Source organism: Achromobacter denitrificans NBRC 15125 (genome assembly GCF_001571365.1).
GTDB classification, from domain to species: Bacteria; Pseudomonadota; Gammaproteobacteria; order Burkholderiales; family Burkholderiaceae_B; genus Achromobacter; species Achromobacter denitrificans.
In genome coordinates, this window is the sequence record NZ_BCTQ01000037.1 from 1 (window position 1) to 57147 (window position 57147).

General features: G+C 67.9%; 46 protein-coding genes (1 of these 46 only partly in view). 15 read left to right on the forward strand and 31 right to left on the reverse strand.

Annotation, left to right across the window (positions count from 1 at the left end; translation table 11 throughout):
* From ADE01S_RS31970 to ADE01S_RS24560, 3 genes are all read left to right on the forward strand, one after another.
* Positions 1–282: hypothetical protein (locus tag ADE01S_RS31970; protein ID WP_218010726.1), on the forward strand; the 282-nt coding region annotated here is incomplete at its 5' end.
* Between the two features lie 611 nt (positions 283–893).
* The gene (rng, locus tag ADE01S_RS24555; RefSeq protein WP_062684405.1) at positions 894–2357 is read left to right on the forward strand and encodes a ribonuclease G; all 1464 of its coding nucleotides are present in this window, start codon (positions 894–896) and stop codon (positions 2355–2357) included.
* Positions 2358–2563: 206 nt separating this feature from the next.
* Positions 2564–3265: a DUF3053 domain-containing protein gene (locus tag ADE01S_RS24560; protein WP_062684406.1), complete on the forward strand. Its 702-nt coding sequence runs from the start codon at positions 2564–2566 to the stop codon at positions 3263–3265.
* 126 nt (positions 3266–3391) lie between these two features.
* On the opposite strand, the gene ADE01S_RS24565 is transcribed toward ADE01S_RS24560, so the two are convergent.
* The 3 genes from ADE01S_RS24565 to msbA form a co-directional block, all read right to left on the reverse strand.
* The gene (locus ADE01S_RS24565; protein ID WP_062684359.1) at positions 3392–3622 is read right to left on the reverse strand and encodes a hypothetical protein; all 231 of its coding nucleotides are present in this window, start codon (positions 3620–3622) and stop codon (positions 3392–3394) included.
* Positions 3623–3744: 122 nt separating this feature from the next.
* Positions 3745–5550, reverse strand: coding sequence for a monovalent cation:proton antiporter-2 (CPA2) family protein (locus ADE01S_RS24570; protein WP_062684360.1), 1806 nt, complete (start codon positions 5548–5550; stop codon positions 3745–3747).
* A 160-nt stretch (positions 5551–5710) separates the two neighbouring features.
* Entirely contained in the window at positions 5711–7486 is a 1776-nt protein-coding gene (gene msbA / locus ADE01S_RS24575; RefSeq protein WP_062684361.1) for a lipid A export permease/ATP-binding protein MsbA, read from the reverse strand.
* A gap of 103 nt (positions 7487–7589) precedes the next feature.
* On the opposite strand from msbA, the gene ADE01S_RS24580 reads away from it, so the two are divergent.
* The 4 genes from ADE01S_RS24580 (at position 7590) to ADE01S_RS24590 (ending at position 10669) form a co-directional block, all read left to right on the forward strand.
* Entirely contained in the window at positions 7590–8561 is a 972-nt protein-coding gene (locus ADE01S_RS24580; RefSeq protein WP_062684362.1) for a glycosyltransferase family 9 protein, read from the forward strand.
* Positions 8562–8573: 12 nt separating this feature from the next.
* Positions 8574–9338, forward strand: a complete 765-nt coding sequence (locus tag ADE01S_RS24585) for a YdcF family protein (protein WP_062684363.1) — start codon at positions 8574–8576, stop codon at positions 9336–9338.
* A gap of 45 nt (positions 9339–9383) precedes the next feature.
* Positions 9384–9653: a YkgJ family cysteine cluster protein gene (locus ADE01S_RS31375; RefSeq protein ID WP_075873312.1), complete on the forward strand. Its 270-nt coding sequence runs from the start codon at positions 9384–9386 to the stop codon at positions 9651–9653.
* A 425-nt stretch (positions 9654–10078) separates the two neighbouring features.
* A complete protein-coding gene (locus ADE01S_RS24590; RefSeq protein ID WP_062684364.1) occupies positions 10079–10669 on the forward strand; it encodes an ATP phosphoribosyltransferase regulatory subunit in 591 nt (196 codons plus the stop codon).
* On the opposite strand, the gene ADE01S_RS24595 is transcribed toward ADE01S_RS24590, so the two are convergent.
* From ADE01S_RS24595 to dnaE, 7 genes are all read right to left on the reverse strand, one after another.
* The gene (locus ADE01S_RS24595) at positions 10666–11826 is read right to left on the reverse strand and encodes a glycosyltransferase family 4 protein (RefSeq protein ID WP_062684365.1); all 1161 of its coding nucleotides are present in this window, start codon (positions 11824–11826) and stop codon (positions 10666–10668) included. The two genes, ADE01S_RS24590 and ADE01S_RS24595, sit on opposite strands and share 4 nt — an antisense overlap.
* Positions 11801–12526 carry a polysaccharide deacetylase family protein gene (locus tag ADE01S_RS24600; RefSeq protein WP_087881394.1) on the reverse strand — a complete coding sequence of 242 codons (726 nt, stop codon included), beginning with the start codon at positions 12524–12526 and terminating at the stop codon, positions 11801–11803. The genes ADE01S_RS24595 and ADE01S_RS24600 overlap by 26 nt, the downstream gene beginning before the upstream one ends.
* A gap of 230 nt (positions 12527–12756) precedes the next feature.
* Positions 12757–13866 carry a glycosyltransferase gene (locus ADE01S_RS24605; protein WP_062684367.1) on the reverse strand — a complete coding sequence of 370 codons (1110 nt, stop codon included), beginning with the start codon at positions 13864–13866 and terminating at the stop codon, positions 12757–12759.
* Complete coding sequence (locus ADE01S_RS24610) at positions 13863–14615, reverse strand: glycosyltransferase family 2 protein (protein WP_062684368.1); 753 nt, start codon at positions 14613–14615, stop codon at positions 13863–13865. The genes ADE01S_RS24605 and ADE01S_RS24610 overlap by 4 nt, the downstream gene beginning before the upstream one ends.
* Positions 14612–15460 (reverse strand): polysaccharide deacetylase family protein, encoded by an 849-nt coding sequence (locus ADE01S_RS24615; RefSeq protein WP_062684369.1) that lies wholly within the window; start codon positions 15458–15460, stop codon positions 14612–14614. The genes ADE01S_RS24610 and ADE01S_RS24615 overlap by 4 nt, the downstream gene beginning before the upstream one ends.
* A complete protein-coding gene (locus tag ADE01S_RS24620; RefSeq protein ID WP_062684370.1) occupies positions 15457–16557 on the reverse strand; it encodes a glycosyltransferase family 4 protein in 1101 nt (366 codons plus the stop codon). Before ADE01S_RS24620 ends, ADE01S_RS24615 begins: the two co-directional genes overlap by 4 nt.
* Entirely contained in the window at positions 16557–20048 is a 3492-nt protein-coding gene (gene dnaE / locus ADE01S_RS24625; RefSeq protein WP_062684371.1) for a DNA polymerase III subunit alpha, read from the reverse strand. The genes ADE01S_RS24620 and dnaE overlap by 1 nt, the downstream gene beginning before the upstream one ends.
* A gap of 115 nt (positions 20049–20163) precedes the next feature.
* Between dnaE and lpxO the strand changes: the two genes are divergently transcribed.
* The gene (gene lpxO / locus ADE01S_RS24630; RefSeq protein ID WP_062684372.1) at positions 20164–21063 is read left to right on the forward strand and encodes a lipid A hydroxylase LpxO; all 900 of its coding nucleotides are present in this window, start codon (positions 20164–20166) and stop codon (positions 21061–21063) included.
* Positions 21064–21109: 46 nt separating this feature from the next.
* Here lpxO and ADE01S_RS24635 read toward each other — a convergent pair whose 3' ends face one another.
* From ADE01S_RS24635 to hrpA, 3 genes are all read right to left on the reverse strand, one after another.
* Complete coding sequence (locus ADE01S_RS24635; RefSeq protein ID WP_062684373.1) at positions 21110–22405, reverse strand: ABC transporter ATP-binding protein; 1296 nt, start codon at positions 22403–22405, stop codon at positions 21110–21112.
* A 13-nt stretch (positions 22406–22418) separates the two neighbouring features.
* Positions 22419–24146: an ABC transporter permease gene (locus tag ADE01S_RS24640; RefSeq protein WP_062684374.1), complete on the reverse strand. Its 1728-nt coding sequence runs from the start codon at positions 24144–24146 to the stop codon at positions 22419–22421.
* Between the two features lie 130 nt (positions 24147–24276).
* Positions 24277–28200 carry an ATP-dependent RNA helicase HrpA gene (hrpA, locus tag ADE01S_RS24645; RefSeq protein WP_062684375.1) on the reverse strand — a complete coding sequence of 1308 codons (3924 nt, stop codon included), beginning with the start codon at positions 28198–28200 and terminating at the stop codon, positions 24277–24279.
* A gap of 216 nt (positions 28201–28416) precedes the next feature.
* Between hrpA and argA the strand changes: the two genes are divergently transcribed.
* From argA to ADE01S_RS24660, 3 genes are all read left to right on the forward strand, one after another.
* Positions 28417–29775, forward strand: a complete 1359-nt coding sequence (argA, locus tag ADE01S_RS24650; RefSeq protein WP_062684376.1) for an amino-acid N-acetyltransferase — start codon at positions 28417–28419, stop codon at positions 29773–29775.
* A 107-nt stretch (positions 29776–29882) separates the two neighbouring features.
* Positions 29883–30155 carry an oxidative damage protection protein gene (locus ADE01S_RS24655; RefSeq protein ID WP_062684377.1) on the forward strand — a complete coding sequence of 91 codons (273 nt, stop codon included), beginning with the start codon at positions 29883–29885 and terminating at the stop codon, positions 30153–30155.
* 117 nt (positions 30156–30272) lie between these two features.
* A complete protein-coding gene (locus tag ADE01S_RS24660; RefSeq protein ID WP_062684378.1) occupies positions 30273–32222 on the forward strand; it encodes a phosphocholine-specific phospholipase C in 1950 nt (649 codons plus the stop codon).
* 11 nt (positions 32223–32233) lie between these two features.
* Here ADE01S_RS24660 and phoU read toward each other — a convergent pair whose 3' ends face one another.
* The 5 genes from phoU to ADE01S_RS24685 form a co-directional block, all read right to left on the reverse strand.
* The gene (gene phoU / locus ADE01S_RS24665; protein ID WP_062684379.1) at positions 32234–32962 is read right to left on the reverse strand and encodes a phosphate signaling complex protein PhoU; all 729 of its coding nucleotides are present in this window, start codon (positions 32960–32962) and stop codon (positions 32234–32236) included.
* 167 nt (positions 32963–33129) lie between these two features.
* Positions 33130–33810 carry a ribose-5-phosphate isomerase RpiA gene (gene rpiA / locus ADE01S_RS24670; protein ID WP_062684407.1) on the reverse strand — a complete coding sequence of 227 codons (681 nt, stop codon included), beginning with the start codon at positions 33808–33810 and terminating at the stop codon, positions 33130–33132.
* 39 nt (positions 33811–33849) lie between these two features.
* A complete protein-coding gene (locus ADE01S_RS24675; RefSeq protein ID WP_062684380.1) occupies positions 33850–35511 on the reverse strand; it encodes an isovaleryl-CoA dehydrogenase in 1662 nt (553 codons plus the stop codon).
* 57 nt (positions 35512–35568) lie between these two features.
* Complete coding sequence (locus tag ADE01S_RS24680) at positions 35569–37098, reverse strand: amidase (RefSeq protein WP_062684381.1); 1530 nt, start codon at positions 37096–37098, stop codon at positions 35569–35571.
* Positions 37099–37202: 104 nt separating this feature from the next.
* A complete protein-coding gene (locus tag ADE01S_RS24685; RefSeq protein WP_062684382.1) occupies positions 37203–38573 on the reverse strand; it encodes a DNA recombination protein RmuC in 1371 nt (456 codons plus the stop codon).
* Positions 38574–38706: 133 nt separating this feature from the next.
* Here ADE01S_RS24685 and ADE01S_RS24690 point away from each other — a divergent pair, with 133 nt between their 5' ends.
* Positions 38707–39405, forward strand: coding sequence for a PhoP regulatory network YrbL family protein (locus ADE01S_RS24690; RefSeq protein ID WP_062684383.1), 699 nt, complete (start codon positions 38707–38709; stop codon positions 39403–39405).
* Here ADE01S_RS24690 and ADE01S_RS24695 read toward each other — a convergent pair.
* The 9 genes from ADE01S_RS24695 to ADE01S_RS24735 form a co-directional block, all read right to left on the reverse strand.
* A complete protein-coding gene (locus tag ADE01S_RS24695; protein ID WP_062684408.1) occupies positions 39402–40091 on the reverse strand; it encodes a DNA-3-methyladenine glycosylase in 690 nt (229 codons plus the stop codon). The two genes, ADE01S_RS24690 and ADE01S_RS24695, sit on opposite strands and share 4 nt — an antisense overlap.
* A 25-nt stretch (positions 40092–40116) precedes the next feature.
* Positions 40117–40473: a Spx/MgsR family RNA polymerase-binding regulatory protein gene (locus ADE01S_RS24700; RefSeq protein WP_062684384.1), complete on the reverse strand. Its 357-nt coding sequence runs from the start codon at positions 40471–40473 to the stop codon at positions 40117–40119.
* Positions 40470–41279, reverse strand: coding sequence for an ABC transporter permease subunit (locus ADE01S_RS24705; RefSeq protein ID WP_062684385.1), 810 nt, complete (start codon positions 41277–41279; stop codon positions 40470–40472). Before ADE01S_RS24705 ends, ADE01S_RS24700 begins: the two co-directional genes overlap by 4 nt.
* Positions 41276–42196 (reverse strand): ABC transporter permease subunit, encoded by a 921-nt coding sequence (locus ADE01S_RS24710; RefSeq protein ID WP_062684386.1) that lies wholly within the window; start codon positions 42194–42196, stop codon positions 41276–41278. The genes ADE01S_RS24705 and ADE01S_RS24710 overlap by 4 nt, the downstream gene beginning before the upstream one ends.
* Positions 42193–43320, reverse strand: coding sequence for an ABC transporter ATP-binding protein (locus ADE01S_RS24715; protein ID WP_062684387.1), 1128 nt, complete (start codon positions 43318–43320; stop codon positions 42193–42195). Before ADE01S_RS24715 ends, ADE01S_RS24710 begins: the two co-directional genes overlap by 4 nt.
* Before the next feature lie 5 nt (positions 43321–43325).
* Entirely contained in the window at positions 43326–44429 is a 1104-nt protein-coding gene (locus ADE01S_RS24720; RefSeq protein WP_062684388.1) for a polyamine ABC transporter substrate-binding protein, read from the reverse strand.
* A 145-nt stretch (positions 44430–44574) separates the two neighbouring features.
* Positions 44575–45243: a 3-deoxy-D-manno-octulosonic acid kinase gene (locus tag ADE01S_RS24725; protein WP_172600312.1), complete on the reverse strand. Its 669-nt coding sequence runs from the start codon at positions 45241–45243 to the stop codon at positions 44575–44577.
* Between the two features lie 58 nt (positions 45244–45301).
* Entirely contained in the window at positions 45302–45724 is a 423-nt protein-coding gene (locus tag ADE01S_RS24730) for a group II truncated hemoglobin (protein ID WP_082775891.1), read from the reverse strand.
* Positions 45724–48255 carry an ABC transporter permease gene (locus ADE01S_RS24735; protein ID WP_082775892.1) on the reverse strand — a complete coding sequence of 844 codons (2532 nt, stop codon included), beginning with the start codon at positions 48253–48255 and terminating at the stop codon, positions 45724–45726. Before ADE01S_RS24735 ends, ADE01S_RS24730 begins: the two co-directional genes overlap by 1 nt.
* 178 nt (positions 48256–48433) lie before the next feature.
* Here ADE01S_RS24735 and ADE01S_RS24740 point away from each other — a divergent pair, with 178 nt between their 5' ends.
* From ADE01S_RS24740 to ADE01S_RS24750, 3 genes are all read left to right on the forward strand, one after another.
* Positions 48434–49408, forward strand: a complete 975-nt coding sequence (locus tag ADE01S_RS24740) for a TRAP transporter substrate-binding protein (RefSeq protein ID WP_062684391.1) — start codon at positions 48434–48436, stop codon at positions 49406–49408.
* Between the two features lie 104 nt (positions 49409–49512).
* A complete protein-coding gene (locus ADE01S_RS24745; RefSeq protein ID WP_062684392.1) occupies positions 49513–50013 on the forward strand; it encodes a TRAP transporter small permease in 501 nt (166 codons plus the stop codon).
* Between the two features lie 32 nt (positions 50014–50045).
* Positions 50046–51323 (forward strand): TRAP transporter large permease, encoded by a 1278-nt coding sequence (locus tag ADE01S_RS24750; RefSeq protein WP_062684393.1) that lies wholly within the window; start codon positions 50046–50048, stop codon positions 51321–51323.
* Between the two features lie 1154 nt (positions 51324–52477).
* Here the strand turns inward: ADE01S_RS24750 and ADE01S_RS24755 are convergent.
* The 4 genes in view from ADE01S_RS24755 to ADE01S_RS24770 are tightly spaced (each overlapping or abutting the next) and all read right to left on the reverse strand, a layout consistent with a single transcriptional unit that may run on beyond the window.
* Positions 52478–53467: an ABC transporter ATP-binding protein gene (locus ADE01S_RS24755; protein WP_062684394.1), complete on the reverse strand. Its 990-nt coding sequence runs from the start codon at positions 53465–53467 to the stop codon at positions 52478–52480.
* Positions 53457–54485 (reverse strand): ABC transporter ATP-binding protein, encoded by a 1029-nt coding sequence (locus ADE01S_RS24760; protein ID WP_062684395.1) that lies wholly within the window; start codon positions 54483–54485, stop codon positions 53457–53459. The genes ADE01S_RS24755 and ADE01S_RS24760 overlap by 11 nt, the downstream gene beginning before the upstream one ends.
* Entirely contained in the window at positions 54482–55969 is a 1488-nt protein-coding gene (locus ADE01S_RS24765) for an amidohydrolase family protein (RefSeq protein ID WP_062684396.1), read from the reverse strand. Before ADE01S_RS24765 ends, ADE01S_RS24760 begins: the two co-directional genes overlap by 4 nt.
* Positions 55969–57147: the 3' portion of an amidohydrolase family protein gene (locus ADE01S_RS24770; protein WP_062684397.1), read on the reverse strand. The gene runs 15 nt beyond the window's last position; 1179 of the gene's 1194 nt are visible here — the last part of the coding sequence; its start codon lies beyond the right edge, outside the window — the gene reads right to left on this strand; its stop codon occupies positions 55969–55971. Before ADE01S_RS24770 ends, ADE01S_RS24765 begins: the two co-directional genes overlap by 1 nt.

Here is a 57147-nt window from a genome sequence, read left to right on the forward strand (position 1 = left end):
GGGTTTAACCCCCGGCCCAATCACTGTGCATCGCATCAAGCGCCCACACTTATCGGTTGTTTAATTGTTAAAGAGCGGTACTGCCAAATTCTTTACTGCTTAATCTTGCCTGCTGCCACTTGCTTCGCTTTCGCGTCGCCTGCCGTGTCAGCAGCAGAGAAACGAGATTATGAAGAAGTTTTTATCGTTTGTCAAGTCAGCATCGCTAGTTTCGCTCCGCCTTCTTGCCAGACCTTCTTCAAGATCCTGCTCTCTCTAGCAGCTATCGAAACATCAGGGTAAACCCTAAGTTTTCGGCAACTGCCAAGCCCGAAACTATAACACAACTTTTGCAGATTATGCAACCGGCTTCTGCCTGACTTGCACCCCATTCTGCAACCTGCGGCGCCGCGGATTCCGCTTTGCCCGCACCCTGAACAACAGGGGTTGGTTACCACTTCAGGTGGCTGAATTAACAGTCAGGGTAAACCCTGAATTCGTTTCACCAGCCAAGCCCAAGACTATAGCATATTGTTTCGGATGGCGCAACTGACTCCTGCCTAATTCGCGCTATCCATGCAATGAACGCTTGCCTGGCCCCGCGCTTCGAAAACTGCCCGAACCGCGAAGGAGCGAGACTATAGCACAACTTTTCGCGCCGTGTGCCCGGCGCGGAACGCCCCCCGCGCCGCCTGGCTGGCTCCTCTGGATAACCTCCTTTAGATAGCCTGCGGGATCGCTCCTCCGGATACCCTACTTACGCTCCCCCTCTGATAGCTTCTTATAGATAGCTCTCTATATATAGAACAGAATGACAGCGATCCCGGCTTGCCTACGGAATGGGTACGTTTACTATTCGCCTGGTACGCCGCACCTAAATTGGAGACGAGCACCCTATGCCCCCCGCCATCGCCATGAGCGAAGATATCCTGATCAATGTCACGCCCTTCGAGACCCGCGTTGCGCTGGTAGAACAAGGGTCGGTACAGGAACTGCACGTGGAGCGCAGTATCCAGCGTGGCCATGTGGGCAACATCTACCTGGGGCGGGTGGTCCGCGTGCTGCCCGGCATGCAGAGCGCCTTCATCGATATCGGGCTGGAGCGCGCCGCCTTCATCCACATCGCTGACCTGCGGGAGAACCGAGGCGAAAGAAGCCAGGGACTCACGCCCACGCCGATCGAGAAGCTACTTTTCGAGGGACAGACCATCATGGTCCAGGTGGTCAAGGATCCCCTGGGCACCAAGGGCGCCCGGCTGTCGACGCAGATCAGCATGGCCGGGCGGATGCTGGTCTATCTGCCCCATGACCCGCACATCGGCATTTCGCAGAAGATCGACACCGAATCCGAACGCATCCAGCTGCGCGAGCGGCTGCAGGCCCTGATGCCCGCCGAGGAAAAAGGCGGCTTCATCGTCCGCACCCAGGCCGAAGGCGCGAACGACGAGGAACTGACGGCGGACCTGGAGTATCTGCGCAAGCTCTGGACCAGCGTGCAGGCGGCCGCGCGCACCCAGCCCGCCCCCGCCCTCCTCCATCAGGACCTGACCCTGGCGCAGCGCGTGCTGCGCGACATGGTGGGCCCGGGCACCGGCGCCATCCTGGTGGACTCCCGCACCACCAGCGCCGCCATGCTCGAATGGGCGCGCATCTATACGCCTTCGGTCGTGGACCGGATCCAGCACTACAGCGGCGAACGGCCGCTCTTCGACACGGCGAACGTGGACGAGGAGATCTCGCGCGCCCTGTCGCGCCGGGTGGACCTGAAGTCGGGCGGCTATCTCATCATCGACCAGACCGAGGCGCTGACCACGGTCGACGTGAATACCGGCGGCTTCGTGGGCGGGCGCAACTTCGACGACACCATCTTCAAGACCAACCTGGAGGCGGCGCAGGCGATCGCCCGCCAGCTGCGCCTGCGCAACCTCGGCGGCATCGTCATCCTGGACTTCATCGACATGGAAGACCAGGAACACCGCGAGACCGTGCTGGCCGAGCTGAAGAAGGCGCTCTCGCGCGACCGCACCCGCATGACGGTCAATGGTTTCACGCAACTGGGGTTGGTGGAAATGACGCGCAAGCGCACCCGCGATTCGCTGGCGCACCAGCTGTGCGAGCCCTGCCCCATGTGCGAGGCGCGCGGCAACGTGCGCACGCCGCGCACCGTGTGCTACGAGATCCTGCGCGAGATCCTGCGCGAGGCGCGGCAGTTCAATCCCAAGGAGTTCCGCATCCTGGCATCGCAGGAGGTGGTGGACCTGTTCCTGGAAGAAGAGAGCCAGCACCTGGCCATGCTGGGCGACTTCGTCGGCAAGCGGGTGTCGCTGGAGGTGGAAGGCCGCTATTCGCAGGAGCAGTACGACATCATTCTCGTCTAGGGCCTGTTAACGCTGAAAGGCCTAGGCCCTTAACAGGTTAGCCATGGAAATTCACGTCATTGTGTATGAATTGTGTGTCTTAACGATTCGTTTGCAATGAAGTTTGAAACCAATGGCGACAATCAGGACGAGCCGATAAGCTGCGGGCGCTTTTGCGGGGCCATCCCTGCAAGGCGCCCATTCTTTTGCTTTCGGAGGTCCAATCGATGAAGTCCCTATTCCGTCCGTTCCTGGTGCTGGCCGCAGCGCTGCCGCTTTTGTTGGCCGCCTGCGGCGACAAGGAGCCTGAACAGCGTGCCGCGTTCACGCAGTTCCTGCAGACCCGCATCGTGGACAAGCCCGGCGTGCGCGTGCCGAAATTGACGGACGAGGAAAAGAAGTCCTTCGGCGACTACGCCGCCCACTACGCCGTCATCACCGATTTCAACGCCGGCATGGATGCCTCGGTGAAGCCGCTGTCCGGCATCATGCAGAAGGGCGCGGTGCGCTCGCTGAACGACATCGTGACGCGTCGCGACGACTTCAAGGCGGTGCAGGCCTCGCTCAACGAGATGGGCACGGCGCTGCAGGCGCAGCAGGCCAAGGCCGATGCCGCGCATGCGCAGCTCAAGCAGCCCGAAGACCTGAAGGCCGTGTACGACAAGGCCTACGAGAAAACGGTCAGCCTCCCGGCCGACACTTTCCGCGACACGCTGCCGCAGCTGAACGCGACGTTCGACGCCAGCCTGAAGATCGCCGACTACGTGGCCGCGCACGCCTCGCAGATCGAAATGTCCGGCGCCATCGTCAAGGTGAAGGATCCGGCGGTGCAGGCTGAACTGAACCAGCTGCTGCAGGACCTGAACACGCAGGCGAAGAACGTGCAGCAGGCGCACACGCGCATGCAAGCGGTGATGATGGGCCGCTGAACGGCCCCAGCCTCGTTGCCGTCATGCGGGACGCGCAAGCCGGCGATCGCTCGGCGATCGCCAGCGCCCGCTGGCGGCTGGCGTCGGCCATCAGCACCCGAACGCTTCGCCCCCGTAACGCGCCGCTCAGGATGCCGCGACCGCGGCGATGCGGAACGGAAACGCCCTGGCGCCGCGCGCCCGGTCGGCCTCGCGGTGCGCGCCGATCGACCATGCCGGCCCCGCCCCGCCGGTCTGCGAGAGCAGACGACGCATGGAACCCGCGGAGAAACCGCAGCGCAAGGCCAAGGCCTGCCGCCGGGCCAGTTCTACTCCAACAGCTTGCGGCGTCGTGGAAATCCGATCCGATTGCAGCATGGCAGCCCCCTGGCAAATAGCTCTTCATGGGCGAAGAGTCTGTGCGGATTAATCTACCTCAGTCACCAGCGCTTGCGCGTGAAATGATGCGTAACGTATCGCGAACAAAAGGAAATAGTGGCTCAGGCCGACGGACTGGCCGCCGGTTCGCCCGCCTCGCGGTCGGGTTTGTCGTTCCTGCCGTCGGCCGGACTGCTCATGTTGCCGTACAGCAGCGACCGGCCGGCGAACAGCCCGCCCGCCACTTCCAGCTCGAAACGGTCGGTGTCGCGCTTGCGCACGTCCTGCACCACTTCGGCGGCTTCGTCCGCCGGCACCCCGATCACGCGTAGGGCGCCCTCGCCGAAGGCCAAGGCCGATTCCAGGGTTTCGCGGACCTGGTAGTCCACGCCCTCCTTGGCCAGCGCCAGAGAGTGGATGCGGTCATAGGCGCGCACCGCCACGCGGACCAGGGGGAATTCCGCCTTGACCAGCTTGACCATATGGTTGACCGAGACCGGATTGTCGATGCAGATCAGGATGATGCAGGCATGCTCCGCCCCGGCGGTGCGCAGCATATCCACCCGGGTGCCGTCGCCGTAATAGACCTTGACGCCCCATTTGGCGGCGGCCCGGATGGCATCGGTATCCGTATCCAGGATGGAGACTTTCAGGTCGCGCGCCAGCATCGCCTGGGTCACGATCTGGCCGAAGCGGCCGAAACCCACGATCAGCACGCAGCCGTCCAGGTCCTTGGCCACGTCCACGCCCTCCATGGACGGCGCGGGCTTGGGCAGCAGCCAGCGCAGCGCCAGCACGCACAACGGGGTGAACGCCATCGAAATGATCACGACGGCGGTCAGCACCGCGGCGGTGTGCGCATCGAAAATGCCGGCGGCGGCGGCCGCCCCGTAGAGCACGAAGGCGAATTCGCCGCCCTGCGCCAGCAGCGCAGCGCGCGTGGTGGCCTCGGCGTGCGTGGCGCGCAATATCCGCGCCACCGCGTACACGCCGGCCGATTTCACCAGCATGAAGACGACGACCGCCGCCAGGATGAGCGGCCATTCGCGGACCACGGCCGACAGATCCAGCGACATGCCCACGCCCAGGAAGAACAGGCCCAGCAGGATGCCGCGAAACGGCTCGACCTCGGCTTCGAGCTGGTGGCGGAAGGTGGATTCGGACAGCAGCACGCCGGCCAGGAACGCCCCCATGGCCATGGACAGGCCGCCCAGCTCCATCAACAGCGCGGCCCCCAGCACCACCAGCAGCGCCGCCGCGGTCATGACTTCGCGCGCGTGCGCGGCCGCGAGCAGGCGGAACAACGGATTGAGCAGCCAGCGGCCCGCCGCCAGCAGCGCCAGGATGCATCCGATCGCGATGGCCGCCTGCAGCCACGGATCGCCGTGCTCGGCGCCGCCCGCCGGCGCCAGCAGGCTGGCCAGGGCCAGCAGCGGCACGATGGCCAGGTCTTCGAGCAGGAGGATGGAAACGATGCGCTGGCCCTGCGCGCTGGCGGTCTCGCCCCGTTCGGCCAGTATCTGCATGACGATGGCGGTGGAGGACAGCACGAACCCCATCGCCGCCATGAAGGCCGCCGGGCCGGACAGGCCCGCCAGCAGGCCCACGCCCGTGAGCAGCGCGCCGCAGGCGAGCACCTGGGCCACGCCCAGGCCGAAGATCTCGCCCCGCAGCTTCCACAGCCGGGAGGGCTGCATTTCCAGGCCGATGATGAACAGGAACATCACGACGCCGAGTTCGGCGACGTGCAGGATCGATCTGGGATCGGAGAACAGCCCCATGCCGAACGGGCCGATGGCCAGGCCGGCCGCCAGGTAGCCCAGGACGGATCCCAGCCCCAGGCGCTTGAACAGGGGAACCGCGACGACGGCGGCTCCCAGCAGGACGACGACGTTGACGAGCTGGTTGCCATCGGAAGGCAGGGACATGGGGCGCTCCTGGATGCACGGCGGCCCGCGGCGCCCCGGAGCGGACGGGACGGCGCCCGCGGGCCGGCCTTCGTGCATTTTCCGTCAATCCGGCGGATTGGCAATCCGGAAATGCGACAGGAGGAAAACGCGCCCGGCGGCGGCCGGGCGCGAGGCGGGATCAGTCCTCGCGGAACTGCATCTTGTAGAGCGAGGCGTACAGGCCGCCGGCGGCCAGCAGCTCGGCGTGGCCTCCGTGCTCGACGATCTTGCCGGCATCCAGCACGATGATGCGGTCGGCATTCTGCACCGTCGAGAGGCGGTGGGCGATGACCAGCGTGGTGCGGCCCTTCATCAGGCGTTCCAGCGAGGCCTGGACCTGGCGCTCGGACTCGTTGTCCAGCGCCGAGGTGGCTTCGTCCAGGATCAGGATGGGCGCGTTCTTGATCAGGGCGCGCGCGATCGCCAGGCGCTGGCGCTGGCCGCCCGAGAGGCGCGCGGCGTTCTCGCCCACGGGCGTGTTCATGCCCTGCGGCAGCCCGTCGACGAATTCCAGCAGGTTGGCGGCGGCCAGGGCGTCGCGCACCTTCTGTTCGCTGGACTTGCCCAGCGCGCCGTAGCCGACGTTGGCGGCGATGGTGTCGTCGAACAGCACCACGTCCTGGCTGACCAGCGACAGGTGCGAACGCAGGCTGCGCAGCGTCAGGTCGCCGATGGGCACGTCGTCCACCAGGATCTGCCCGCTATCGGCCAGCACGAAGCGCGGCAGCATATTGACCAGCGTGGTCTTGCCGCTGCCGGACCGCCCCACCAGGGCCACGGTCTGGCCGGGCTCGACGACGAACGACACGTCGTTGACGGTGTCGCGGTCCGCGTCCGGGAAGCGGTGCGACACATTGCGGAACTCGACCTTGCCGCGCACGGGTTCGGGCAGTTCCCTGGTGCCGGTATCGCACTCGGGAACCTGGTCGATCAGGGTGAACACGCTTTCCGCCGACACCAGCATCTTCTGCATGCGCGCGGCCACGTTGGTCAGGCGCTTGATCGGGTCGAAAATCTGGGCCAGGGCGGCCATGAACGAGGCGAAGCTGCCCACGGTGAGCGCGCCGCTGTTGGCCTGGCTCAGGGCCACGGCGATGACCGCGCCGACCGAGATCGAAATGCACACCTGAGTCAGCGGCGTGAGCGCGGCATCCGCCGTGGCGGTGCGCATGGCGAAGCGGCGCAGGCGCCGGCTGACGAAATCGAAGCGGCCGCGCTCGACCTCGTAGCCGTCGAACAGCTTGATGACGCGCTGGCCGTCGATGCCCTCGCCGACCACGCGGGTCAGTTCGGCGTTCATGTTGACGGTTTCGCGGTTGATGCGGCGCAGGCGCTGGATGAAGAAGCGGGAGATCAGCACCGAGACCGGCAGCATGATCAGGATGATCAGCGTCAGCACCCACGACATGTAGAGCAGCACGCAGATCAGGGCGATGACGACCAGGGTTTCGCGCACCAGCACCGTGATGACGTCGGTGGCATAGCCGGTGACGTTGCCCGCGTCGATGGTGAAGCGGTTGAGCAGGCGGCCGGTGTCGCCCTGCTTGAAGTCGGCGTCCGGCAGGCCCAGCAGGCGCTCGAACATGTCCCGGCGCATGCCCAGCAGCACGTTGTTGGCCACCCAGGCCAGCAGGTAATCGCTGAAGAAGTTGCAGATGCCGCGCAGCAGGATCAGCCCCACGACCGCCAGCGGCAGGGCCCAGACATAATAGGGTTTGGCCCCCGAAAAGCCGCCGTCCAGCAAAGGCTTCATAATGACGGCCAGGACGGGTTGGGTGGCGGCCGCCCCTGCCATCAGCAGAATGGCCAGCAACAAACCCTTCCAGTAGGAGCCCACGCGGCTGTAGATCCGCTTCCAGAGTTCAGCTTTGACGGGATGGGAACCCGCGGGCGCATGGCGTGCGGCAGAATTCAAAGGGATCACTCGCTTTTATACAATTGTGCCGAGAATTGTACCGGCTGCGCGCCACGCGCCGCCCGGACCGCCCTCTTAGCCCTAACGCGCCCCGCGCCCATCCATGTCCGATATCAGTTGTTTGTACGTCCGGTTACCCAATTGGGTGGGCGATGTCTGCATGAGCCTGCCCAGCCTGCGCGCCCTGCAGGCCAGCGGCCTGCCCCTGGTGATCTGCGCCCGCCCCTGGGCCCGCGACCTGCTGGACGGCGTGGCCAAGCAGGATTTCATCCCGATGCGGGGCAAGGTCGGCCCGGACCGGGCCGCCGTCAGCGCCCACCGGCGCAGCCTGGGCGCCCTGGGGCGGCGGGCCCGCGGCCTGCTGCTGCCGGACTCCCTGTCCAGCGCGCTGGTGTTCCGGCTGGCCGGCCTGCCCTCGGCGGGCTACCGCGACGACGGCCGCAGCTTCCTCCTGCGCTGGCCGGTCTCCAAGCCCGACGACTCCCTGCACGCGGTGCAGTCCTGGCATTACCTCACCCGCCAGGCCCTGACGCGCTGGGGCCTGCCCAGCGGCCCCGCCGAACCCGGGCCGACCCTGGACCTGCCCCTGACCGCCGCCCACCAGGGCGCGGCCGAGCAGGCCCTGGAGGCCGCCGGGCTGGCCAGCGGGCGCTTCGTCCTGATCGCGCCGACGGCCACCGGCCTGCACAAGGGCAAGATCAAGGTCTGGCCAGGATTCGATACACTTACCCGCGCCCTCCAGGCCCAGGGCCATACCGTGGTAATGTGCCCCCCTCCGGCCGAAACCGAGGAGGCCCGGCGCAATGCGCCGACGGCGCTGCTGCTGCCTCCTCTGTCGCTGGGCGCCTTCGCGGCGCTGACGGCCAGAGCGGCGTTGGTTATTTGCAACGATTCCGGCGTGTCTCACGTCGCCGCGGCGGCAGCCGCCAGGGAACTCACCCTGTTTGGCGTCACCCGTCCCGGACGGACCGGCCCCTGGTCGCCCCGGGCGGTGTGCGTCGGCTCGGAGAACGCCTGGCCATCGGTCGAGGAAGTCGTCCAGCAGGCCATGATCCTGCTGGACGAGACGCAGTAATCAGGACTTGAAATGCCTTTTTCCAGTTATCTCGCGAATCTGATCATCCCTTACAACCTGTGCATGACCCTGGTCGTGATCGGACTGGCGCTGGGCTGGTTCCGGCTCCGCAAGACCGGCGGCGTCCTCATCGGGACCGGCCTGCTGTGGGCGCTGTTCTGGTCGCTGCCGGCCACCTCGCTGTGGCTGGGCGGAGCGTTGGAATCCCGCTACCCCCACCTGCCGCCCGCCGACTCCCCGACGGCCGACGCCATCGTGGTGCTGGGCGGCAACACCGCCAACGGCCGGGCCAACTGGTTCCTTCCCTATGACAGGGACACCGCGGTGGTGCGCGTCGACACGGCCGCCCAGCTCTACCTGGCCGGGCGCGCGCCCAAGGTGTTGCTGTCCGGCGGCGCGCTGGAAGGCGACGTGAGCGAAGCCCGCGGCATGGCCTATGCCATCCGCCAGCAGGGCGTGCCGGAAAGCGCCCTGATCCTGGAAAACTCCAGCCGCACCACTTACGAAAACGCCACCCTGACCGAGGACCAGCTCAAGGCCCGCGGCATCGACAAGGTCCTGCTGGTGACCTCCGCGCTGCACATGCCGCGCGCGATGGCCGCCTTCTCCAAGCAGGGCGTGCAGGTCATCGCCGCCCCGGCCCCGCCGCAGATCGTGCCGCCCACGGACGGCTCGCTGCCGCTGTGGCTGCCCGACCAGCGCACCTTCGACGCCAGCCGTTCCATCATCAAGGAATACGCCGGTCTGTTCGTCTACTGGCTGCGCGGGTGGGTCTGAGGATGACGCCCGGAGTGGCCGCAACGAAGCCCTGATGCCATGGGAATGAACGTTCAAGCATGCCGGCCGGATTGCGGCGCCTGTTGCATCGCACCGTCGATATCCAGCCCGATTCCGGGCATGCCCGACGGCAAGCCCGCGGGGGTGCGCTGCGCGCAGCTCGATGAAGAAAACCGCTGCAGGATATTCGGGCACCCCGAACGACCGGCGGTGTGCGGTTCATTGCCGCCCAGCCTTGAGATGTGCGGCGACAGCGCCGGCGAGGCGATGAGCCGGCTGACCTGGCTGGAAAAGGCAACCGCGGTTTCACCCTGAAGATCGCCGGCCCCCGCGCCGCAGCGGCTTTACAAGCCAGATGCCCTGTGTGAGGATACCGCCATGGACATTCGTAACGTTCTCACCACGCTTCATCATCACGGCCGCAATCCCTTGCGCCGTGGTTCGTTACGTCCATAGCTGGGAATCCGGGAAAGCACTGCTGCTCCCGCCCAAGCACAACGACCAAGGCGCCTGAGGCGCCTTTTTCTTTTTTCATCGCCGGGCCGCCCCAAGATGAAAACGCCCCCTTGGGGGGCAGCGAGCCCGCGCAGCGGGCGCAGCGTGGGGGCATCTTTTCATCGCCGGGCCGCCCCAAGATGAAAACGCCCCACTTTTCATTTCTGCTTCAAGGAAAATCGACATGACCATGATCCGAGGAACCCGATTCGTCGTAGGCAAGGAAGCCGCGCAGGTACGCGCGCTTGAAAACCGATTCCGGAGCTATCTTCATTGATGCCGGAGCCGAGGAGGCCATCGTGCCTGCCCTGTGGTCGCAGGACACGTTCGTTCAAAAGACCGGAGGCAGCGAAATCATCGACCAGATGTGGGCCTTCCCGGACAAGAAGGGACGCCCGTGCTGCCTGATTCCGGAAGCGACGGCGCTCTTCCAGGAACGATGCAAAGACCTGCTGGGCCGCCGGCAGGAGCGGCTGCTGTTCTACGTCGCGCGGTGCTATCGGTATGAGCGGCCGCAAGCCGGCCGCTATCGCGAGTTTTCACAGCTGGGGTTCGAATACCTGGGCCCGAATCCGCGATCGGCCGCCGAACGCAGTCAGGAAATCGCCGTGGGCTTTCTCGATTCGCTGGGGCTTCGATATGAGCTCGATGACGCGGCCAAACGAGGCCTTAGCTACTATCTGGGCGGCCAGGGATTCGAAATCCGCTGCGCCGAACTCGGCGCCCAGCAACAGGTCTTGGGAGGCGGCGCGTATCGCGAAGGCGCGGGATTCGCGATAGGCGCGGAGCGGCTTCTGTTGGCCATGGAGGCGCAGGCGCTCATCGGGCGCGCCTAGGCCCCCGCCTGCCCCCGCTCCCGCAGCACCTGCGCATACAGGTCTTCATAGCGGGAGGCCACCGCCTCCCAGCTTTGCTCGCGCGCGATCGCCAGGCCGCGTTCGGCCAGCGCCGCGCGCAGGTCGGGTTCGGAGCCCAGCCGCTCCAGCGCCTGGGCCAGTTGCGCGCCGTTGCGCGGATCCTGCAGGATCAGCGCGTCCTTGCCCGCCGACAGGTATTGCGCGAAGCCGCAATAGGCGGGCGAACTGACCACCACCGGCAGGCCGTGCGACATGGCTTCCAGCGGCGCCATGCCGTAACTGTCGTTGAGCGTGGGATGCGCATAGATGTCGGCCGCGCTGAAGTAGCGGGCGACGTCGGGGGTGGGATCGATCAGGGTGACGCGGCTGGCGATGGCGCCCGCGGCCCACACGCGTTCGCGGGTCGGCTCGTCCGCGCCCACGACCAGCAGGCGGTATTGCGGCGGCAGCTGGCCCAGCGCGTCCAGCAGGGCCGGCAAACCCTTGCGCAGCGGATTGCGGGCGACCAGCAGGCAGCCGATGGTTTCGGCGTCCCAGCCCAGGCGGGCGCGGGTTTCCTCGCGCCCTTCCCGCTGGGCGGCCGTGGGCAGCTTGACCCCTGGCGCGATGATGTCCACCGGCAATTGCGGACCGTAGCTGCGATGCAGCTGGTCCATGATGAGCCCCGACACGGCCACCACGCGCCGCGCCGGCACGGCGCGCACGCGCAGCTTTTCCAGCAGCAGGTAGGTGGCCAGGCGCGGGCTGAGCCAGGCGGTCAGGCGCTGCAACGGCTTGACGCGGGTCAGGCGGTTGTAGCGCACCGGGGTGACGTGCATGACCTGGATTTCGCCGGCCCAGCCGTTCATGTGCGAATGCACGATGTCGTACCGTCCACGGGTGAGGCGGTCGGCGCGCCAGGCGAAATACAACACCCGCATCCAGCTCGGCAGCCAGGCGGGAAAGCGCACGGGCAGGAAAGGAAACGGCAGGTCGCTGTCGAAATCGCGCGCCACGACGGAGACGTCATGGCGCTGGCCGAGCACGCGCATCAGCTCCACGCCGTAGGCTTCCGCGCCTCCGAAGCGATTGCCGAAGCGGTCGACCAGCAGCGCGATGCGCAGCCGCCGCTCAACGGCGCCGGCGGGAGTCTTCATACCGGGTCAGGCATTTCTGCAGGAAGCGGATGATGTTGGTGGACCGGGCCACCGTCACCCGGGGCAGTCCGTAGGGATCGTCGGAAACCGCCGCCAGGCCGCGCTGCGTCAGCGTGGCGTTGTCGTATCCGGCTTCGCGCACCATGACCCGGTGTTCCGGGCCGTGGTCGCCATAGGGATAGCAGAAGGCGGTCACGGGCCCGCCCAGCGCCTGCTCCAGCTCGTCCTTGGATTCGACGATCTGGCGCCGCGCCTCCTCGGGCGCGATCTTGGGCAGGTGGACGTGGTCCAGGGTATGCGAGCCGACCTCGTTGCCGGCCTGCGCCCATTCCCGCATCTCGTTGACGGTCATCAGCGCCGAAAACGGGATGCCTTTTTGCAGGTCCCACACATTGCCGCCATCGAACTGGTGCGCCACGAAATAGTTGGTGGCGGTGAAGCCCAGCTCGCTCAGCACCGGCATCGCATTGTGATGCACGTTGCGGTAGCCGTCATCGAAGGTGATGCCGAATACCTTGCCCTGCCGCTCGCCGCGCACATAGGGCATGATGTCCCGCATGGACAGGCCGCGATAGCCCAGGCGGCGCATCCAGCGCATCTGCCGGGCGAAGCTGGCGGGGTGTACCGTCAGTCCGCGATACGGCGTGCCCTTGGGGTTGGGCTCACCGATCTGGTGGTACATGAGAATGGGGATAGACATAGGGACGGATTATAAGGGCCCCCACGCTGCGCACGCTATGCGTGCTTGCTGCCCCCCGAGGGGGCTGGCCCGCCTTGGGGCGGCCCGGCGGCGGGCCGGCTATTCTTGCGGAGGCTGTGGATGTCAGGGTCCGCGCTGCGCACGCTATGCGTGCTTGCTGCCCCCCGAGGGGGCTGGCCCGCCTTGGGGCGGCCCGGCGGCGGGGCGGGGCCCCCACGCTGACGGGCTGCTCAGGCCAGGGTGCGCCGGTAGACGTCCAGCGTGGCGGCGGCGAAGCGTTGGAGGTTGAAGTCGCGCACGGCGGTTTCGCGGGCCTGGGCGCCCATGGTTCGCACGGCGTCGGGGTGGTCGAGCATGAAGCGCAGCTTGGCGGTGATGGCGGGCACGTCGCGCACGGGGACGATCCAGCCGTCCACGCCGTCGGTGACGTTCTCGGGCAGGCCGCCCGCGTCGCTCACCAGGGCCGGCAGGCCCAGGCCCATGATCTCGCGGCAGGCAAACGACAGGGCCTCGCGATAGGACAGCACGAAGCCGGCATGGCAGGCCGCCAGGGAGGCCCGCACGTCGTCGAGCAGGCCGGGGAAGCGGACCTGGTCGATCATGCCCAGTTCCCGCACCCGCGCGAGCTTGGCCTCGGAGGGCGCGTCGCCCGCCACCATCAGCAGCACGCGCGCCTTGTCGGCGGGCGGCAGGGCGGCTGCCGCGGCCACCAGGTCCAGCCAGCCCTTGTCGTAGTCGGTGCCGCCCGCGCTGCCCAGCAGTAGCTTGCCCTGCCAGTCCGGGCCGAAGATCAGGGCCCGCAGCTTGTCCAGGCTCTCCGGCGGCGGCGGCGCGAAGAAATCGGTATCGATGCCGTGGCGGATGGTAGTGATGGGACGCTTGCCGTAGGGCGAATTCGCCATCAGGCCGTGGATGTAGTCGCTGACCGCGATGCTGTGGTCGGTGGCCAGCGCGACCCGCAGCTTGTGTCCGAAGCTGGTCAGGGGATGGTCGTTGTGCTTGGTGAACACGATGCGGGGCCGCCGCGACATGCCCAGCGTGGCCAGCATGACCTGCTTGTGGTCGGCCGAGCCGTTGGCGTGGATGATGTCGTAGCGCCCGGCCTTGATCAGCCGGCGCAGCTGCGCCCGGTCCTTGAACCAGGAGGACGGCCGCGTGGTGTACTGCATGGGCTCCACCGTTACGCCGGGGATGGCCTGGGCGTAGCGGTACAGGCGGCTGGTGGACGGCGCCGCGACCGTGATCTGGTGCTCCCTGGCCAGCGCCTTGGCCAGGTTGATGATGTAGGTGACGTGCCCCCCGCCGTTGCCGGCGTGGAAGTTGGTGTAGAGGATCTTCACTTTTGCTTGTCGGCCAGGAACATCAGCTTCGAATAGCGGAAGAAACTGCCGGCCGCCGCGGTCACGGCCAGCACCAGGCCGTGCTTGCCGTCGAGGAAGCCGCGCCGGATCAGGTAGATCCGCACGAAGGTCCAGAAGCCGTGCCCCAGCGCGCCGAAGATCGACGTGCGCTTGCCCTTGGCGTACATCATGGCGGCGGCGTCGGACGAATAGCGGTTGACCTTGGTGATCAGGGCGTCCAGGTTGTCGTACGGATAATGATGGAAATAGCCGCGCATTTTCAGCGGCTGGCCGTTGGCCGGCACCACGCGCTCATGCACCGCCGCGTCCGTGAATCGCGCCGTGCCCCGCTTGAACAGGCGCAGCACGTAGTCGGGCCACCAGCCGCTGTGGCGGATGTCGCGGCCGCAGAAATTCGACAGGCGGGCGATCTCGTAGGCATCGGCCCGCGGGGCGCTCAGCGCCTCCTGGATTTCCTGGGCCAGTTCCGGCGTGACGCGCTCGTCGGCGTCGATGGAGAGCACCCAGTCGCCGGTCGCCAGGTCCAGCGCGCGGTTCTTCTGGGGGCCGAAGCCGGGCCAGTCCGAAGTGACCTCGACCCGCGCGCCCAGCGCTTGCGCCAGTTCCACGGTGCCGTCGGTGCTGCCCGAATCGACCACGATGAACTCGTCGGCGAACGCCACGGACTTGAGGCAGGCCGCGATGTTGGCCGCCTCGTTCTTGGTGATGATGATGACTGATAACTTCATCCGCGATTCCTAAGACGCTTTTTCCAGGCCTTCCAGGCATGGAAGCGCGGGCCCCAGAAGGGGTCGCGCGACAGCCAGATGCGCCGGTTCAACCAGGAGCCTGCCTGGTTGCGCACCGCGAAACGGTAGATGTGCTCGGGATCCGCGCCGGGCGAGTTCTGGCCGAAAGGGTCGGTAGTGTACAGGTGGCGGAATCCCGCCTCGCGAGCCGCGGCCACGTAGTCCGCGTCGAAATAGCCCTGGGGCCAGCAGAGATGGTCGCTGGCCTGGCCCAGCCGGCGTACCAGCGTCTCGCGCGAGTCCCGCAGTTCCTGCGCGATGCGCGCGCGCTTGGCGTCGGTGTCGGCGCCGCAGACCTTGTCCCAGCGGGTGTGGGTATGCGTGTGGGAATGGAACTCGAACGTGCCCGCGGCCTGCATGGCCTCGATTTCGCTCCAGCGCAGCATGGCGTCGTCCGCCCTGCCCGAGGCCACCAGCTGCTTGCAGGCGTCGTGGTCCGGCGTGGCCGGCAGGGGGCCGCCCTGCCCCGCGTGCGGCCGCAAGGGCCCGTCGCCGATCCAGCCCGTGATGGTGAACAGCACGGCGCGCATGCCGTGGCGCGCCAGCACCGGGTGCGCGTGCACCCAGTTGTTCAGGTAGCCGTCGTCGAAGGTGATCAGCACCGACCGCTCGGGCGCCTCGCCCCCCGCCAGGTAGGCGGCGAACTGCGCGGCCGACAGCGAGTGGTAGCCGGCGCGCGCCAGGCGCGAAATCTGGGCCTCGAAAACATCGGGCGTCGCCGCGATCATGCCGCCCGCCGGCGTGACGTGGTGGTACATCAGCACCGGGACGTTGGGCGCGTTCATTTCGCGCGCTCCCCCAGCCACCTGGCATAGACGGCCTCGGTGGTTTCCGCCAGCCGGGCCGGCGAGAACACGCCCTCGTCCCAGACCATCTTGCGGCCCGCCTCGCCCATGCGGCGGCGCAGGTCGGCGTCGTCGATCAGGCGCTGCAGCGCCTCGGTGAGGGCGCGGGCGTCCTTGGGAGGCACCAGGATGCCGGTTTCGCCGTCGCGGAACATCTCGGACACGCCGCCGACGTCCGTGCCGATGACGGGCAGGCCGCTGGCCTGCGCCTCGACGTAGACGGTGCCGGACGCTTCCTGCTGGGTCGCCAGCGCAAAGAGATCGAAGCCCGCCAGCAGATTGGGCACGTCGCGCCGCATGCCCATCAGGTGGATGCGGTCTTGCAGCCCGAGCTCGACCACATAGGCCTGGGTCTGCTCGAATACCGGCGAACCACCGCCGACGAACACCAGGTGCAGCCTGGGCCGGCTGGCCATCAAGGGCGCGATCGCGTCGATCAGGTCTTTGTGGCCTTTGGTCGCGCGCATGACGGCCACGCAGCCGACGACGATGTCGTCATCGGCCAGGCCGAGTTCCTCGCGCAGCGTGGAGCGTTCGACCGGCGGCGGCAGCACGATGGGCGAATAGACCGTCGCCACCCTGTCGGCGGGCACGCCCCGGTCGATGAGGTGCTGCCGCACGTGATCGCTGACCGTGGTGACGCGATGCGGCAGCCGGGTATAGGACCACAGCGAGCCCACCTTGTTGGACAGGTGGCGGGTTCGGACGATGAGCGGCGTGCCCGCCAGCCGGCCGGCTGCGGCCGCGATGACCGTATCGCGCCGGCTGTGCGTGTTGAGCACGTCGAAGCGCCCTTCCCGCAGGATGCCGCGGATGGTGGCGACGCCCTTCAGGTAGTTCGCCACGCCGTCCATTTCCAGGGTGTGCACGGTGAAGCCGGCGTCCGACAGGCGTTCGGCCAGCAGCGCCTGGGGCTGGCAGATGGCTTCCATGTGATGGCCGCGCGCGCGCATGGCGGTCATTTCCTTGAAGATCCGCCCTTCCTGGCCGCCGAAGCTGGTGGCGGCTTCCGAGTGGACGATACGCAGGCTACGCATCAATAGGTCACCTCCACGCCATCCGGCTTGGTCCATTCGTTCAGGTTCGCCAGCAGCGTATCGGCCATGCGGACGCGCCACTCCTCGCCCAACCGGACCGTGCACAGGAAATTGTTCTTGGAATAGACGATGTCGACCGGCACCCCGGGAATGCCGTTCTCGGGTTCGGCGCGGAACGGGTTCAGCATCTGCCGCAGGCGGGCCGCGTCGGCGCTGCCGTTGAGCTTGACCCGCAGCGACTTGGCGCGCGCTTCGCGGGCCAGCTGCAGGTCGTAGAGCTGCTCGGCCACGATGCGCATGCCGCCGGAATAATCGTCGTTGCTGACCTTGCCCTGCACGATGACCAGCTGGTCTTCGCGCAGGCGGTTGCGGTGCTTTTCGTAGAGTTCGTTGAAGACCGAGATTTCGACCTGCGCGGTGCCGTCGTCCAGCACGGCGAACACCATCTTGCCGCGGCGGGTCATCATGACGCGCACGCTGGCCAGCACGCCGCACATCCATTGCAGGTCGCGCTGCGGCTCCACCCGGGCCAGCTGCATCGGCACGATGCGGCGCACTTCGTCGCGCCAGGCATCGAACAGGTGGCCGCTGTAGTAGTAGCCCAGCGCGGTTTTTTCTTCCGTCAGCTTCTTGTGCAGGTCCCAGGGCGCGACCTTGGCCAGTTCGCCGGCCACCACGTCGCTGCTGTCGTCGCCGAAGAGCGAGGCCTGGTTGGCGCTGCGGGCCGCCTGCTCGGCGGCTTCCATGGCGGTGGGCACCGAGGCCAGCATCGCCGCGCGGTTGGGTTCGATCGTGTCGAACGCGCCGGCCTTGATCAGGGCTTCGATGGTGCGCCGGTTGACCGCGTGCTTGCTGACGCGGCGGCAGAAGTCGAACAGGTTGAGGAAGGGGCCGCCTTCCTTGCGCGCACGCAGGATGTCTTCGACGGCGCCCTGCCCCGTGCCCTTGACCGCGCCCAGGCCGTAGCGCATGGTGCGCGGCGGCTTGCCGTTCTTCGTGTGTTTATCGGCGACCGGCTCGAAGCGGTAGCCGGAGAAATTGACGTCGGGCGGCAGCACCTCGACGCCGTTGTCCTGGGCGTCCCGGCAGAAGATCTGGACCTTGTCCGTGTCGTCCATATCGGACGACATGGTGGCGGCGAGGAACTCCGTCGGATGGTAGGCCTTGAGCCAGGCCGTCTGGTACGAGATCAGCGCGTACGCGGCCGAGTGCGACTTGTTGAAGCCGTAGCCCGCGAACTTCTCCATCAGGTCGAACAGCTTGACCGCCAGGTCGGGATCGTGGCCCTTTTCCTTGGCGCCCTGCTCGAACAGCTCCCGGTGCTTGGCCATTTCCTCGGGCTTTTTCTTGCCCATGGCACGCCGCAGCAGGTCGGCGCCGCCCAGCGAGTAGCCCCCGATGATCTGGGAGATCAGCATCACCTGTTCCTGGTAGACGATGACCCCGTAGGTGCTCTTCAGCGTGCTTTCCAGGTCGGAGTGGAAGTAGTCCACCGCCGCGCGGCCGTGCTTGCGGTTGACGAAGTCGTCCACCATGCCCGATTCCAGCGGCCCCGGACGGTACAGGGCCAGCATGGCGATGATGTCTTCGAAGGTGTTGGGCCGGAGCTTCTTCAGCAGCTCTTTCATGCCGCGCGATTCCAGCTGGAACACCGCGGTGGTGTTGGCGTCGCACAGGATCTTGTAGGCGGCCGGATCGTCCAGCGCCAGGGCCATGACGTCGAAGTCGCGCTTGTCCTCGTTGAACTGGCGCACGTAGCGCACCGCCCAATCCAGGATGGTCAGGTTGCGCAGGCCCAGGAAGTCGAACTTCACCAGGCCGGCGGCTTCGACGTCGTCCTTGTCGAACTGCGAGACGGCGCTGTTCTCCTGCCCCGGCTGGCAATACAGCGGGCAGAAGTCGGTGAGCTTGCCGGGCGCGATGAGCACGCCGCCGGCGTGCATGCCGATGTTGCGGGTGAGGCCTTCGAGCGGCTTGGCCAGGTCCACCAGCGCGCGCACCTCCTCTTCCTGCTCGTAGCGGTCCTTGAAGGCGGGCTCGTCCTTGAGCGTGCGCTCCAGCGTCCACGGATCCATCGGGTTGAACGGGATCAGCTTGGACAGGCCGTCGCAGAACATATAGGGCATGTCCAGCACCCGACCCGCGTCGCGCACCACGGCCTTGGCGCCCAGCGTGCCGAAGGTGGCGATCTGGCTCACGGCGGCGCGGCCGTATTTTTCCTTGACGTAGTCGATGACCCGTTCGCGGTTGTCCTGGCAGAAATCGATATCGAAGTCGGGCATGGAGACCCGCTCGGGATTCAGGAAGCGCTCGAACAGCAAGTCATAGCGGATCGGATCCAGGTCGGTAATGCCCAGCGCGTAGGCCACGAGCGACCCCGCGCCCGACCCCCGCCCCGGCCCCACCGGCACGCCGTTGTTCTTGCCCCAGTTGATGAAGTCCTGCACGATCAGGAAGTAGCCCGGGAAGCCCATCTGGATGATGGTCTTGCACTCCCAGCGCAGGCGTTCGTAGTACTGCTCGCGCTTGGATTCGCGCTCGGCGTCGTCGGGGAACAGGAAGCGCATGCGCTTTTCCAGCCCTTCCTCCGACAGCTGGACGAGATAGTCGTCGAGCGTCACGCCTTCAGGCGTGGGGAAGTTGGGCAGGCGCGGCTTGCCCAGCACCAGGCTCAGGTTGCAGCGCTTGGCGATTTCCACCGTGTTGGCCAGCGCCGAGGGCACGTCGGCGAAACGGCGCGCCATTTCCTCGGAACTGAGCAGGTACTGTTCCTTGCTGAACCGCCGCACGCGGCGGGGGTTGGCCAGGATTTCGCCTTCGGCGATGCAGACCCGGGCCTCGTGCGCCTGGAATTCGAACTCGTCGAGGAACTGCACCGGGTGCGTGGCCACCACCGGCAGGCCGGCCTCGGCCGCCAGGCGCATCGCGGCCTGGGTGTAGGCTTCGTCCCCATCCATGCCGGCGCGCTGCAATTCGATGTAAAAGCTGCCCGGGAACAGGTGCGCCCACTGGCGCGCCAGCGCCAGCGCCGACACGGCGTTGCCGGCGTCCAGCGCCTGGCCCACGTCGCCGCCGCGGCCCCCCGACAGCACGATCAGGCCGTCCTGTCCCTGCAGCCATTCGCGCCGGATTTCCGCGCGGCCCTTGCCCTGGTTCGTCAGGAAGGCCTTGGTGAGCAGTTCGCAGAGGTTGAGGTAGCCCTGGTGATTGCGCACCAGCAGCAACAGGCGGAAGGGTTTGGCCGGATCGTCATCGTTGGACAGCCAGACGTCGCAGCCCGCGATGGGCTTCACGCCCGCACCGCGCGCGCCCTTGTAGAACTTGATCAGGCCGAACAGGTTCGACAGATCGGTCAGCGCGACGGCGGGCTGGCCCAGCTTGGCCACGCGCTTGATGAGATCGGGGATGCGCACGATGCCGTCCACGACCGAGAACTCGGAGTGAACGCGCAGATGAACAAAGGGGGACGGGTTTGTTACGGCTTCGGACATAGGCAGAATTGTACCGGTCAAAGCCGGGGTGCCGGGCGATTCGAAGCGGCCCGTCAGGTGGCCTGTGTAACAATAGGCCTTGCATGACCCACCCATTGCCGCACGAGATTTACGTATGAAATGGCTAATCCCCGGAATCTGGCTGGCCGCCATCCTGTTTGCGCACTTCCGTGGCCGCGTCAAGCTGCCGCTGGGCCGGCAAATGCTGGACCACTCCGTGCTGCTCGCCCCCATCAACGCCTTCATGGTGCTGGCCTCGCGCGTGCCGCCCACGCCCTACCTGACCACGAGCGAGATCGCCGAGCTCAAGGTGCTGGACGACAACTGGGAGACGATCCGCGAGGAAGCCGTGCAAATGGCCGAGCTGCGCCGCATCAAGGCCGCCGATACCCATAACGACATCGGCTTCAACTCCTTCTTCAAATACGGCTGGAAACGTTTCTACCTGAAGTGGTACGACGCGCGCCACCCGTCGGCCGAGGAACTCTGCCCCAAGACCGTCGCCATCCTCAAGACCCTGCCCAAGGTCAAGGCCGCGATGTTCGCCGAACTGCCGCCCGGCGGCCAGCTCAACCGGCACCGCGATCCGTTCGCCGGGTCCCTGCGCTACCACCTGGGCCTGGTCACCCCCAACGACGACCGCTGCCACATCATCGTGGACGGCGAGCCCTACAGCTGGCGCGACGGCGAAAGCGTGGTGTTCGACGAAACCTACGTGCACGAAGCCTACAACCGCAGCGAGCAGAACCGCATCATCCTGTTCTGCGACGTGGAGCGCCCGCTGAAATGGCGCTGGGCCGAGGCCTTCAACCGCTGGTTCGGCCGGGTCGTGATGTCGGCGGCCAGCTCGCCCAACGACGGCGGCGACCAGACCGGCGCCATCAACAAGCTCACCCACGCGCACTGGGTCATCGACCAGAAGCGCAAGGCCTTCAAGGCCTGGAACCGCAAGGTCTACAAGGCCACCAAGTTCGGCCTGATCGCCCTGGTCATCGTGGGTTTCCTGGCGCTGTAAGGCCCGCGGCGGCCCCGCCCCGGGGGCCGCGCCTGGCCGGCCCGCCCTAAGCCGGGTCCGGCACCGGCAGCGTCAACAGGCCGGTGTGATAGTCGTAGCCGTAGATTTCGCCGTAGCGCCCCCACTCCACCGCGATCTTCAATACCCGTTCGGCCTCGTCGGGTTTCAGGAATTCCTCCAGCGAACCCAGGAAGACCTTGTCGGGCAAGGCGCCGGCGGGCTCCTGTTCCAGGCTGTGGCGGATATGCGCCGCCAAGGGCACGTGCGCCAGCAACTGGCGCCCGAAGATCACTTGCTTCTGCGCCTGCTCAGCCAGTACGTAGCGTTGCCCCAGCGGCGTCAGGAAGATGTCGCCGCGGTCGATCCTCGCCAGCCCGAACAGGCCCAGCGCCTCGCAGGCCGGCAGCAGGTCGTCGTCCGAGATTTCCGCCTCTTCCGCCAGCTTGGGCAGGTCGGCGCGGCCGTTGAACGGCGCTTCGGCCAGCACGTCCAGCACCCCTTCCATGCGCTCCACCTCGGTCTGCGGAAAGCGGTAGCCCAGGCCCTGCTGCAAGGGCGTGGGCACGTCGTGCGCCGGCCGCATGGTCATCAGCGCGTAGACCTCGTCGATCAGCGCGCGCACCTGCGCCGAATCCACGTCGCGCGGACGCGGCAGGCCGACCAGGATCTGGCTGCGCACGCGCCCCGGGTCGCTGGAGAACACGATGATGCGATCGGCCATCATGACCGCTTCCTCGATGTTGTGCGACACGATCAGGATGCCCTTGGTGGAGATGCGGCTTTCGTCCCACAGCTCCAGCATGTCGTCGCGCAGCGTCTCGCCGGTCAGCACGTCCAGGGCCGAGAACGCCTCGTCCATCAGCAGCACGTCCGGGTTCATGACCAGCGCGCGGGCGATGCCCACCCGCTGCCGCATGCCGCCCGACAGCTCGCGCGGCAAGGCGCCGCCGAAACCGCCCAGGCCCATCAGGTCCAGCACCGCGTCCGCGCGCCGGGCGCGCTCGGCCGGCGCCACGCCCTGGGCTTCCAGCCCCAGTTCGACGTTCTGCTGGGCCGTCAGCCAGGGAAACAGGGCGAACGACTGGAACACCATGGCAATGCCCGACGCCGGCCCGTATACCGGCTGGCCGCGATACGTGACGGTGCCGTGGTCGGCATTGACCAGCCCCGCCATGATGCGAAGCAGCGTGGACTTGCCGGAGCCGGACTTGCCGAGCAGCGCGACGATCTCGCCCTCCTTCAGCGTGAAGTCCACGTGTTCCAGCACATGCCGGGCCGTGCCGTCGGCGGCGCGGAAGGATTTGCCGACGTCGTGCAGTTCGATCAGGGAATTGGGATTCACGGCTTGGCGGCTCCTAGCGATTCTCGGCCAGCAAGTACAGTTTGCGCCAGAAAAAGCGGTTCAACAGCATGACGAAAATACACATCACGCCGATGCCCAGCGCGATGCGATGGAAGTCCCCCAGCGCGGTCATCTGCTTGATGTAGCTGCCCAACCCGTCCGCGACCAGCGAGGTGTTGCCCCAGGTCACGTACTCGGCCACGATGCTCGCGTTCCAGGAACCGCCGCTGGCGGTGATGGCGCCCGTGACGAAGCTGGGAAACACGGCGGGCAGGTAGACCCGGCGCCACAGCAGCCATCCTTCGAGCCCCAGGTTGCCCGCCGCCAGGCGCAGCTCGTTGGGGATGGTGGACGCGCCGGCGACCACGTTGAACAGGATGTACCACTGGGTGCCGAAGATGATCAGCGGGCTCAGCCAGATGTTGGGGTTGAGCTTGAGGGCGACCATGACGAACACCACGGCCGGAAACAGCAGGTTCACGGGAAAGGCGGCCAGGAACTGCGCCACCGCCTGGACCCGCTGGGAATACTTGGGCCGCAGGCCGATCCATACCGCGATCGGCACCCAGACGGCCGAGGCCAGCGCGATCAGCAGCATCACGCGCACCAGGGTGATGCCGCCCAGCCCGATCACATGCAGCACTTCGCCCCAGCCCACGTCTTCATGGACGAAGCGCACCAGCCTATAGGTGGCCAGCAGCGCGCCGGCCGCCAGCAGCGAATCCCAGATCCGGGTCCAACGCGGATCCGGCGCCTTGGGGCGGGCGCGGATCGAGGTGCCGTCGTAGGGCACGCGGAACCAGCCCAGCGCTCCCCGCATGCCCGACCAGAAGGCGCTGGACAGCGCCTTCATCCAGCGGCTGCGGCGGGTCCAGTCCAGCAGCCAGGATTGCTGGGCGGCGTCGCCCTGGGATTCCTCGAACCGGAACTTGTCGGCCCAGGCCAGCAAGGGCCGGAAGAACAGCTGGTCGTACAGCAGGATGCCGGCCATCATCGCGCCGATGGCCCAGGCGATGGCGCGGCCGTTCTCGGCCTCGATCGCCACGGCGATGTAGGAACCGATGCCGGGCAGCTTGATGTCCTGCCCCGCCACGGAAATCGCCTCGGCCGCCACCAGGAAGAACCAGCCTCCCGACATCGACATCATCATGTTCCACAGCAGTCCCGGCGTGGCGAACGGCAGCTCCAGGCGCCAGAACCGCTGCCAGCCCGACAGCCGGAAAATGCGCGCCGCCTCGTTCAATTCGGCCGGCACGGTGCGCATGGACTGATACAGGCTGAACGCCATGTTCCAGGCCTGCGACGTGAAGATGGCGAAAATGGCCGCGCACTCCACCCCCAGCAGATTGCCCGGGAACAAGGCAATGAACGGCGCGATGGCTATCGCCTGGAAGCCGAGAATGGGGACGGATTGGAGGATGTCCAGCATGGGGATCATCGCCTTTTCGGCCGTCCGGAACTTGGCGGCGACGGCGGCGAAGACGAAGCTGAACAGCAGCGAAAAACCCAACGCCGTGAACATCCTCAGGATGGTGCGCAGGAGGTAGTACGGGAGGTAGGCCGGATCGAGGGAGATGGGCAGCTCGTCGCCGAGGGCGAACGGCCGGCTCATCTGGGAGGCGCCGTAGGCCATCAGAGCCAGCACCGCCAGCACCAGCGGCAGCAAGGCCCAATCCCAGCGGTTCGGGGTCGACCGGGACGAGGCTCCGGGACGGGTGCGAGTGCTGAACAACTCGAACATGGCGGCGATGCTCCTGGGAGCGGCGAGGAAGGGCCCGCGCATTGGAGCATAACCAGATGACTTGTCTCTGAACACAAAGAGACACGAAATCCCACGGTAATGCGGGACGGCTCGCGCCGCCCCGTATCACTCAGCGCTGCAAGGACTCCCAGCTCTTCATCAGCCGCTTCACCGACACCGGCATCGGCGTGCGCAGCTCCTGCGCGAACAGCGCCACCCGCAACTCTTCCAGCAGCCACCGGAATTCGTCCAGGCGGGGATCGGGCGCCCCCTTCAGCGCCGACCGGGCGCGCTGGTACTGCGTCACGAGCGGCGCCATTTCGGCCACCAGCTTGGCATCGCGCGCCGGGTCGGCCCGCAGCTTGTCGATGCGCGCCTGCACCGCCTTCAGGTAGCGCGGGAAATGCGCCAGCTGCGCATAGGGCGTGTCGCGGATGAACCACTTGGGCATGAGCGCGCCCAGTTGCGCCTGCAGGTCGGCATAGGCGGTGGCATGCGGCTTGGCCTGGGGCAGCTTGCGCTGCACCGCCGCGTACTCCGTCAGCACCGCCCCCGCCAGCCGCGCCACTTCCTGGGCCAGCAGGCCGAGCCGGCCCTTGCCCTCGGCGCGCCGGGCTTCGAACTGCTGCTCGTTGACCGGCCAGGGCTCGGCCAGGCAGGCCTGCCCGAGGGCGCAGTCGACGATCTGGTCGCGCAGTTCTTCCTGCGTGCCCAGCGTCATGTAGAGCATGCTGATCCGGGTCAGGTCCGTCAGGTTCTTTTCCAGGAACTTCACCTGCTCGCGCAGCCCCAGGCGGAACAGCTTGAGCAGGCCGGCGCGGTGGTGCTTGCGGGCCTCGTCCGGGTCGTCGAACACGTCCAGGTCGCAATGCGCGCCGCGGTCGACCAGGGCCGGATAGCCGATGACCGACTGCCCGCGCCGCTTGATCTCCATGATCTCCGGCAGCGGACCGAAGGACCAGGAGGTCAGGTTCTCGTGCGCCAGCGCCTGGGCCACCTGGGTATCGCTGGCCGCGAGCTGCTGGAAGGTGGCCTGGGCCTGTTTGCCGAATTCGGCGCGCAGTTGCGCCAGGTTGCGGCCGGCGGCCAGCATGCGACCGTGCTCGTCGACCACCCGGAAATTCATGAACAGGTGCGCCGGCAGGGTTTCCAGCTTGAAGTCCCCGACCGCCGGGCGGACCTGGACCTGGTCCCACATGTCCGCGATGATGGCGTCCACCAGGCCCTGCTGCGGATCGCCCAGGCGATCGAACCAGCGCTCGTAGAACCCGGCTGCGTAGTCCGGCAGCGGCACGCAATGGCGGCGCAGCTTCTGCGGCAGGGATTTCAGCAGCAGATGCACCTTTTCCTTGAGCATGCCGGGCACCAGCCATTCGCAGCGCGCCGGATCGATCTGGTTGAGGGCGAACAGGGGCACCGACAAGGTCACGCCGTCCCGCGCGGAACCGGGCTCGAAGTGGTAGTCCAGGGCCATGGACACGCCCTGCCACTCCACCTTCTTGGGGAACACGTCGGTGGTCACGCCGGCCGCTTCGTGCCGCATCAGCTCGTCGCGGGTCAGCATCAGCTGGGCCGCGGCGGCCTTGTCCAGGCCGGCCACCCATTTTTCCAGCGTGGCCGTCTGCGAGATGCCTTCGGGCAACTGGCGGTCGTAGAAGGCATAGATCAGCTCGTCGTCGACCAGAATGTCCGGGCGGCGGGTCTGGTGCTCCAGCTTCTCGATGCCGGCGATCAGCTTGCGGTTGTGCGCCACGAAGGCCAGGCGCGTGTCGATCTCGCCCGGCACCAGGGCCTGGCGGATGAAGAGCTCGCGCGCGTGCGCCGGGTTGACGCGGCCGTAGTGGATGCGGCGCCCGGCATAGATGACCAGGCCGTACAGCGTGGCCCGTTCGTTGGCCACGACCTGCCCCGCCTTCTTTTCCCAGCGCGGATCGGACCAGTTCCTGCGGATCAGGTGCGCGCCCACTTTCTCCAGCCACGGCGGCTCGATCCGCGCCACGCAGCGCGCGTAGAGCCGCGTGGTCTCGACCAGTTCGGCGGCGACGATCCAGCGCCCCGCCTTCTTCACCAGCCGCGAACCCGGATGGATGTGGAAGCGGATTTCGCGCGCGCCCTGGTAGTGGCCGCCCTCGTCGCTCTTGAAGCCGATGTTGCCCAGCAACCCCGACAGCAGCGCCAGGTGCAGCTGCTCGTAGGTGGCTTCCGTCTGGTTCACCCGCCAGCCCTGCTCGCCCACCAGGGCGGCAAGCTGGGTGTGCACGTCATGCCATTCCCGCAGCCGGATGGGCGACAGGAAATTCTGGCGCAGCAAGGCCACCAGCTTGCGCTGCGAGGCCTTGTGCTGCACCTGTTCGCCGTACCAGCGCCAGAGCTTCAGGAAGGAGATGAATTCGGATTTGTCGTCGCCGAACTTGGCGTGGGCGGCCTCGGCCGCCTCGCGCTCCTGCATGGGGCGGTCGCGCGGGTCCTGCACCGACAGGGCCGAGGCGATGATCAGCATTTCCGCCAGGCACTGCTGTTCCCGCGCGGCCAGGATCATCCGGCCGATGCGCGGGTCCACGGGCAGCTTGGCCAGTTCCTGCCCGCTGCGCGTCAGCGCGAACGACGCGCCGGTGCGGGCGCCGTCGGCCTCCTCGCCGGAGGCGGACGCCATTTCGATCGCGCCGAGCTCCTGCAGCAGGTGGTAGCCGTCGGCCACGGCGCGTCCGGGAGGCGCCTCGACGAAGGGGAACTGTTCGATGTCGTCCAGCTTCAGCGACTTCATCCGCAGGATGACGGACGCCAGCGACGAGCGCAGCACTTCCGGATCGGTGAAAGGGGCCCGGTTGTTGAAGTCCAGCTCGTCGTAGAGCCGGATGCAGACGCCCGGCCCCACCCGGCCGCAACGGCCGGCGCGCTGGTTGGCCGAGGCGCGGCTGATCGGCTCGATGCGCAGCTGCTCGACCTTGTTGCGCCAGGAATAGCGCTTGATCCGCGCCAGCCCGCTATCGACCACGAAGCGGATGCCCGGCACGGTCAGCGAGGTTTCCGCCACGTTGGTGGCCAGCACGATGCGCCGCGCGTTGGTGCGCGGATGGAAAATCTGCTCCTGCTCGGCCTGCGACAGCCGCGCATACAGCGGCAGCACCTCGGTCCCCGCCGGATGCCGCTTGCGCAGCGCCTCGGCGGATTCGCGGATCTCGCGCTCGCCGGGCAGGAACACCAGCACGTCGCCGGGGCCATGCCGCGCGCATTCGTCCACGGCGTCCACGATGGCGTCGATCAGGTCGCGCTCCTCGTCGCCCGACATGCGTTCGCGGCCGGGCTTGCCCGCCGCCGGCGCCTCGTCCGGCCCGGCCTCTTCGCGCACGGGCCGATAGCGGATTTCCACGGGATACAGGCGGCCCGACACCTCGATGACGGGCGCCGGCTTGTCCTCGGAGGCCGCGAAGTGGCGGGCGAAGCGCTCGGCGTCGATGGTGGCCGAGGTGATGATGACCTTCAGGTCCGGGCGGCGCGGCAGCAGCTGCTTCAGGTAGCCCAGCAGGAAATCGATGTTGAGGCTGCGTTCGTGCGCCTCGTCGATGATGATGGTGTCGTAGCGGCGCAGGAGCGGGTCGCGCTGCGACTCGGCCAGCAGGATGCCGTCCGTCATCAGCTTGATGGACGCGTTCGGGCCGGTGCGATCGTTGAAGCGCACCTGGTAGCCCACCACCTCGCCCATGGGCGTGTTCAGCTCTTCGGCGATGCGCTTGGCCACGGAGGTGGCGGCCAGGCGGCGCGGCTGGGTATGGCCGATCATCTTCTGGCGGCCGCGACCCAGTTCCAGGCAGATCTTGGGAAGCTGCGTGGTCTTGCCCGAGCCGGTCTCGCCGCTGACGATCACCACCTGGTGATTGGCGATGGCGCGCGCGATCTCCTGGCGCCGCGCGCTGACGGGCAGGTCTTCGGGGTAGGTCACCGCGGGAATGGGCCGCTCGGGGCGCGGCGCTCGGCGCGCATTCTGCGCGGCGGCGGCTTCCGGGGCCGCCGCGTCCGCGGCCTTGGGCGCCCGCGGGCTGGAGGATTCAGGCATGTACGATAGTCCGGTTAGGCCGACATTATAAATTTCCGCGCGCCCTGCCCGGGGAATCGGCCCAAAACCGGAAAATCGGGCACGGAATTCGCGCTGAATTCCGCCTGCGCCCCGGCCCCGGCGGTCATATAATTTCGCCACGCCGTCCACGCGACGGCGCTATGACGCGGCGCGTCGCCGCGTTTTTACCGACTCTCAGGAATCCCTCCACCCATCATGCCCGACCTGGAACCAGACACCGTCTCCGCCCTCGAAGCCCCTGAATTCGCACCCGCCCAGTTCGTCCGATGGTTTCGAGACGTGGCGCCCCATGTGCATGCGTTCCGAGGCAAGACGTTCGTGGTGGCGTTCGGCGGCGAACTGGTCCAGGCCGGCGCGCTGAACGCGCTGGTGCAGGATCTCTCGCTACTGTCCTCGCTGGGCATCCGCCTGGTGCTGGTGCACGGCTCGCGCCCGCAGGTCAATGAACAACTGCGCCTGAAGGGCTTTACCCAGCAATTCGACCGCGGCATGTCCCCCACCGACGCCGCCGCCCTGGAATGCGCCAAGGAAGCCGCCGGCGAGATCCGCCTGGATATCGAGGCAGCCTTCAGCCAGGGCCTGCCGAACACGCCCATGTCGCATTCGCACATCCGCGTGATTTCCGGCAATTTCGTCACGGCCCGCCCGGCCGGCGTGATCGACGGGGTGGACTACAAGCACACCGGCCAGGTCCGCAAGATCGACATCGACGCGCTGAAGTTCGCCATCGAGAAGGGCTCGTCGGTCGTGCTGCTGTCGCCGCTGGGCTTCTCCCCCACGGGCGACGCCTTCAACCTGGCCATGGAAGACCTGGCCACCAGCGTGGCCGTGGGCCTGCGCGCCGAAAAGCTGATCTTCCTGTCCGGCTCGCCCGGCGTGATGAACGACGACGGCACGCTGGACACCGAGCTGGCCCGCGTGGATGCCGACGCGCTGCTGGCCGCCGGCACGCTGGACGAAGACACCCACGCCTTCCTGCATTGCGCGTCCCTGGCCGTCAAGCGCGGCGTGGCCCGCGCGCACCTGCTGCCCTTCACGCTGGACGGCAGCGTGCTGCTGGAGATCTTCACCCACGACGGCGTGGGCACCATGGTGGTCGAGGACACGCTGGACGATCTGCGCCCGGCCACCATCGACGACGTGGGCGCCATCCTCAGCCTGATCGAACCGCTGGAGGCCGACGGCACCCTGGTGCCCCGCCCCCGCAGCGTGGTCGAGCGCGACGTCGAGAATTTCACGGTGCTGGAGCACGACGCCGTGATCTACGGCTGCGCCACCCTGCACATGTTCCCCGAAGAGCAGATGGCCGAAATGGCCTGCCTGATCGTGCATCCGGAATGGCAGGGTTCGGGCGAAGGCGAAATCCTGCTGCGCCACATGGAATCGCGCGCCCGTTCCGCGGGCGCCAAGCGGCTGTTCGTGCTGACCACCCGGACCTCGCACTGGTTCATGAAACGCGGCTTCGTGCAGGGCGGCATCGCCGACCTGCCCCGCGAAAAGCAGAACAACTACAACCGTTCTCGCAACAGCCTGGTCTTCATCAAGAAGCTGTAACCGCCCCGCGCGCGGGGGCGTTACCGCAGGACCCGAAGGGGCTTGGCGTCCCCAGGACGCCAAGCCCGCTAAAATGTGGCCTTACTTAATTTTTCCGGCAGCGAATCATGGCTCGTATCGTCAACTGTGTGAAATTGAAGCGTGAAGCCGAAGGGCTGGATTTCCCTCCCTATCCCGGCGAGCTCGGCACCAAGATCTGGCAGAGTATCTCCAAGGAAGCCTGGGAAGAATGGAAGGGCATCCAGACTCGCCTGGTCAATGAAAACCGCCTGAACCTGGCCGACGCCCGGGCGCGCAAGTACCTGAAAGAACAGATGGAGCGCTTCCTGTTCGAAGACGGCAACGTCGAAGCCCAGGGCTACGTTCCGCCCTCGGCCTGATTGCCTCGCGCCCGTCCGCGGGCCCCGCTTCCGAAGCCCCTCGCCCGCGAGGGGCTTCGCGTTTCCGGCCCCGCCGCAGGGGCTTAAGATCCCCCTATCGATGGATCTCGCGCTGCCATGAAAACCGAACCGTCCCCCGTTGCCGCCTCTTTTCCCGCCATCGCCCGCGCGCTGGAAATCGCCCCCGACCGCCAGACCGGCACGCTTCGGGACGTGCGCCACGTGGTGATCCTGATGCAGGAGAACCGCTCCTTCGATCATTATTTCGGCACGCTGCCCGGCGTGCGCGGCTTCGCGGACCCGCTGCCCGCGCCCACCGCGGCGGGCGACGTGCTGACCCAGGCGGACGGCGCGACCAGGGTCCGGCCCTATGCCCTGCGCGGCGACTACCCCAGCGGCACGCCGGTGGGCTATATCACGCCGCATACGTGGGACGATGCCCAGCGCGCCTGGAACGACGGCCGCATGGACCAGTGGCTGCCCGCCAAGAGCCGGCTCGGCATGGGCGCCTACGACGGCGCGGACCTGCCGTTCCAGACCGCGCTGGCCGATGCCTTCACGCTGTGCGACGCCTATCACTGCTCGATGCACGCGGGCACCAACCCGAACCGGCTGTTCCTGTGGACCGGCACCAACGATCCGGCGGGCCGGGCGGGCGGCCCGGCGCTGGTCAACACCCATGACCGCCTGGGCCCCATCGGCGAAGGCTACGGCTGGACCACCTATCCCGAACGCCTGCAGGAAGCGGGCGTGGATTGGCGCATCTACCAGGACATGGCCGACAACTACAACGACAACCCGCTGGCCGGCTTCCGGCAGTACCGCCGCCAGCACGCGGGCGGCGCCGCCGAGGCGCCCCTGCGCGATCGCGGCCTGACCACGCGCACGCTGGACGACCTGGCCCGCGACGTGGCCCGCGGCACCCTGCCGCAAGTATCGTGGATCATCGCGCCCACCGCCGATTCCGAGCATCCCGAGGTGTCGTCGCCGCGCCGGGGCGGCGCCTATACCGAGCGCGTGCTGGACATCCTCACCCGCAATCCCGAGACCTGGAGCCGCTGCGTGTTCTTCGTCACCTACGACGAAAACGACTGCTTCTTCGACCACATGCCCCCGCCCGCGCCGCCCGCGCGCCGGGAGGACGGAACGTCGGGCGGGCTGTCCACCGTCGCGCTCGACGGCGAATACCACGACGCGCGCCACGGTCCCAGCGCCGCCACGCCGGATGATCCGTCCGGCCTGCACGGCCGCGGATTCGGGCTGGGGCCGCGCGTGCCGATGCTGGTCGTCTCGCCCTGGAGCCGCGGCGGCTGGGTCAACTCGCAGGTGTTCGACCACACCTCGGTAATCCGCTTCCTGGAAGCGCGCTTCGGCGTGGCCGAGCCCAATATCAGCGACTGGCGGCGCGCGGTGGCCGGGGACCTGACCTCGGCCTTCGATTTCGCCGGGGATCGCGACCCGGCGCCGGAAGGCGGCAAGCGCCGCGCCTGCGCGCTGCCGTATGCGCTGGACGCCGAGGGAGTCATGGCGGCCGACGGCCGCCACTACCGGCTGACGCTGCGCAATCCCGGCGCCGCCGGCGCGGTACTGCACGTCTACGACCGGCTCGCGCTGGAACGGGCGCCGCGCCGCTATACGGTCGGCGCCGGCGACCGCCTGGACGACGGCTGGCGCCTGGCCGATGGCGGCGCCTACGATTTGTGGCTATTGGGCCCCGACGGTTTCCATCGCCAGTTCCGCGGCGACGCCCGGGACGCCGGCCGGATCGAGGCGCGGATGGCGCCGGCCGCGGGCGGGCTGCGCCTGCGGCTCACGAATCGCGGCGAAACGCCGCTGCCGGTGGCCGTGCGCTCGAACATGGAAGATGACTGGCGCGCCGAGGCGCAGGTCCCGGCCGGCGCCGCGCTGGATATCGATTATCCGGGCTGCCGGGGCTGGTATGACCTGGAGATTGGCGCCCCAACGCTGCCGGCCTTCGGCCGCCGCCTCGCCGGCCGTATCGACGCCGGCAAGCCCGGGACGCCGGATCCGCGCCTGGACGCGGGGGCCGTGCTGCCCCCAGCCTGAGGCGGGCAAGCTCAGGGCTCTTGCGAGTCCTCGTCGTCGACGTCGCCGCGCGCCAGGCGCTCGGTGTTCTTGACGCCGGTGTGGCGCACGTCGGCGCCCTTGACCATGTAGATCACGCGTTCGGACATGTTTTTCGCGTGGTCGCCGATGCGCTCCAGCGCGCGGGCGATGAAGATCATGTCGATGGCGCGCGAAATGGTGCGCGGGTCTTCGATCATGTAGGTAATGAGGTGGCGCAGCGCGCCCTTCCATTCCTTGTCCACTTCCTTGTCGCTGCGCACGACGGCCGCGGCCAGGATCGGGTCGAGGCGGGCGAAGGCGTCCAGGGCCTGGTGCAGCATGGTGCGCACATTGGCGGCCATGTGGCGCAGCTCGATCACCGGGATATGGCGCAGCTCGGCCTCGTGGATGCGGCGCGCGACCGTGGCGACCTTCTCCGCCTCGTCGCCGGAACGCTCCATGTCGGTCAGCATCTTGGACACGGCCATCAGCATGCGCAGGTCGATGGCGGTGGGCTGGTGCCGCGCCAGGATCCGGCTGATGCTTTCGTCGATCTCCACTTCGTGGCGATTGACTTCCTTTTCGCGTTCGCGGACCTTCTCAACCAGCGACAGGTCGCCGCTGGCCAATGCGTCGATGGCCTCCTGGATCATGGCTTCCACCAAGCCGCCCATTTGCAAGAACTGCGAACGGACGCTTTCCAGATCCGCGTCGAACTGTTTGTTTGTGTGCTCCGACATCCGGGCTCCCTGCGTGGTTGATCTCATTGCACTGCCCCGAAATTAAAGAGTATTACGAGATGGGCCTGCACAACCCGCAAGGTTATGACCCAAGTGTGACAAGATTATGAATCAACCCGCGCCGCCCGCAAGGCGCGGCGGCGCGGGGCGGCTCCCGCGGGAGCGTATCAGGCTTTGCGGTCCAGGCGGCGGATGCCGCTCTGCGTGGCCAGCAGGGCCACGTCGGCGCCCGCCAGCGAGAACAGGCCGCAGGTGACCACGCCGGGCAGGTTATTGACGCGGGCTTCGAGGCCCGGGGCGTCCGTGATGGACAGGCCCGACACGTCCAGGATGACGTTGCCGTTATCGGTGACGAAACCCTCGCGCAGGCGGGGCTGGCCGCCCAGCGCCGACATGGCGCGCGCCACCGACTCGCGGGCCATCGGAATGACCTCGATCGGCAGCGGGAACTTGCCCAGGGTCTGCACCAGCTTGGATTCGTCCGCGATGCAGATGAAGCGCTCGGCCACCGAGGCCACGATCTTCTCGCGCGTCAGCGCCCCGCCCCCGCCCTTGATCATGTGCAGGTTGGCGTCGATCTCGTCCGCGCCGTCCACGTAGATGGGCATGGTGGCGACGTCGTTGAGGTCCAGCACCTTCAGGCCGTGGCCGGCCAGGCGGGCGGCGCTGCGCTCCGAACTGGCCACCGTGCCGGCGATGCGGCCCTTGAAACGGGCCAGGCCGTCGATGAACAGGTCGGCCGTGGAGCCCGTGCCCACGCCGATGATGACGTCCGGGCCGGCGACCTGTTCAACGAATTCCAGGGCCGCGTCGGCGGCTTGCTGCTTGAGTTCTTGCTGGGAGAGCATGGCGGAAAAAATGCGCAAAGGGTTGTCGAGCCGGGAAATTTAGCATGCGGCGGCGGGCCAGGCCCGCGCCAGGATCGCCCCGGTGTCGGTTCCGGCGGGCAGTTCGCCGAAGAGGCCGCCGTCCGGGCGCAGCCGGCTGGCGGCGAATGCGCGCCCGACGGCCTCGGGCGCGTGCTGGATCAGCAAGGCGGCCTGCCACAACCGCGCCAGGCCGCCAGCGATGCGCCGCGCCTGGAACTCCGCCTGCCCCGTATCGGCGGCCAGGGCCTGCCAGCGCGCCAGGGCGTCGTCGAAATCGCGGTCCTGGCCCCGCGCCAGGGCAAGCTCGCGCTCCAGCGCCGGCAGGGCCTCGGGTTCGCGCTGCAGCGCCCGCAGCACGTCCAGCGCCATCACATTGCCCGACCCTTCCCAGATGGAATTGACCGGCGTTTCGCGATACAGCCTCGGCATCGGCCCCTCTTCCACGTAGCCGTTGCCGCCCCAGACCTCCATGCATTCGCCCACCGCGGCCACGGCGCGCTTGCATACCCAGAGCTTGGCCGCGGGCGTGCCCACGCGGACCAGGGCGCGGGCCTGCGCGTCGGCGCGCTCGTCCACCGCGCGGGCCAGGCGCAGCGCCAGCGCCATGGCGGCTTCGCCTTCCAGGGCCAGATCGGCCAGCACGTTGCGCATCAGCGGCTGTTCGACCAGGGGCTTGCCGAAGGCGTGCCGATGCCGCGCGTGGTGGACCGACTGCACCAGCGCCTGCCGCAGCAGCGCCGCGCTGCCCAGCACGCAATCCAGCCGGGTGGTGGCCGCCATTTCGAGCAGCGGCGCCAGCCCCCGGCCCGGCTCGCCCAGCAGCACGCCCCAGGCGTCCTCGAACTCGACCTCGGCGCTGGCGTTGCTGCGGTTGCCCAGCTTGTCCTTCAGCCGCCGCACGCGCACGGCGTTGCGCGGCCCGTCGGGGATCCAGCGCGGCACGAAGAAGCAGCCGAGCCCGTCGTCCGTCTGCGCAAGCACCAGGTGCGCGTCCGCCTGCGGCACCGAATAGAACCATTTATGCCCCACCAGCCGGTAGGGCTGGCCTCGCCCGGCCGCTCCCTGCGGCACCGCCCGCGTGCTCACCGCGCGCAGATCAGAGCCGCCCTGCTTCTCGGTCAGCCCCATGCCGATCAGGGCGCTGCGCTTGGCCGGCAGCGGCGCGTCGGCGCCGTCGAACTCACGCGAATACAGCGCCGGCAGCCACAGGCCGCCGAAATCCACGGCGCCGGCGGGCTCGCGCTGCAACAGGGGCACCGCGGCGAAGGTCATGGCGGTGGGGCACAGCGAGCCGGCCTCGACCTGGCCCTGCATCAGGTAGGCCGCCGCGCGCGCCACCTGCGCGCCCGGCTCGGGCTGCGCCCAGGCGCGGCTGTGCAGGCCGCGCGCCATGATGCCGCCCATGAGCAGGTTCCAGGACGGATGGAAATCGATGTGGTCGATGCGGTGGCCGGCGCGGTCGTAGGCGAGGAGTTCGGGCGGGCAGCGATTGGCCTGCGCGCCGGCTTCCAGCGTCTGCGCGCGGCCCAGCCAGGCCCCATGCGCGGCCAGCTCGCCGGCCCAGGCCTGCGCGCCCTCGCGGCCGACCGCGGCGCGCAGCGCCGGGTCGGTTTCGTACAGCGAATAGTCTTCCAGGGGCGGGACCTGATTGAATACGGTGTGCGTCGCGAACGATGACATGGCAACTCCCAGAATCCATCGGCCTGCGCGCCGCGCCGGCGCGGCGCCCCCGGCGCCTCAGCGGGCCATGGGCGCCACCAGGGCCCAGGGCCGCAGCGTCTCGACCTGCGCGGCCAGCTCCAGCAGCAGGGCCTCGCTGCCCAGCGGCCCCATCAGCTGGATGCCGATGGGCAAGCCGTCGGAAGACATGCCGAAGGGGATGGAGATGGCCGGCATGCCGGTCAGGTTGGCCAGCGGCGCGAAGGGCGAATAGCCGATGACGCCCTTCTTGCCCAGACGGTAGGCCAGATAATCGGCGTTGTCCATGGCGTAGCGGCCGATGGGCGCGGGCGGCTGCGCCAGCACCGGGCTCAGGAACAGGTCGTGGCCCTGTGTGCCGTCGCGCGCCAGGAAACGGCCGACGCGGCGCGTGATTTCGTGGCAGGTATCGACGCAGGCCACGTATTGCGCGCCGGAAATCGCGCGAGCGTATTCGCGCGCGCCCAGCGTGGTGGGCTGCAGTTCGTCGGCGGCGAGGCGGCGGCCGCGCGCGCCGACGAACGAATCGATGGCGTTGGCCGCCGCGCTGGCGATCAGGGGCAGCATGGGCGACAGCACTTCCTCGGACCCCACCGGCGGCGGCGCCTGCACGAGTTCATGGCCGAGCGAGGCGAAGAAGCGCGCGGCCTCGTCCACGACGGCCGCCACCTCGGGATGGATGGCCTCGCCTTCGTAGGTCGTGCTGATGAAGGCGATGCGGCGGCGCGCGGCTCCCTGCGGATCGGCCGCGACGCGCGCCACGACCGCGCGGTACGAGTCCGCCGGCTGCGCCGGCGCCGCGTACGGCGCGCCCACGTCGGCGCCGGCGCTGATGTCCAGCGACGCGGCGCAGTCGCGCACCGACAGCGTCATCATGTGTTCGGTGGCCAGGCCGCCCCAGCCCTCGCCCTTGAGCGGGCCCAGCGGCATCAGGCCGCGGGAAGGCTTCAGGCCCAGCACGCCGCAGCAGGACGACGGGATGCGGATCGATCCGCCGCCGTCGCTGCCGTGCGCGATGCGCACCATGCCGCTGGCCAGCGCGGCCCCCGCGCCGCCGCTGGAGCCGCCCGCGCTGTGGCCGGGCTTCCAGGGGTTCTGCGTGGCGGGCCCGTAGACGGGCGATTCGGTGGTCGGGCTCAGGCCCAGTTCGGCGCTGGTCGTGCGGCCGAACGGAATCAGGCCGGCGCGGCGGTAGCGCTTGACGATTTCGGCGTCGACATCCCATTCGACCTGGCCGTAGAGCACCGATCCCATGGCGCTGGGCAAGCCCAGCGCGGCGGTGCCCAGGTCCTTGAGCAAGGTGGGCACGCCCAGGAACGGCCGCTGCTGCAATTGCGCCTCGCGCTGTTGCGGCGACAACCGCGCCAGTTCGTCGTCCAGCGCCTGCGCCAGGCGCAGGCCGGTTTCCGCCTGCATGCCGCAAGCCGCGTTGATCGCGGGATTGCGCGCCTCCACCCTGCCTACCGCTTGCTGCATTGCGGCAAGCGCGGTCGTGACCCCTAGCGCGATATCGGCGCCCAGCGCCGTCGCGTCGAGGGTAGAGGAATCATGGCGTTCAGCGGTGCTCATGCTAGCGATGCTCCAGATATCGACGGCGAATTGCCGCAAGCATCAGGATATCGGCTGTCGGACCGGGCAACAAGCGCGGGCCGGACGCCGGCCGGCCGGCCGGATCAGTTGGCGCCCGCGGGCGGCGCCTCCGGCTCGCCGGGATCGTCGCCGCCCTCGCCCAGCAGCAGCCGCGCATCGGCCTCGGGCAACGCCTCCACGTCCTTCAGGTTGCGCAGCATGGCGCGCGTGCGCACTTCGGTCTGTCCGATTTTGTTGCTGGCGGTGTCCAGCGTCTTCTTGACGCTGGCCAGCGCGTCGCCGAACTTGCCGAACTCCGTCTTGACCGCGCGCAGCACCTGCCAGACCTCGGACGAGCGCTGTTCGATGGCCAGCGTGCGAAACCCCATCTGCAGGCTGTTCAGCAGCGCCGCGAGGTTGCTCGGGCCGGCCACGTTGACCCGCAGGTCGTGCAGCTTGTCGAGCAGGCCAGGCCGGCGCAGCACCTCGGCGTACAGGCTTTCCGTGGGCAGGAACATGATGGCGAAATCGGTTGTGTGCGGCGGCGCGACGTACTTGGCGGCGATCGAGCGCGCCTGCAGCTCGACCGCCCGGCCCAGCGCGGCCCCCGCGTTCTTGGCGCCTTCCGCGTCCGCAGCGTCCTGCGCGTCCATGAGCCGTTCGTACTCTTCCTTCGGGAACTTGGCGTCGATGGGCAGCCATACCGGCGCGCCGCCGTCGCCGCGCCCGGGCAGGCGGATGGCGAACTCCACCACGGCGTCGCTGCCGGGCACGGGCTTGATGTTGCTGGCGTACTGGTCCGGCGTCATGTTGTCTTCGATCAGCCGCGCCAGCTGCACTTCGCCCCAGGTGCCGCGCGATTTCACGTTGGTCAGGACGCGCTTCAGATCGCCGACGCCGGCCGCCAGCGCCTGCATTTCACCCAGCCCCTTGTGCACGGCTTCGAGGCGGTCGGACACCAGCTTGAAGGATTCGCCCAGCCGCTGCTCCAGCGTGGCATGGAGCTTTTCGTCCACGGTCCGGCGCATTTCGTCCAGTTTGGCGCTGTTGTCGGATTGCAACGATTGCAGGCGCTGGTCCACCGTGGCGCGCACTTCCATGAGGCGCCGCTCGTTGATCTGGATGAGGCCTTGCAGCTGCTCCGAAAAGCCGGCCCCGAAACGCGCCAGCGATTCCGCGGATTCGGCGCGGGCGGCCTGGGCATCGCGCGACAGGCCGGCGCGCAGTTCTTCCTGCGACTGCGCCAATTCCGCGCGCAAGGCGCGGGCCGATTCCGAGAATTCGCCGCGCAGGCCGCGCTGGCCCTCGGCGATGTCGGCGCGCAGGGCGCGCTCGGTCCGTTCCAGCCCCTCCAGCAGCGCCTCCAGGCGGGCGTCCGCGGCCGGCGGGCGCAGCCACGCCAGCATCGCCGCCAGGAAAGCCAGCACGGCGCCGCCCGCGGCGGCCCAAAGCAGAATATCGTTCAAGTGATGCATCTCCAAAGCCTGGATTGTAGGACTCCCGCCCCGCCCGCCACGGCGAAAAATGCCGGATCCGTACAGGCTCCGCTGCCTTCCGGCGGGCAAGCGGATTACACTCTGGCCCATCCACATCGGTCCCACAACCCCATTGAACCCAGCTGATCTCACCCCCGGCCAGCCCGCCGCATCGTTCCAGTCCGTATTCGGGCCGCTGGACCTGGATGCCGCGGTTCCGCTCGCCACCGGCGGCGACCGCCACATCTTCCAGCATCCCCACATGCCGTCCCTGCTCGTCAAGGTGATGGACATGCGCGCCCGCGCCGTGTACCTGGAAGCGCGCCCCTTCAAGCGCTGGTACAAGCAGTACCAGCGCGAAAGCGCCTACCGCGTCTACCTGAACGAAATCTCGGAATACGTCACCACCACCACCCGCCCCTCCGGCGTCTGGCAGGTGCCCATGGCGCGCATCCTGGGCGTGGCGCAAACCACGCTGGGCCTCGGGCTGGTGGTCGAGAAGATCTGCGACGAGGCGGGCAACATCGCCCCCACGGTGGCCGACATGGCGCGGCAGGGCAAGCTCGACGCGGCGCTCGGCGAACAGCTCGACGAGTTCTTCGACGATCTGGCCGACGCGCACGTGGTCCTGCACGACGTATCCGCCAGCAATATCGCCTGTGGCTTCAATGCGGACGGCAAGCCGGGCCTGTACCTGATCGACGGATTCGGCGTGCTGCCGCTCATCCCGCTCTATGCCTGGAGCAAGCGCCTGAACCGCCGCCGCATCGAGCGCAAGTACGCCGAAATGCGCGCGTCCCTGGCCAGGCGCTTCGCAGCGCCCGCCGCCTAGGGCATCTCGGGCGCCTCGCGCAGCACGATGCCCTGGCGGTCCACCCATACGTAGTCGTGTCCGGCGCGCTGCCCGCGGCGCAGCGGGTTGCGCGTGCAGAACGCCGCGTAACCGGGATCCACGAAACGGTAGCTCAGGTGTTCGTCGCGGCCCAGGGGAATGCCGAGGCGGGTAGTGCAGATCAGCGCGGCCGGCGCCTCCCCCACGTCTTCCACGTAGAGCGCGCGCGGATCGAAGCGGCGCGCGTCCCAGTCGGGCACTTTCAGGCCGAGCGCCCTGCACAGCAGCGTCTGGCCCGCGCACAGGCTGCCCGGCGCCCTGGGCCGCCCCTGGGCGTCGGGATTCAATTCCTGCATGCGGGCCAGCGCCTTCGGGCCGGACCGCGCATCGATCCAGGGGTAGCCGGACTTGATCAGCACCGCGTTGCCGGGCCCCGCCGCGCTGAAGTTCAGCGAATCCCCGCCCCGGGCGTAGTACATATAGACGGTGCCGCCGTCCATGAAGAGCGCGCGGCGCTTATGGGTATAGCCCAGCGAGGCGTGGCTGCCCTTCTCTTCCAGGTAGTACGCCTCGGTTTCGATGATGCGGGCCGACAGCCACAGGCTGCCCACGCGATGCCGGATGACCTTGCCCAGCAGCTCGCGCGCCAGCTGGGCCGCATCGCGGTCGAAGAAGGCGTCGGGCAGCGCCTGGCCGGCGCCGGCCGGCGTCTCAGGCGAAACGTTCGCCGTAGCGCTTTTCGCTGAAGCCAACGCTGACCTCTCCATCCGGCGTCACCGTGACGGGCCGGCGCACCAGCGCCGGGAATTCGGCGATGAGCGCGGTCCATTCGGCGTCGGTCTGCGCGGTCTTGCGCGCCTCGGGCAGGTTGCGCCAGGTCATGGAGGCGCGGTTGACCAGCTTTTCCCAGCCGCCGACCTTTCCGGCCCAGGACGTCAGGGTGCCAGCGGGCACCGGGTCGTCGCGGTAGTCCACGAAGGCGTGGGCGACGCCGTGTTCGGTCAGCCAATCGCGCGCCTTGACGCAGGTGCTGCATTTGGTCAGGCCGTAGAGGGTGGTTTGCTTCATTTGGGTTCGGACTCCTTGCGCGCTTGCAGGCGGTCGGCCAGGATCACGCAGGTGCCCACCGCCAGGATGAACAGCGTGGCCAGCGCATTGATCTCGGGTTTCAGGCCCAGGCGCACGCGCGAAAACACTTCCATCGGCAGCGTGCTGGAACTGGGCCCGGACAGGAACGACGCCAGCACCACGTCATCCAGCGACAACGTGAACGCCAGCAGCCAGGCCGAGGCCAGCGCCGGGGCGATGAGCGGCAGCGTGATCTTGAAGAACACGGTGATGGGCGTGGCGCCGAGGTCCAGCGCGGCCTCTTCCAGCGAGCGGTCCAGGTCGCGGATGCGGGTCTGGATGATGACCGCCACGAAGGCCATGCACAGGGTGACGTGCCCCACCCAGATCGTGAAGACGCCGTTCTCGGCGGGCCAGCCCAGGCTGCCGCGCAGTTCCACGAACATCAGCAACAGCGAAATGCCCAGCACCACCTCGGGAATGACCAGCGGCGCGCTCAGCATGCCCACGTACAGCGAGAAACCGCGGAAGCGGCCCATGCGTCCCAGCACGTAGCCCGCCCAGGTACCGATGATGACCGCGGCCGTGGCGGTCATGACGGCAATGCGGAACGACAGCCAGGCCGCGCGCAGCAGCGCGTCGTCGTTGAACAGCGAGTGGTACCAGCGGAACGACAGGCCCGTCCAGGACGTGACCGTGGGCGACTCGTTGAACGAGAACACCATCAGGCTGATGATGGGCACGTACAGGAAGAAGTACCCCAGCCCCAGCACGATGCCGCGCAAAGTCTTGTTGGGCCCGTTCACTTGCGGCCTCCGCCTGCCTGTTCCTGCTGCTTGACCTGGTTGTACTGGAAGTACACCAGCGGCACGAGCAGCAGCAGCACCATCACGCAGGTCACCGCCGAGGCCATGGGCCAGTCGGCGTTGTTGAAGAACTCGTTCCACATGACGCGGCCCATCATGAGGGTGTTGGCGCCGCCCAGCATTTCGGGGATCACGTACTCGCCCACGGCCGGAATGAACACCAGCATGGCGCCCGCGATCACGCCCTGGCGCGACAGCGGCACGGTGATCTGCCAGAAGGCCTGCCAGGGCTTGGCGCCCAGGTCGTAGGCGGCTTCCAGCAGGCGCAGGTCCATCTTCACCAGCGTGGCGTAGAGCGGCAGGATGAAGAACGGCAGGTACGCGTAGACCATGCCGATATAGACCGCGACGTCGGTGCGGTAGATTTCCAGCGGACTGGAAATGATGCCCAGGCTCTGCAGCAGGTTGTTGAGCAGCCCGTCGTTGCGCAGGATGCCCACCCAGGCGTAGACGCGCAGCAGCAGCGAGGTCCAGAAAGGCAGGATCACGCCCAGCAGCAGCAGGTTGCGCACCGAAGGCGACGAACGCGCGATGTAGTAGGCGATGGGATAGCCGATCAGCACGCAGCACAGCGTGGTGACGGCGGCGATCTTCACCGAGTTCAGGTAGGTAGCGAAGTACAGGCTGTCGGTGAACAGCAGGATGTAGCCGCGCAGGTGCAGGCTGAACTGCACCGCCTCGTCCTTGAATTCCGCCAGCGAGGTGTACGGCGGAATGCCGAACTTGAGCTCGGCGAAGCTGATCTTGAAGACCAGCAGGAACGGCACCAGCAGGAACAGCACCAGCCAGGCGAACGGCGGCACCACCGCCAGCGTGCGTCCCGACGGCAGCCAGTCGCGGGGCGAGATGCGGATCATGACGCCAGCACCGTCGCGCTGTCGGCGTCCCAGCTCACGAAGATTTCTTCGTCGATGCCCGGCGCGTCCAGTTGGGCGAGCATCCGGCTGGGCACGCTGGCCTCCACCGTCTTGCCCGAGTCCAGGCGGATCTGGTAGAGCGCGTAGCTGCCCATCCACGCCATGTGGCTGACCATGCCGTGCGCCCAGTTGTATTCGCCTTCGGGCTGTTCGCGCGACACCAGCAGCCGCTCGGGGCGGATGGAGACGTGCACTTCCATGCCCAGCGGCTCGCTCACGCCGTGGTTGACGAAGAGCGGACGGCTCAGTTCGCCGCATTCGATGGCCACGTGGTCGGGCTCGTCCACCACGATGGTGCCGGTGAACATATTGGTGGAGCCGATGAAGCTGGCCACGAAGCGGGAATTCGGGAAGGCGTAGACGTCCTGCGGCGAGCCGCATTGGACGATCTGGCCTTCGGTCATGACGGCCAGCCGATGCGCCATGGTCATGGCCTCCTCCTGGTCGTGCGTGACCATGATGCAGGTCACGCCGACCTGCTCCAGGATTTTGACCAGCTCGATCTGCGTCTTCTGGCGGATCTGCTTGTCCAGCGCCGACATCGGTTCGTCCAGCAACAGCAGCTTGGGCCGCTTGACCAGGCTGCGCGCCAGGGCCACGCGTTGCTGCTGCCCGCCGGACAGCTGGTTGGGCTTGCGCCGCGAATAGCCGGCCATCTGGACCAGGTCCAGGGCCTCGAACACGCGGTCATGGATTTCGGCGCGGTCCACGCCTTCCTGCTTGAGGCCGAAGGCCACGTTGGCCTCGACCGTCATGTGCGGAAACAGGGCATAGGACTGGAACATCATGTTCACGGGCCGGCGATACGGCGGCACGCGCGTGATGTCCTCGCCGTCCAGCAGGATCTGGCCCGAGGTGGCCTCTTCGAACCCCGCCAGCATGCGCAGCAGCGTGGACTTGCCGCTGCCCGAGCTGCCCAGCAGGGCGAAGATCTCGTTGCGCTTGACCGACAGATTGACGGAACGGACGGCGACCACATCGCCGAAGATCTTGACGACATCGGCGATCCGGACGAACTCGTCCGGATCCGTCGAATGCTGCGCCGAGTAACGGCTTTCGCTCATGATGACTATCTTCCAGACTTCAGCTCGGACCACATCCGGTTTTGCAGGCGTTGGATGTTCAAGGGCAGCGCCTTGATCACGTACAGGGTCTTGGAGACCTCCGCCGGCGGATAGATCATGGGATTGTCGGCCACGTCCTTCACCACGTACTGCCGCGCCTCTTTATTGGCGTTCGGATAGAACATGGTGTTGGTGATGGCGGCGTGCACCTTCGGCGTTTCGATGTAGTTGATGAACGCCAGCGCTTCCTCGGGGTGCGGGGCGTCCTTCGGGATGACCATCAGGTCGAACCACGCCGGCGCGCCGCCCTTCGGAATGAAGTAGTTCACTTCATAGGACTTCTTGGCTTCCTGGGCGCGCTTGCGGGCGATCATGACGTCGCCGGAGAAGCCGTAGACCATGCACAGGTCGCCCACGGCCAGCTCGTCGATATAGCCCGACGAGCTGAACTGGCGGATGTACGGACGGATCTTCATCAGCAATTCCAGCGCGGCCTTGTAGTCGTCCGCGTTGGTGCTGTTGGGGTCCTTGCCCAGGTACTTCAGCACGGCCGGAAACACCTGCGCGGCCTCGTCCAGCATGGAGATGCCGCATTCCTTCAGCTTGGCCGCGTTCTCGGGCTTGAAGATCATGTCCCAGCTGGCCAGGTCCACGCCGTCGCCCATGATCTGCTTGACCTTGGTGACGTTGTAGCCCAGGCCGTTGGTGCCGTAGCCCCAGGGAATGGCGTACTCGTTGCCCGGATCGACGGAGGCGACCAGCGCCATCACTTCGGGGTCCAGGTACTTCCAGTTCGGGATCTTGGACTTGTCCAGCTTCTGGAACAGGCCCGCCTCGATCTGGCGAGAAGCGTAATGCGTGGACGGGACAACGACGTCATAGCCCGATTTGCCGGCCAACAGCTTGGCCTGCAGGGTGTCGTTGCTGTCGTAGACGTCGTAGCGGACCTTGATGCCGGTTTCTTTCTCGAAACCGGGAATCGTGTCCGGAGCCGTGTACTCGGCCCAGTTGTAGACGTTGACGACCTTGTTCTGCGCGACCGCCGCCGATGTCGCCGCCGTAGCCAACATCGCCCCAAGCGCCCAGCGCATACCCGCCCGTAGTTTCATTACCAGCCCCCTTTGCGTGATGCCGTGTGTGACAGGAGTACCAAAAGGCGAAATGATAAAGCTTTTTAGCGATGACCTGCCCAACTTTGCCGGGTAGTTGGCGCAAATGCGGCCTGGCGGCCGCCGCGGGGCGGCGGGCGGCCGTTCAGGGCTGGATTCCGACGCCCCAGGCGGTCCAGTAGCTGTCGCGCAGGCGCAGCCAGAAGCGCTCGCCCTCCTCGCCCGCCACCTTGCGCAGCGAGCGGCGCAGGCGGTCCAGGTTGCCCTGGCGCTGCCGCTCCGACAGGGCGCCCTGCGTGCCGCGGTCGAAATCGATCAGCCAGACCTGGCCGTCGCTGCCGACCAGGATGTTGAAGGCGTTGAGGTCGGCGTGCCACACGCCGGCCCGGTGCATGCGGACGATGGCCTCCGCCGCCGCCTGCCAGAGGGGTTCGGCCAGCGCCAGGGCCAGGGGCCGCACGCCGGGGATGCGCTCGACCACGATGGCCGCGCGGTAGATCGGACCCTGCCGCCAGTAGGCGGCGGCCAGCGGCGCGGGGACGGCCAGGCCCTGGGCGCGCATGGCGGCCAGCAGCCGGTATTCCCGGAAGCTGCGGGTGCGGTCCTCGCCGTTCCACAGATAGGCGTCGCGGCTGACCCGGGCGATCATGCCGCCGCGGCGGTAGCGCCGCAGCACGCCCTGCCAGCCCTGGCCCTGGACGAACCAGGCCGCCTGGCGCCCGCCGGCATCCACCGGGCGGGCCCGGTCGCCGTAGCGGGCGGGATCGAAGAGCTCCGGCCCGGCCTCGGGCACGCGCAAGGCATCGCTGAGCATGGCCCCGGCCAGCGGGCCGGGCCAGTCCCGGCGTGTCTCGCCGGACCGCCGGCCGTCCTCAGCCCTCACGGTTGCGCATCCAGTCGGCCACGCCGTAGAACGACTGCAGCAGGCGGTCCACCAGGGCCGGCTCGATGCCCTCGTCCTCCATGGCGCGCCCGATGCAGGTCACCCACTGGTCGCGTTCGGCCTCGCCGATCGAGAACGGCAGGTGCCTGGCGCGCAGCCGCGGATGGCCGAAGCGTTCTATATAGTGGTCCGGGCCGCCGAAATAGCCGCACAGGAACCAGAACAGCTTGTCGCGCGCCTCGTCGAGGCTGGGGCCGTGGGCGGCGCGCAGCTCCTTCAGGTCGGGCTCCATGTCCATCAGGTCATAGAAGCGGTCGACCAGGGCGCGCACGCCGGGCTCGCCGCCCAGCAGGTCGAAAATACTGCGGGAGTTTTCCACGGGTTCGGTAATGGGGTGGACGCGGGTCGTCATCAGGTCTCTCGTAGGGTAACCAGCGGCGGCGTGCGCAAGACGCCCCGCAGGGCAAGCGCGCCGCCCGCCCATGCGCCGAGCATGCCCGCGACGATGCCTGCCAGCCATGGCCAAAGGCTAAGAGTAATCGTGAAATCGAACACCTGGGTTGACAAAGCCCAAGCAATCGCCGTGGCGCCAGCGGCGGCCAGCAGGCCCGCCAGGCCGCCCACGGCCCACAATTCGATGCGCTGGGACCGGGCCAGTTGGTTGCGGGTCGCGCCCAGCGCGCGCAGCACCGCGGCCTCGCGCATGCGTTCGTCGCGCGTGGCGGTCAGGGCCGCGGACAGCACCAGCACGCCGGCCGCCAGCGTGAACAGGAACAGCAACTGCACGGCGCGGCCCACCTCGTTCAGCACCGACTGCAACTGCTGCAGAATGGCGCCCACGTCGAAGACCGTCAGGTTGGGGAATTCTCGCACCAGCGCGGGCAGCGCCGCCGCCTTGTCCGGCGGCAGATAGAACGAGGTGATCCAGCTTTGGGGCATGTCGGCCAGCGAGGCGGGGGTCAGGATGGCGAAAAAATTCACCCGCATGGTATCCCAGTCGACCCGGCGGGTGCCCGAGACGGCCACTTCGACCTGCTGGCCCGCCACGTCGAACGTCATCTTGTCGCCCAGCTTGATGCCCAGGGTCTTGGCCAGGCCGGACTCCAGCGACACCTCCGCCGAGCCGGGGGCCAGCCAGCGGCCCTGCTCGATCCGGTTGGAGGACGGCAGCTCGTCGCCGTAGGACAGGTTGAACTCGCGGTCCACCAGCCGCTTGGCGCGGGGTTCCTCGTAGTCGTCCGGGCCGACGGCGCGGCCGTTGATGGCGATGAGCCGGCCGCGCACCATGGGCGAGAGCGAAATGCGGCCCAGGCCCTCGCGGGTGAGCGCGGCGGTCACGGCTTCGCGCTGGTCCGGCTGCACGTTGATCAGGAAGCGGTTGGGCGCGTCCGGCGGCAAGGTCCGCTGCCAGCCCTGGATCAGGTCGGTCCGGGTCATGGCCAGGAGGAGCAGCGCCATCAGGCCCACGGCCAGCGCGCACACCTGGGTGATGGTCGCGGCGCGTCGGCGCACCACGCCGGCCAGCGCGAAGCGCAGCGCCGGCAGGCCGGCGGCCAGCCCGCGCACGCGCGCCAGGCCCAGGATGCACAGCCAGGCCACCAGCGCGAACACCGCGAAGGCGCCCAGGAAGCCGCCCGCCACCACGGCGCCCAGCTTGGCGTCGCCGGCGAACCACCAGATCAGCAGGGCGAAGCCGGTGGCGCCCAGGACGTAGCCCAACGCGCTGCGCGCGCTCAGCGCGTCCGCGTCGCGCCGCAGCACCCGGGCGGGTGGCACGTGCCGCAACTGGGCCAGCGCGGGCAAGGCGAAGCCCAGCAACAGCAAGAGGCCCGTCAGCAGCCCCTGCAGGGCCGGGATGGCCGAGGGTGCCGGCAAGGTGGTGTCGATGAGCGACCCCAGCAGCATGACCAGCACCTGGTGCACCGCGTAGCCCAGCAGGCAGCCCGCGGCCGAGGAGAACAGGCCCACCAGGGTAAATTCCAGCGTCAGCATGCGCGACACCTGCGATTGCACCGCCCCCAGGCAGCGCATGACCGCCACGCCGTCCCGGTGGCGCGCCATGTAGCGGCCCGCCGCCAGCGCCACGGCCACCGCCGAGATCAGCACGGCCAGCAGCGCGACCAGCGACAGGAAGCGCTGCGCGCGGTCCAGCGTGCGGCGCACCTCCGGACGGCCGGATTCCAGCGTGGCCACCTTCTGGCCCCGCTTCAGGTTCTGCTTGAGCCAGGCCGAGTAGCCGGCCACCGCGTCGGGCTGGCCGGCCACCAGCAGGGCATGGCCGATCCGGCTGCCCGGCGCGATCAGGCCGGTGGCGGGCAGGTCGCTGGCCCGAAGCAGCACCCGCGGCGCCACGTTGACGAACTGCATGCCGCGGTCGGGCTCATAGGTAATGACCCGGTCGATGCGCAAATGGGCGTCGCCGACGTTCAGGGTGTCCCCCACCTTCAGGTTCAGCAGGGACAGCAGTTGCCCGTCCACCCACACCGCGCCTTCCGGCGGAACGTCGCGAGTGGCGGCGTCGGGCGCGAACGGCGCGTCCGTCACCCTCAAGGCCCCGCGCAGCGGGTAGCCCGGCTCGACCGCCTTCAGCGCGGCCAGCTGGGCCGCGTCTCCCGCCCCCACCATGGACGGGAACTGCCAGGTGCTGGAGACGGCCAGGCCGCGCTCGCGGGCCTGGTCCAGGAAAGCGGCCGGCACCGGCTCGTCGGCGTCCAGCACCAGGTCGGCGCCGAGCATCTGCCCCGCGTCGCGCTCCAGCGCCCGCCCGACCCGGTCGGCCAGGAAGCCCACGCTGGTCACGGCGGCCACCGCCACGACCAGCGCCAGCACCAGCAGCCGAAGCTCGCCGGCGCGCGCGTCACGCATCATCATCCTGGCGCCCAGGCGCAGGGTGGACCAGAATCCGGGGCGCTTGGCCCGTGACATATCAGGGAAATCCATCATTCCACAATGTTAACCAACGGCCTGAATCGGGGCCGAATCCCGATATCATCCCGGGGCGGGAGGCTGTGCCACCGAAAATGGCCCCCACGCCGCGCCTTCGGCTTGCTGCCCCCCAAAGGGGGCCGTTTTGCCTTGGGGCGGTCCGGCGGCAAAACAATACTGACTTTTGGAGAAGACTATGCGTAAATCCTGGCTAGCCGCCTCGATTCTGGCCGCTTGCGCGGCCGCGACCTCCCTGCCCGCCGTGGCGCAAAACACCCTGAAGATGGCCTACGCGCTGTCCACGTCGTCGCACTACGGCGCCGGCGCCGACGCCCTGGCCAAGTCCATCGAGGGCTCCACCAACGGCAAGTACAAGGTACAGCAATTCGCCAACAGCGCGCTGGGCGGCGAGCGAGAAGTGATCGAGGGCCTGCAGATCGGCACCATCGACCTGGCCATCGTGTCCACCGGCGCCACCCTGAACTTCGTTCCCGAAACCGGCGTCTTCGACATCCCCTTCCTGCTGCGCGACCTGGACCACGCCCGCAAAGTGCTGGACAGCAAGATAGGCCAGGATATGCTGGCAAAGTTCCCCGGCCGCGGCATCGTCGCCCTGGCCTGGGGCGAACAGGGCTTCCGCCACCTGACCAACAACGTGCGCCCGGTCAAGACCCCGGCCGACGCCAAGGGCCTGAAGATCCGCACCACGGAAAACCCGATCCACATCACGGCGTTCCGCCAGATCGGCATCCTGCCCACGCCCATGGCATGGCCGGAAGTGGCCACCGCCCTGCAGCAGGGCACGATCGACGGCCAGGAAAACCCGCTGTCGGTGATCACCTCGGCAAAGCTGTCGCAGATGCAGAAGTACCTGTCCTTGACCGGTCACGTCTACGGCCCGGCCCTGGTGCTGATGTCGGCCAACGTCTATGACGGGCTGTCCGCCGCAGACAAGGCCAACTTCGACAAGGCAGGCAAGGAATCCGCCCAGGCCATGCGCGCCTACGTCGACAACATCGAAAAGACGGGCGTCGAGCAGCTGAAGAAGGAAGGCATGCAGGTGTCCGAGGTCGATCGCGCCGCGTTCGCCGCCGCCGTCGAACCCGCCTATCCCGAGTACTACAAGAAGTTCGACAAGAAGCTGATCGACTCGATCCGCGACACCAAGTAATCAGGGCCCGCCCCGGATCCGGGGCATATCGCCCCAGGCGGCGGGATCACAGTCCCGCCGCTTGTCGTCCCCACCCCTCGCGTACCTCGCCAACGGGATACATCATGCGTTTGCTCTGCGCCTTAGACCGCGGCCTCTTCAAGCTCGTCTCGGTCGTCGCCCAACTTTTGCTGGTGGCCGCCGCGGCCGCCGCCTTCTACCAAGTCATCGCCCGCTTCGTACTGCACTCGCCCGCCGACTGGAGCGAAGTGCTGACCCGCGCCCTCCTGATCTGGACCGTGCTGCTGGGCGTGGCCCTGGCCTTCCGCCACGGCGCCATGATCAGCGTCGAACTGCTGCGCAATATGCTCGGCGGCACGCGCCGCCGCGTGCTCGAAGCCATCATCGGCCTGATCTGCGCCGGCTTCCTGGGCTTTCTGGCCTGGATCGGCGGCAACATGACCTATCGCGTGCGCTTCCAGACCGTGCCCAGCCTGGACATCTCGATTTCCTGGATCTACCTCGCCATCCCCGTGGGCGCCACGCTGGCTGCCATCGCCGTGCTGGCCCGCTGGTGCGCCGGCGAGGAAGACGACGTGCCCGTGCGCAACGACGCGCAAGGCTGAGCCCCCATAGAACTCACGCAGCAGATATCGCCATGTCACAACTCATGATTGTCTCGATGCTGATTTTCTTCGGGCTGTCCGTGCCGGTCGCCGTGTCGATCGGCCTGGCCAGCCTGGCGGGAGTCGGCGCCGCCAACCTGCCCTGGCTGGTGGTCGCCCAGCAGCTGTTCGCCGCGCTGGACAAGTACCCGCTCGTCGCGATCCCCTTCTTCATCCTCGCCGGCAACCTGATGGAGGCCGGCGGCATCTCCGAACGCATGGTGGAATTCGCCAAGAGCGTGGTGGGCGGCATTCAGGGCGGCTTGGCCTGCACCTGCGTGCTGACCTGCATGATCTTCGCCGCCGTAGCCGGATCCAGCGTGGCCACCACCTTCGCCGTCGGCGCGATCCTGATCCCCGCCATGATCCGCCACGGCTACCCCGCGCCCTTCGCGGCATCGCTACAGGCCAGCGCGGCCGAGCTGGGCGTGATCATCCCGCCCTCCATCCCGATGATCCTGTTCGCCGTGTCCACCGACACCTCCACGGGCGAGCTGTTCATCGCCGGCGTCATGCCCGGGATCCTGATCGGCGTCGCCCTGATGTTCTACGTGTGGCTCTACGCCAAGCGCAACAACCTGGGCAAGCGCGACGGCGAAGGCCGCCTGCCGCTGTGGCCGGCGTTCAAGAACGCCTGGCTGGCGCTGCTGATGCCCGTCATCATCCTGGGCGGCATCTACGGCGGCGTCTTCACGCCGACCGAGGCCTCGGTGGTGGCCGTGATGTACGCGGTAGTGGTGGGCAAGTTCATCTACCGCCGCCTGAGCTTCAAGCAGCTGTCCGAGACCCTGCACAAGTCAGTGGTCTCGACCGCCGTGATCATGTTCGTGATCGCCAACGCCGGCATCTTCAGCTTCCTGCTCAACCGCGCCGGCATCCCCGACGCGCTGGGCGTCTGGCTGGCACAGATCTTCGACACCAAGTTCACCTTCCTGATGGGCGTGAACGCGGCGCTGTTCGTGATCGGCATGTTCATCGAAACGTCGGCTTCCATCGTGGTGCTGGCCCCCTTGCTGCTGCCGGTGGCGCTGAAGTTCGGCGTGGAGCCGGTGCACTTCGGGATCATCATGGTGGTGAACCTGGCGCTGGGCATGATTACCCCGCCCTTCGGCGTGAACCTGTTCGCGGCATGCGCGGTGGCGAAGCTGCCGTTGGAGAGATTGATCAAGCCTTTGATTCCGTTTGTGGGAGTCGTGATTGTTTGCTTGATGGTGATTACGTACTGGCCGGGGTTGTCGTTGGGGTTACGTGATCTGGTTTACGCTAAGTAGTTTTATTTATTACTTATGTGATTTTTACTTTGTGCTGAGGGGCGGGTTTCGTTGCTGCGTCGTTTCGTAGCTTCGTAGCTTCGTAGGCCGCTCCTCGTCGCGGGCGCCGTGGCTACGAGCGCCCACGATTGCGGTCCGGCGCCCGGGCGCCGGACTACCCCTTCCTCAACCTCGTCCTCGCCTTCGGCGACTCCTTCGGTTTCCGTCGGGCGCATCGAGGTTGCTCGCAGCCACGGCGCCCACGCCGATGAGCTACGAGTCGATGGGTCCGGCGCGCTGCTGGAGCCGTGTTCAGTGTCGAGTCTTGCGGGGCCCGCCGATTTCGGCCGCACGGGCGGCCGGAATCGGCATACGTGCGTTTGGGCGTCGGGGCACTGCCCGCTACGCGCATGTGAGGAGTGGTTTGCTATTGGCTCCAACGACGCGTGGGGGGAGGCGGTTGGGGCGGCGCGCGGTGCAGAGTCGCTTGCGCATGACCAGCCTCTCGCGCCGCCCTTGCGCTATCGCGCCAGTCATGAGGCATGGGAGCTCAAGTGACGACGAATGGCGCGGGCGCGGGAACGCCATCACCACGACGCAATACACCGTGAAAGCCTCAAAAGGCCGCCGGCGCGGCCGGCTTGAGGCGAGCCCCGCAAAGCAAATCCCACGCAAGCGCGCAGCGGCATCGCAAACCGCGAGACACCCGAATGCTTCCGTCGGCTGCCCGGGCAGCCGACAGAAGCAACCCCGCAAAATCTTCCAACCACACCCAGCCGCGCAGAAGCACACACAACAACGCCGCCACACGCGAGAGCGCCATCACCACAACGCAAGACACCGCGTAAGCTCCCAGAGGCCGCCCGCGCGGCCGGCCGGGAGCGGGCCCCGCAAGATGCTCCACCGTCCCACCTCCGGCGGCAAGAACCTCAAGAACCCTGTCCTCCCCAGGGGCCGGGAAGTTTCAGCTATTGGAGCCCGGTGTGGCGGTGGCGCGGGATGAGCGGGGAGTCGATAAGCCCGAGGGAATCTGAAGGAGGCGCCGCAGGCGGCGACGAAGATGACGAAGGGGGAGTCCGGAGCGAAGGCTCCGGACCGCAATCGTTGACCCGCGCATCCCGCGCCACCGCCGCGCCGGGCGTCTTAAGAACCCTCACCGAAGCATGACAAAAACCTCATGCCGCCTGCACCACCTCCCACGACACGGCATGGCACCGCACTTGCCGCCCGCCCCCAACGCTGACGACCGCCGGCGCCTCCTTCTTGCATTGCTCCCGCGCCATCGGACACCGCGGATGAAACGTACACCCAGCCGGCGGCTGGATCGGATTCGGCACTTCTCCCCCCATCGGCTCCCGATCCCGCCGCGGATTGTCCAGATCCGGAATCGTATCCAGCAGCATCCGCGTATAAGGATGCTGCGGCGACTCGAACAGCTGATCCGCCGGCGCCTGCTCAACCACGCGGCCCAGATACATCACCGCCACGCTGTCCGACACGTGCCGCACCACCGACAGGTTGTGGCTGATGAACACATACGTCAGCCCGAACTCCTTCTGCAGGTCGCCCATCAGGTTCAGGATCTGCGCCTGCACCGACACGTCCAGCGCGGAGGTCGGCTCGTCGCACACCAGGAATTCGGCTTCCGTCGCCAAGGCCCGCGCAATCGAGATGCGCTGGCGCTGGCCTCCGGAAAACTCGTGCGGGAAACGGCCCGCGTCGCTGGCCGACAACCCCACCAGTTCCAGCAACTCGTCCACGCGGCGCCGCGTCTCGGCGGGCGTGGCGCGCAGGCCCAGCGTGCGGATGGGCTCGGCCACGATATTGCCGACTCGCCAGCGCGGATTCAGGCTGGCGTATGGATCCTGGAAGATCATCTGCGGATGCAGCACTCCGCCCTTGCGGTTGCGGCCGTATTTCAGGCTCCCCCGCGTCGGCGCCACCAGGCCGACCAGCAGCTTGGCCAGTGTGGACTTGCCGCAGCCGGACTCGCCGACGATGCTCAGTGTGGTGCCGCGCGGCACCGACAGCGACACGCCATCCACGGCCTTCAGGGTCTGTTCCGGCTGGCGCGAGAGCGCGCGCTCCAGCCAGGGCGGGGAAACGTCGAACCAGCAGGCCAGGTCGTCAGCCCGCAGCAGCACATCATCATGGTCACGCGGCATGAGCGACTCCCCCCTGGTGCAGCCAGCAGGCGCTGACGGTGGCCCCCGCCGGCGACGCGGCCAGCGGCGGGCGCGCCTGGGCGCAGCGCGGGCCCGCCATCGCGCATCGCGGATGGAAGGCACAGCCTTCCGGCATGGCGTGCAGGCGCGGCATCGCGCCATCGATCTGGTTCAGCCGGGCCGCGCGCTGGCGCAGCCCCGGAATGGCGTTCATCAGGCCCTGCGTGTACGGATGGCCGGGACGACGCAGCACGGCCAGCACCGGACCGATCTCCACGATGCGGCCGGCGTACATCACCGCCACCCGGTCGGCGGTCTCGGCGATCACCCCCATATCGTGCGTCACCAGCAGCACCGAGGTGCCCTGCTCGCGGCACAGGCGGCGCAGCAGCGCGGTGATCTGCGCCTGCACCGACACGTCGAGCGCCGTGGTGGGCTCGTCGGCAATGATCAGCGCGGGCCGGGCCGCCAGGGCCAGCGCGATCACCACGCGCTGGCGCATCCCGCCGGAGAACTGGTGCGGATAGTGGTCGATGCGCCGGTCCGCCGCCGGGATGCCCACGGCCCGCAACAGCTCCAGCGCCCGCGCGCGCGCCGCCGCGGCCGAACCCTTGTCGTGGTGGCGGATCGTCTCCACCAGCTGGTCGCCCACCGTGAACAAGGGATGCAGGCTGGTCAGCGGGTCCTGGAAGATGGCGCCGATCTCCTTGCCGCGCAAGCGCTGGCGCGCGCTGGGCGGCAGGTCGTCGATGCGCCGGCCCGCCAGGTGGATCTCTCCGCCGCCCAGCCGGCCGGGCGGCTCCAGCAGGCCGATCACGGCCATGCCGGTCAGCGATTTGCCCGCGCCGGACTCGCCCACCATGCCGAGGATCTCGCCCGGAAGAATGTCGAAACTGATGTCCCGCGTCGCCACCAGCACGCCGTGGCGCGTGGGAAACTCAACGGACAGGCCGCGCACCGACAGGGTCGGAGGACGGGCGGGCGCCGGCTGCGCGGCGCTGGGCAGCATTGCCATCATGACGGGCTCCTTGCGGGACGCGGATAGCTGGAGGAAAAGATCTGGTCCGCCGGGGGATGGCCCCACGTGCGGTCGGGGTAGCGGGCGACCAGGCCGTCGAACTGCATCTGCGCCTGTTCCTGCGCCAGGCGCGCGTCGAAGCCCGGAATCCGGCCGTCCACCATGACGAAGCGGCCGTCGATCACCACCTGCGCTACGTCGCGCCCGCTGCCGCTCACCATCAGCGTCTGGATGGGATCGATCATCTGGCCGTTGCGATCGTGCGAAAAATCGAAGACCACGATGTCGGCCTTGGCGCCCTTGGCCAAGCGGCCCAGGTCCGGCCGCCCCAGCGCGTCGGCGCCGCCCACCGTGGCGGCGTCGTAATAGTCCTCGGAGCGGACCGCCTCGGTCGAACCGTCGGCCACGCGGCACAGCATCATGCCCGCCTGCATGTTCAGCACCATGTCCGGCGGCCAGGTGTCCGTGCCCATGCCGATGTTCACGCCCAGCTTGCGGTAGCGCGCGAACGATTCCAGCGTGGCGCCGTGGCGCCCGGACACCAGCGGGCAATGCACGATGCTGGCGCCGGAATCCCGGATGATCTCCACGTCGCGGCCCGGCCGGTCGATATGGCGCGAGCCCGACACGTAAGTGCCGTGCGGCAGCAAGGCGCGCTCGGACAGGAAATCCAGGCTGCGCAGCCATTCCGGCGGGCTCATGCCGTGCTGCTCCAGCACCAGGTCGTATTCCAGGCGCGATTGGCAGCAATGCAGGCGGATCGGGATGTTGCGCTCGCGCGCGGCGGCGGCCGATGCGCGCAACAGTTCCGGCGTGCAGGTTTCGATCCGGTCGGGCGACAGCATGGCGCGCACGCGGCCGTTGTGCCGCCCTTCGATCTCGTCGCCGAAGGCCAGCGCTTCGGTCAGGCCCGCCATGCCGCGCGGCTCGTCGTAGTGGCAGCGTATTTTTCCCTCGGCGTCGACGTAGGTGTGGCCGCTGCGATAGGCCGGCCCCAGGTACACGCGCAGGCCCAGTTCGCCCGCCGCGTTGGCCGCGGACAGGAACTCGTCGCGGGTCTCGCCCCACACCCGGTAGAACAGCGAGGCGATCGGCAGCGCCGTCGTGATGCCGTTGCGGATCAGCTGGGCGAAGGCGTAGCGCTTCTGGAACGCCAGCTCGGCCGCCGTGTACATCTCGTACGGGCCTTGCCGCATGTAGCTCTCGGGCCAGATGCGACCCTTCTTCCAGGCGGGCGAGTTGTCGAAGCCCAGGATGGTGGTGTCCAGGTCGGACAGCGCGTCCAGGTCCACGAAGCCCGGGCCGATCAGCGCGCGGCCATAATCGCGGCGCTGCGCGACCTGCCCCGGATAGCGGTAGCCGACGTAGACGATGCGGTCGCCCTCGAACACCACCTCGCCGTTCTCGTACAGACAATGGCGGCCGTTTTCATGGCCGACCACCCAGCGGGCGGTCAGCAGCACGGGCCCCTGGACGGCGCTCATCACGGCGCCTCCGCCAGCGCGCGGCCGTCGCGGGCGACCACCCGGCCGCGCTTGACCACCAGCTTGCGCACCGGACGCGACACAATGGCCTCGGCCACGGTCTCGGCCTCCACCAGCACGAAATCCGCGTGGCAGCCCGGCGCCAGGCCGTAGTCCGTCAAGCCCATGACGCTTGCGTTGCCGTAGGTGGCCACGCGCAGCGCCAGTTCCAGTTCATCGTCGCGGCGGAAGTTGTTGCGCAGGCCCACCAGCATGGCGCGTTCCAGCATGTCGGGCTTGCCGTAAGGACCCCAGGTGTCGCGCATGCCGTCGTTGCCCGTACAGACGGTGACGCCGGCGGCATGCAGCCGCGCCACGCTGGGCACGGGCCGCGACGCGGAACCGGTGGTCATGATGTGCACGCCCGCTACCAGCAGCCCGTCGATCAGGCCCTGCACCGCCTGCGTGTCCGGCATGCCCAGGCAGAAGGAATGCGACAGCGTGACCTTGCCCTGCATGCCCAGCGCCAGCACGCGGTCTATGGTCATCTGCATCGAGAAGGCGCCCAGTTCGCCCCCTTCGTGCAGGTGGATGTCTATCGGCTTGCCGTGTTTTTGCGCCAGGCCGAAGATGGCGTCCAGGTGGCCCTTGGGATCGCGGTCCATGCCCGCCGGGTCCAGCCCGCCCACCACCTCGGCGCCCATGCGCAACGCTTCGTCCATGAGTTCCAGCGTCCCCGGGCGGATCAGCAGGCCGCTTTGCGGGAAGGCCACGATCTCCACGTCGATCTGGTCGCGGTACTGCTCGCGCGCGCGCATCACCCCTTCGATGGCCGCCAGGCCGATGTCGGTGTCCACGTCCACGTGGGAACGGATGTGGCTGGTGCCGTCCGCGATCGACATCACGAGCTGGCGGGCCGATTGCCGGTAGGGGTCGATGCCCAGCGCGCGCTTCGCGTTCCGTTCGTTTTCGATCTTATCGATCAGGCGCGGCCCCACCTCATTGCGGTACCAGGGCATGCCGTAGAGGGTCTTGTCCAGGTGCGCGTGCGCATCGATCAGGCCCGGCAACAGGAGCGCGCCGCCTCCGTCCACGACCGGCACGCCTTCGGGCGCGGGGACGCCCAGCGCCTGGATGCGGCCGTCGCGCACCAGCACGGAGGTCGTCTCGCCGCCGGCGGGGCGGACTCGGGTATACAG

Excerpts from the sequence above, each read along its gene's own strand:
- ADE01S_RS31375 (WP_075873312.1), top strand. The coding sequence starts at position 9,384 with ATGAACGTTCAAGCATGCCGGCCGGATTGCGGCGCCTGTTGCATCGCA.
- hrpA (WP_062684375.1), bottom strand. The coding sequence starts at position 28,200 with ATGCCTGAATCCTCCAGCCCGCGGGCGCCCAAGGCCGCGGACGCGGCG.
- ADE01S_RS24640 (WP_062684374.1), bottom strand. The coding sequence starts at position 24,146 with ATGTTCGAGTTGTTCAGCACTCGCACCCGTCCCGGAGCCTCGTCCCGG.
- ADE01S_RS24585 (WP_062684363.1), top strand. The coding sequence starts at position 8,574 with ATGCCTTTTTCCAGTTATCTCGCGAATCTGATCATCCCTTACAACCTG.
- rng (WP_062684405.1), top strand. The coding sequence starts at position 894 with ATGAGCGAAGATATCCTGATCAATGTCACGCCCTTCGAGACCCGCGTT.
- rpiA (WP_062684407.1), bottom strand. The coding sequence starts at position 33,810 with ATGCTCTCCCAGCAAGAACTCAAGCAGCAAGCCGCCGACGCGGCCCTG.
- ADE01S_RS24710 (WP_062684386.1), bottom strand. The coding sequence starts at position 42,196 with ATGATCCGCATCTCGCCCCGCGACTGGCTGCCGTCGGGACGCACGCTG.
- lpxO (WP_062684372.1), top strand. The coding sequence starts at position 20,164 with ATGAAATGGCTAATCCCCGGAATCTGGCTGGCCGCCATCCTGTTTGCG.
- ADE01S_RS24765 (WP_062684396.1), bottom strand. The coding sequence starts at position 55,969 with ATGAGCGCCGTCCAGGGGCCCGTGCTGCTGACCGCCCGCTGGGTGGTC.
- ADE01S_RS24565 (WP_062684359.1), bottom strand. The coding sequence starts at position 3,622 with ATGCTGCAATCGGATCGGATTTCCACGACGCCGCAAGCTGTTGGAGTA.
- phoU (WP_062684379.1), bottom strand. The coding sequence starts at position 32,962 with ATGTCGGAGCACACAAACAAACAGTTCGACGCGGATCTGGAAAGCGTC.
- ADE01S_RS24755 (WP_062684394.1), bottom strand. The coding sequence starts at position 53,467 with ATGCCGCGTGACCATGATGATGTGCTGCTGCGGGCTGACGACCTGGCC.
- ADE01S_RS24595 (WP_062684365.1), bottom strand. The coding sequence starts at position 11,826 with ATGAAGACTCCCGCCGGCGCCGTTGAGCGGCGGCTGCGCATCGCGCTG.
- ADE01S_RS24760 (WP_062684395.1), bottom strand. The coding sequence starts at position 54,485 with ATGATGGCAATGCTGCCCAGCGCCGCGCAGCCGGCGCCCGCCCGTCCT.
- ADE01S_RS24715 (WP_062684387.1), bottom strand. The coding sequence starts at position 43,320 with ATGAGCGAAAGCCGTTACTCGGCGCAGCATTCGACGGATCCGGACGAG.
- ADE01S_RS24610 (WP_062684368.1), bottom strand. The coding sequence starts at position 14,615 with ATGAAGTTATCAGTCATCATCATCACCAAGAACGAGGCGGCCAACATC.
- ADE01S_RS24620 (WP_062684370.1), bottom strand. The coding sequence starts at position 16,557 with ATGCGTAGCCTGCGTATCGTCCACTCGGAAGCCGCCACCAGCTTCGGC.
- argA (WP_062684376.1), top strand. The coding sequence starts at position 28,417 with ATGCCCGACCTGGAACCAGACACCGTCTCCGCCCTCGAAGCCCCTGAA.
- ADE01S_RS24725 (WP_172600312.1), bottom strand. The coding sequence starts at position 45,243 with ATGCTCAGCGATGCCTTGCGCGTGCCCGAGGCCGGGCCGGAGCTCTTC.
- ADE01S_RS24750 (WP_062684393.1), top strand. The coding sequence starts at position 50,046 with ATGTCACAACTCATGATTGTCTCGATGCTGATTTTCTTCGGGCTGTCC.
- dnaE (WP_062684371.1), bottom strand. The coding sequence starts at position 20,048 with ATGTCCGAAGCCGTAACAAACCCGTCCCCCTTTGTTCATCTGCGCGTT.
- ADE01S_RS24735 (WP_082775892.1), bottom strand. The coding sequence starts at position 48,255 with ATGATGGATTTCCCTGATATGTCACGGGCCAAGCGCCCCGGATTCTGG.
- ADE01S_RS24700 (WP_062684384.1), bottom strand. The coding sequence starts at position 40,473 with ATGAAGCAAACCACCCTCTACGGCCTGACCAAATGCAGCACCTGCGTC.
- ADE01S_RS24680 (WP_062684381.1), bottom strand. The coding sequence starts at position 37,098 with ATGAGCACCGCTGAACGCCATGATTCCTCTACCCTCGACGCGACGGCG.
- ADE01S_RS24655 (WP_062684377.1), top strand. The coding sequence starts at position 29,883 with ATGGCTCGTATCGTCAACTGTGTGAAATTGAAGCGTGAAGCCGAAGGG.
- ADE01S_RS24745 (WP_062684392.1), top strand. The coding sequence starts at position 49,513 with ATGCGTTTGCTCTGCGCCTTAGACCGCGGCCTCTTCAAGCTCGTCTCG.
- ADE01S_RS24560 (WP_062684406.1), top strand. The coding sequence starts at position 2,564 with ATGAAGTCCCTATTCCGTCCGTTCCTGGTGCTGGCCGCAGCGCTGCCG.
- ADE01S_RS24740 (WP_062684391.1), top strand. The coding sequence starts at position 48,434 with ATGCGTAAATCCTGGCTAGCCGCCTCGATTCTGGCCGCTTGCGCGGCC.
- ADE01S_RS24660 (WP_062684378.1), top strand. The coding sequence starts at position 30,273 with ATGAAAACCGAACCGTCCCCCGTTGCCGCCTCTTTTCCCGCCATCGCC.
- ADE01S_RS24685 (WP_062684382.1), bottom strand. The coding sequence starts at position 38,573 with ATGCATCACTTGAACGATATTCTGCTTTGGGCCGCCGCGGGCGGCGCC.
- ADE01S_RS24615 (WP_062684369.1), bottom strand. The coding sequence starts at position 15,460 with ATGAACGCGCCCAACGTCCCGGTGCTGATGTACCACCACGTCACGCCG.
- ADE01S_RS24675 (WP_062684380.1), bottom strand. The coding sequence starts at position 35,511 with ATGTCATCGTTCGCGACGCACACCGTATTCAATCAGGTCCCGCCCCTG.
- ADE01S_RS24720 (WP_062684388.1), bottom strand. The coding sequence starts at position 44,429 with ATGAAACTACGGGCGGGTATGCGCTGGGCGCTTGGGGCGATGTTGGCT.
- ADE01S_RS24730 (WP_082775891.1), bottom strand. The coding sequence starts at position 45,724 with ATGACGACCCGCGTCCACCCCATTACCGAACCCGTGGAAAACTCCCGC.
- ADE01S_RS24580 (WP_062684362.1), top strand. The coding sequence starts at position 7,590 with ATGTCCGATATCAGTTGTTTGTACGTCCGGTTACCCAATTGGGTGGGC.
- ADE01S_RS24600 (WP_087881394.1), bottom strand. The coding sequence starts at position 12,526 with ATGTCTATCCCCATTCTCATGTACCACCAGATCGGTGAGCCCAACCCC.
- ADE01S_RS24570 (WP_062684360.1), bottom strand. The coding sequence starts at position 5,550 with ATGTCCCTGCCTTCCGATGGCAACCAGCTCGTCAACGTCGTCGTCCTG.